Genomic DNA, 55,800 nt, shown 5'->3' on the forward strand with positions numbered 1-55,800 from the left:
CCACCCACGCCGGCCGCGCCACCCCCGCCGCCCTCATGAACGACGTGCTGCCCGCTCTCAGGGAGACGGCGGCCAGGATGGAGGCCGACCTGGCCCACACGCGGGCGGCAGTGGACGAGTGAGGATCCGGGATCGCCGGACCGCCCCCGGACGGCCGCACGCTGGCTAGTATCCCGGGCATGAAAGCCGCAGTGCGCGCCGAATACGGCCCGCCAGAAGTGGTGAGCATCGCTGAAGTGGATCGGCCGGTCGTCAAGGACGGCGACGTGCTCGTCAAGGTGCACGCGACGACGGTCAACCGGACGGACTGCGCGTTACGCGCGGCCCAGCCCTTCATCTGGAGATTCTTCACCGGCCTCATCACGCCGAAGGTGACGATCCTCGGCACCGAGTTCGCCGGCGAGGTCGAGGCGGTGGGCCGCGACGTCACCGCCGTCAAGCCCGGCGACCGGGTCTTCGGCTACAACGACGACGGGTTCGGGGCGCACGCCCAGTACATGACGGCCTCTCCGAAGGTCGCGCTGGCACTCGTGCCCGAGGGGTTCACGTACGAGGAGGTCGTGCCCGGGACGGAGGGGTCGCACTACGCGCTCAACATCATCAGGTCGGCGCGGATCGGCGCCGGGCAGTCCGTGCTCGTGTACGGCGCGACCGGCGCCATCGGGTCGGCGGCGGTGCAACTGCTGAAGAACGAGGGCGCGGACGTGACCGCCGTCTGCGCGACCGAGCACCTCGACCTGGTCGCCGGCCTGGGAGCCGACCGGGTCGTGGACTACACGGCCACGGACTTCACCCAGGACGAGCGCACCTACGACGCCGTCATCGACGCGGTCGGCAAGACCACGTTCGGGCGGTGCCGGCGGCTGCTCAAGCCACGCGGGATCTTCGTCGCCTCCGACGTGGGGCCGGGGGCGCAGAACCTGCTCCTGGCGCTGGTCACCCCGCTGTTCGGCGGCAGACGGGTGGTCTTCCCCATCCCGAAGGACGATCCGGGGATGGCGGAGTACTTCAAGGGGCTGATCGAGGCGGGGACGTTCCGGCCGGTGATCGACCGGCGCTACCCGCTGGACGAGATCCTCGAAGCCCACCGGTACGTCGAGTCGGGGCGGAAGGTCGGCAACGTGGTGATCACCGTGTCGCATCCTGAGGGATAGGTCCGAGCGGGAGGCGCCCGCACCTGCTCAGGCCCGCCCGCAACCGCTCAGCGCTCATGGCCCGCCGGCACCTGCTCAACGCTCGCGGCCCGCCCGTACCGACTCGGGCGCCACGCCCTCGATGACCGGCGAGCCGCGCCGGTGACCCTGGTCCCGGCGCCACGTCTCGAAGCCCGCCACCGTGGCGGCGAGCACCGCTGCTCCCAGCACGGTCCCGGCGAGCACGTCGCTCACCCAGTGCACGCCGAGCGCGATCCGCGTGTAACCCACCGAGAGCACCAGGAACGCGGCGACCGCCCAGGCCACCCACCGCCCCCATCGGGGCAGCGAGGGCAGCATGAGCAGCACGATCACGCCCGCGCCGACCGTCACGCCGGCCGCGTGGCCCGACGGGAAGGAGTCGCCGGGGGCGAGCGCGACGGGGTCGGGCAGGCGCGGGCGGGCACGGGCGACGACGACCTTGATCGCGAAGGCGAGCAGCCCGCTCACGGTCACGGTGGTGACCGCCCAGAGAGCGGTCCGCGGCGCGCCCCTGCGCAGCAGCCGGACCGCGTACGCGGCCACGGCGATCCGCCACGGCCACGGCCCGAACAGGTCCGTCCACACGATGAGCACCCGGGTCACGTCCGGGTTGGCCAGCGCGTACGCGTGCAGGTCCGCCGCGATGCCCGCGTCCAGCGCGTTGAGCGGCAGCTTCGCCACGACCAGCAGCAGGCTGAACGGGATCATGACGAGCGCGGCGGCGAGAGCGGCCAGGGTCAGCCGCGGTCCCAGCCCGTGGGCCGGGCGCCGCGACCTCCCCTCCTCGAAACGCATCCGCGCTCGGCTACCCAGGCGGGCGGCGTTGATGCCTGCCCGGACGCCGGCGAACCAGCCTTTCAGCGGCCGGGTACCGGCAGGAGCGCCAGGTGGTCGCTGGTGACGAGGTCGAACCTGAGGGCGAGCGAGACGAGCGCGTGGCGCTGCCAGTCGGCCTTGCCCTCACCGCTCTGCGGGCTCTTGACGTGCAGCTTCTTCTCGGCCAGGTAGCCGATGTGGAACCCGATCGCGGTCCGGCTCAGCCCCAGGTCCGGCAGCCGTTCCATGATCTCGGGGACCGTCGGGATGCGCGAGGTCGAGGGGTCGCGCAGGCGCGGCTCGCACAGTGCGACCAGGATGCGGAAGTATTTGGCGTTCTGGTCGAGGGGGTAGGCGACCTGCGTGACCGCGCCGCCGTCCGCGCTGCCCGGCGGCACATGCACGTGCCGCGGCGCGAACACCAGGAACGACACCGTGCCGTCCACGGCGGGCAGCATCACCCGGGAGAACTCGAACGGGATCGGCGCCCCCATGCGCCCCGGCGGCACCTTGACGAACTCCCCGCCGCCCTCGGGGTTCTCCACCACGTACGTCTTGAAGGTGCTGAGGTTGGACAGCATCCAGTAGTCGGCCACGGCGGCGATCCGGCCGGCCCGCCGGGACACGGCGGGGTCGTCGAGCAGCAGGTCGACGGGCGCGTTGGGCGCCCCGCGCCCGAAGAACGCCTGCTCACCCGGCGCGAGCTCCAGCGAGTAGGGCCGGGCGTCCGTGGGCGCCGCCGCCATCTGGATCAAGATCGTGCTGTGCGACATCGCGCGTGACCCTACTCGTACGCTCTCGAAGGTGTCCAGGAAGATCAGACCGGCAACGACCGGCCGTCCGGCCGCGAGCGCTCCCGCGGCGCGGCGGCCGGCCGGTCGTTTCCGCCCCCGCGGCGGTCGTTCTTCCCGGCATGACCCCAGTCGTTGTCGGCCATGTGACTTCCCTCCGGATACTGGGCGCGCTGCCTCGATCGTCCCGGTCTGCGGCCGTTTCCGTAACCTGGTAGCTGCCAGGGCGCGTGGACGGATCCACGGTGATCGACCATGATGAGGGGGATGACGGCTCCAACCCACGCGGGCCGCTACCGGATCGAGCAGCTCATCGGGGTCGGGGGGTTCGCCTCCGTCCATCTCGCGCACGACGAGGAGTTGCGCTCGTCCGTGGCGGTCAAGATCCTCGCGGACAACTGGTCCCGTCAGGCCGGCGTGCGCGAACGGTTCCTCCAGGAGGCCCGGCTGCTGCGCCGGGCCGACTCCCACCTGCTCGTGCAGGTCTTCGACGTGGGCGAGCTGGACGACGGGCGGCCGTACTTCGTGATGACGTACGCCGACCGCGGCACCCTGGGCGAGCGGCTGACCGGCCCGCCGCTCCCGGTCGGCGAGGCGCTGGCCCTCATGGGCGAGATCTGCCAGGCGGTCGCGGTGCTGCACAGCATTGGGGTCGTGCACCGCGACCTGAAACCGTCGAACGTGCTGTTCTGCTCGCGGCCCCAGGGCGGGGAGCGGGTGATGGTGGCCGATCTCGGGATCGCGCGGTCCACCGACCATCTCAGCGGGCTGACGATGCCGGCCGGGTCGCCGGGCTACCAGGCGCCCGAGCAGCTCTACTTCGACGGGGCGCCGGACGCGCGGGCCGACGTGCACGGGCTCGGCGCGCTGACGTACCGCCTGCTCACCGGCACGGTCCCGGCCAAGCCGGAGCTACGGGTGCCGCCCAGCGCGCTGCGGCCCGAGGTGCCTGAGGCGGTGGACGTGGCCGTGATGGCCGCGCTGGCCCCGGACCGGCGGTCGCGCTATCCGGACGCCGCCGCTTATGCGGCGGCATTGGCGTCCCCCACGCCTCTCCTCCCCGCGACGCCGGACGCCGAGCGGCCGGAGGAAGCCGACGAACGTGAGCAACCGGGGCACCAGCCACCCGGCGACCGGCCGCCGGACGACGGCACACCAAACGGCGGGGCATCCGATGGCGGTACATCCGGTGACGGGGCACCCGGCGACAGCGCACCCGGTGACAGGGCATCCAGTGACAGGGCATCCGGCGATGACGTGTGGGCCGGGAAGAGGCGGCGCAACGTGCTCGTCGGAGGCGTCGCGGTGCTGACCGCGGTCCTGGCCGCCGCCACCACCGTGGGTGTCACGCTGGCCCAGCGGCCCGGCGGCACCCCGTCCCCCGGCGCCACCGCGACCCCGTCCCCCACCGGTGCGGACACCGGCCGCTGGCTGCGTCCGGGCTCCGACGTGCCGGATCGGTACCGGGCGCTGATCGTCGAGGCGGGCACGTACTGCAGCCTGCCGGGCCTGAGCCCGGCCCTGATCGCCGCGATGCTCAAGGCGGAGTCCGGCTTCGACGCCGCGCTCTCCGATCCGGCGAACGACGAGTTCGGCATCGCCAGGTGGACGCCCAGGGTGCTGTGGCACTGGCAGCCCGGCGGCCTGCAGAGCCCGATGCCGACGCCGCCGTTCGACCCGCGGCTGTCGATCCAGTCCATGGGGCGGTTCATGTGCCGGCTGGGCCCGCGGGTCGCCGACGTACCAGGCGATCCGGCGATGAACCTGGCCGCGCTCTTCCGCAGCGGCGTCGACCCGGTCAAGCGGGCCGGCGGCGTCCCGCCGAAGTGGCGCGGCTACACCGCCAAGGTCGCCCGATACATGCGCGACTACGAGCCTTCGTGAGGACGTGCTCGGTCAACGGGTGCGGTGGCCGGATTCGGACACCGGTCGGGAGCGACCGAAAGCACGAGTACTCTGCAAGGGCTTCAGCTAGCTCTATATTGGGCACAGTTGTCCACACACCTTCGCGACATGCTCCTACAGGCTCGCGCGCGGGTTCCCAGTTCTATTGCACTATGCAATGATAAAGACGGCGAACCACCAGGAACGGAGGGGTGGAATGGCGAGCGCCGACCGTACCGGCTTCTCCTGGATCGTCACTCAGCGTGACAACACGGCTGTGCTGAGTCCCGCGGGAGAGCTGGACCTGTCCACGATGGGAGAGTTCCGAGACGGGCTCACCCACGCCATGGAGTGCATCCGGCCGCCCCTCGTGGTCGTCGATCTCCAGGACGTCCCCTTCTGTGACTCCTCGGGGCTGAACACGCTGATCTGGGCCGCCAACACCGTCGAGGCGGCCGGCGGGACCTTCAGCCTGAGCGGGGCGCAACCGCGGATCACCCGGCTGCTGCGCCTGACGGGCCTGGACAAACGCTTCTCCCTCTGTGACACCTCCGCCGGTTCCTGACCGGCGGTCGCGAGCCCCGCGAAGGTAAGGCTGTCCCTACCATCGCCAAGGGGGAGCTCTTCATGGTGTGCTCCGCCGGGGCCCGGCCAGACTGATCTTGAAAGTTCGGCCGAGCGCCCGATCGACTGGAGCAGACCCCCATGCGTGTTCAAGTGAACGGCACCTCCCTGTACGTGGACGTCGAAGGCACCGCCCTGGAGCCCGACGGCTACGCGATGCGGGACAAGCCGACCCTCCTGCTGCTGCACGGCGGCCCCGGGCACGATCACTCGATCTTCAAGCCCGCCTACGGCCGGCTCGCCGACCTGGCCCAGATCGTCTACGTCGACCAGCGCGGCAACGGGCGCAGCCAGGACTCCGACCCGGCCACCTGGAACCTCGACCAGTGGGCCGACGACGTACGTGCTCTGTGCGACGCGCTCGGCATCGTCAAGCCCATCGTCCTCGGCTGGAGCTTCGGCGGGGCGGTGGCGATGAACTACGCCTCGCGCCACCCCGATCATCCGGCCAAGCTGATCCTGCAGAGCACCGTCGCCCGCTGGGACGTGGACCGGATCGTCGAGGGCTTCCGTGCCGAGGCCGGCGAGGAGGCCGCCACGGCCGCCAAGGCGTTCCTCACCGAGGGCAGCCCGGAGACCTTCGCCGCCTTCGGGCGGCTCTGCGCCCCCGCCTACAGCCCCGACCCGAACTTCCCCTCCGAGTCCGACATCCAGGCCATGGCCCGCATGGTCCCGAACCCCGAGCTCACCATGAGCTTCATGTCCACCGCCCGGTTCGACCTGACCGCGCGCCTGGCCCGCGTCCAGTGCCCGGCGCTCGTCATGGCCGGCGCCCGCGACCCCATCACGCCCCTGTCCACGGCGGAGGAGATCGTGGACGGCCTGCCGGACGCCCGCCTGGAGGTGTTCGACCGCTCGGGCCACTTCATCCCGGACACCGAGGGTGACCGGTTCTTCCCCCTGCTGCGCTCCTTCATCACCGGCTGACGCCGTCCCGGACCAGCGGCCTGACGTGGCGCGGGGGCAAGGTGACCGAACCGGTATGGCGTGAACCCGCTCCGGACGCGGGCGCGTACATCGTGAAAATCGGCACCCCGGAGACCACGATGACCATCCGCCGGCTCACTCTCGTCCCTCTGGCGCTCGCCCTCGCCGCCGCCTCCGCCCTCGCCTCCGCCTGCAGCGGGCCGGGCGGTGAGCGGCCCGCCGCGGCTCAGCTCGCGCGACCCACAGGGGTGGTGACCGTCGCGCAGGCCAAGGACCTCCTCAAACGCTGGGACGCCGGCGTCGAGCGGGCGGAACTGGCGGGCGGCACCGACTACGGCGCGGTCGAGGCGGGCCTGGCGGCCCGGATCGACAAGGCGAACAGCCGGCTGCGCGACATGCTCGGCGAGAGCGTCCGCACCTCGCACGCCGCCATCGTCAAGCCGCGCTTCGCCATCCCCGCCAAGGGGGCGGCGAACCCGCCGTGGTTCATGGCCGACTTCGCCCGCAAGGGCGAGAAGGGGTGGAACCAGCTCATCTTCCAGCAGATGTCCGGCGGCTGGAAGGTGGTGGCGGTGTCCGGCACGACGTCCGGAGCCAGGCCGCCGGTCGCGGCCCGCGACGAGCACGGGCTGGCGACCGTGCCGGCCGGCGGGGAACGCGGCGGGCTGGCCGCCTCCCCGCAGGAGATCGTGCGCGCGCACGCCCGCGTGGAGGCCACCCTCGACCAGGACGAACGCGCCCGCCGCCTGTTCCGGTCGGACGCCATGCCGCGCCGGCTCGGCCGGGCCAAGCTGGCCCTGCGGGAGAAGGCGCGCGGGCAGTGGACGATGACCCGGCAGTGCCGGCCGGCGTCGGGGCCGTACGCGCTGAAGACGGCCGCCGGGGGCGCCCTCGTCTGGTACGGGGTCACCTCGAAGGAGCGCTTCGTGGCCCGGCCCGGCGCCGGCCAGCTCTCCTTCACCGACCGCCCGACGGCCGCCGTCACCCACGGCAGGCGCTACACCAAGCGGGTCACGGTGTCCTCCGCCGCCTTCTACCTCGCCGTCGTTCCCAAGTCCGGCCCCATCCGCGTCCCCTCGGAAACCGCCGGCTACCTCGGCTCCACCGGCTCCTGACCCGCCCTCACCACAGCCGCCCGTCGTCGTGGAGGGCCTCGAAGACGAGCGCGTCGACGTAGGACACCCGGTGCCGGTCGGCGTAGCCGAACCAGGCCGTCTCCTCGACCTCCATGGCCGGAGTGAGCGGGCCCCGGTGGCCGGCGGTGTAGCAGATCATCCGGAAGGGCCCGTGCTCCGGATGGCCGGCCGGGACCTCGAAGGTGCCGGCGTGCACCATGGAACCGGCGTCGATCGCCGTCAGCAACTCCTCGTCGATCTCGCGCACGAGGGTCTGGCCGTCCGACTCGCCCGGCTCGCGCATCCCGCCGGGGAAGAAGAACACGTCGCGGCCCCGGCTGCGCGTCATCAGCACCCGATGATCGCGCAACAGGACCCAGGCCACCTTCTCCCGCACTCCGTCATCGTTCGCCATGGCTCGGCACCCTATCCGCGAGAATTCCGGCGAGTGCGGGAGACTTGGGGAGTGAGTGTCGAGAACGGCCGGCCCGGGCCGCCCGCTACGAGTGCGTCCATCGTGGTGCTCACGCTGGCGCGGCGGATCGAGACCGAGCTCAACGCCGCGCTCGCGCCGCTCGATCTCACGGTGCGGCGGCTGGGGCTGCTCGGGCACATCGCGGCGGTGCCCGGTGTCTCGTTCAGCGATCTGGCGCGGATGTCGGGCATCACGGTGCAGAGCGTGCACGCGGCGGTGAAGTCGCTGGTCGGCGCGGGGCTGGTGCGCGACAACACCGCCCGCGCGGGCTCCGCCTCCACGATCGAGATCACGCCCGAGGGGGCGCGGCTGCTCAGCGCCGCCAAGGAGGCGGTGGGGCGGGTGGACGAGCTGATGTTCGGGGCCGCGGCCGATCCGATCCAGCGCCAGGTCGGCGAGACGATCCGCGCCGCCTTCGCCCTCTGACCCGCCATACCGGTTCAGGCGAGCGGCTCGTCGGCGAGGTACGGCGGCGCGGGGTCGTACTGCATGACCCGGCGCACGGCGCGGGCGTGCTCGCGGCCGTGCAGGCGGCCGGTGAGCCAGAGCGCGCTGTCGATGCCGGCCGAGATGCCCTGGCTGGTGAGCAGGTTGCCGTCCACGACATACCGGGCGTCCCGCACGACCGTGACGTCACCGCGCGCTTCGAGGTCGTCCTCGCGGCTCCAGTGCGTGGCCACCCGCCGCCCGCGGGCGAGCCCGGCGGCGTACAGCAGGAACGTGCCGGTGCAGACGCTCGTCACCCAGGTCGCCTGGGCCCCGGTCTTGGCGATCCAGGCGACGACGTCAGGATGGTCCGCCTCGACCGCGCGCGTGCCGCGCCCGCCGGGGACGAGCAGCACGTCCAAGGGCGGATGGTCGTCGAGGGTGTGGTCGGGCAGCACGCGCATGCCCTTGGCGCAGCGCACGGGGCCGGGGTCCGCGGCGATCAGCACCGCGGTGTCGCCGCCCTCGCGCAGCCGCGCGGAGACGGTGAAGACCTCCCAGGGGCCGACGAAGTCGAGCTCTTCCGCCCCGTCGAAGATGAGCAGTCCGTACGTGGTCACAGGTCGCCTCCCATGGCGGTGGAGTGGAATCGGTCCCGGTAGTCGGAGGGGGCGATGCCGACCCGGCGGTGGAACGTCCGGCGCAGGGTCTCGGCGGTGCCGAAGCCGCAGCGGCGGGCGATGGCCTCGACCGGGTCGTCGCCCTCGGCGAGCGCGCGCTGGGCCGCCTCGACCCGGACCCGCTCGACGTACGAGCCGGGCGGGACGCCGAGTTCGGCGGTGAAGCGGCGCTGCAGGTGGCGTGGGCTGATGCCGGCCCGCAGGGCGAGATCCCTGATGTCGTGCCTGGCGCCGGGGTCGGCGTGGATGGACGACACGGCGGCGCGGACGGGGTCGCTGGCCGGCTGCCTGGACCACAACCCCACGCCGAACTGCGACTGGCTGCCCGGTCTGCGTAAGAAGAGGACCAGCCGTCTGGCCACGCCGTGCGCGACGTCGCGGCCGAGGTCGTCCTCCACCAGGGCGAGGGCGAGGTCCATGCCGGCGGTCACGCCGGCCGACGACCAGACGCGCCCGTCCCTGACGAAGATCGGGTCGCTGTCGACGGTGACCTCGGGGTGCTCCGCCGCCAGGCGTTCCGCGCGGGCCCAGTGGGTGGTCACCCGGCGGCCGTCGAGCAGGCCGGCGGCGGCGAGCAGGAACGCGCCGGTGCAGACCGAGGTGGCCCGGCGAGCTCCAGAGCCGGCGGCGGTGATCCAGGACAGCAGCGCGGCGTCGTTCCTGGCCGCGTAGACGCCGGAGCCGCCGGCCACGACCAGGGTGTCCACGCCGTCGGCGGAGAGCGTGCCGGGTCCGTGGCCGGCGTGCACGGGCAGGCCGCTGCTCGCCCGGACCAGGCCGGGTGCGGGGGCCAGGATCTCGCAGGTGTAGGCGCCGGCCTGGTGGAAGACCTCGTACGGGCCGGCCAGGTCGAGTGACTGGAAGCCGTCGAAGACGACGAAGACGACGCGGCGCTGTTTCACCGTTCCAGCTTGTGACCGGGCCGGACGTGGCGTCAACGACCGGCACCCCACAGATCGCGCCATCTCCTCCCCCTTCAGTGACCCTGAAGGTGTCGTGTTACGCTTCAGGCTGCCTGAAGGTTGGAGGGAGAACGATGGAACATCTGCTGTTGTCGGTGCACGTGCTCGCCGGCATCGTGTTCGTGGGCGGCTCGGCCGTCGCGACGAGCCTGTTCCCGCGCTACGTACCGGTGGCCGCCCCGGTCACCGTCCCCGTCACCACTGTGGCCGATGAGAGCGTGGACAACGGGCGGAGCCGGGCCGTGGCGCTGGCGTTGCACCGCATCACCCGCGGCTACAGCCTGGCCGGCCTGGTCGTGCCCGCCGCCGGGCTCGTCCTGGCCTTCGTGCAGGGGCGTACCGGCGAGATCTGGATCACCCTCGCCGTCGTCCTCACCGCCGCCGCCGGCTTCCTGCTCGCCGTGCAGATCTATCCACGCCAGCGCGACGCCCTGGCCACGCCGGGCGACCGCGCCCGGTTGAAGCCGCTGTCGATGATGGCCGGGTGCTACAACGTGCTGTGGACGATCGTCGTCGTGCTGATGATCGTCCGTCCCGGCGCGGGCGAGGGGGCCTGATGTCCGTGCGCGCGTTGCGGATCGCGGCCGCCGTCGAGACGCTGTCCCTGGCGATCCTGCTGACCAACCTGGCGACGGTGCACGAGCCGGCGGTCGCCTCGCTCGTCGGCCCCGTGCACGGCGCGGCCTACCTGGCCGTCATCGCCATCACCGTGCTGATCCCCGGCAGCGCCGCGACCGGCGCCCGCCGGCGCGCCGTCGTCCCGGTGATCGGCGGCCTGCTCGCCCTCTGGCGGCTCCGCGCGCCCGCCCTGGACAAGCCCGTTTCCTGATCCTACGTTCGAGGAGGTTCACCGACCGCGCCCCCCGGATGAGGTGACGTCCCATGCCCTTGGATCACGCGACGACCGCACTGCTGGAGCAACTGGCCGCGCTGGGCGGCCCGCCGCTGCACGAGCTCGCCCCTGAGGAGGCCCGCACCGTCAGCGCCGGGCTGAGCGAGCTGAGCGGCAAGGGCCCCGACGTGGCCCGGGTCGAGGAGGTCACGATCCCGGCCGAGGACGGCGCGTCGTTCCCGGCCCGCGTCCTCGTCGCGAACGGCACCCCGCGCGGCGTCATCGTCTACTACCACGGCGGCGGCTGGGTGATCGGCTCCATCGACGAGTTCGACGCCCTGGGCAGGGAACTGGCCGTGCGCACCGGCTGCGCCGTGGTGCTGGCCGGCTACCGGCTGGCCCCCGAGCACCGCTACCCGGTCGCCGCCCGCGACGCCTACGCGGCCCTGCTCTGGGCCGCCTCCGACATGCCGGGCCTGCCGATCATCGTGGCGGGCGACAGCGCGGGCGGCAACCTGGCGGCGGTGGTGGCGCAGCGGGCCAGGGACGAGGGCGGCCCGGCGATCGCGCTGCAGGTGCTGGTCTATCCCGTCACCGACTGCGACCTGGACGCCCCCTCCTACCAGGATCCGGACCGCCAGCTGCTGCTCACCCGCGACGGGATGGTCTACTTCTGGGACCACTACGCCCCCGACCCCGGCGCGCGGGCCAACCCGGACGCCTCGCCGCTGCGGGCGGCCGAGCTGTCCGGCCTGCCGCCGGCGCTCGTGCTGACCGCCGAGTACGACATCCTGCGCGAGGAGGGCGAGGCCTACGCCGAGCGGCTGCGCCAGGCGGGGGTGCCGGTGGAGTCCAAGCGGTTCGAGGGCCAGATGCACGTCTTCTTCACGATGGTGAACGTGCTGCCGGCCAGCGCCGAGGCGCTCGACCTGGTCGCCGGCGCCGTCGGGCGCAGCCTGGGATGAACGGACGGGCCCGGCCTGAGTGCGCCGGGCCCGCCCTCTCACGTCATCCGGCGAAGAGCTGGGTGAGCTTCAGGAACAGCTCGTACACGCCGTACGCGAACGGCAGCCCCACCCAGAGCCACGCCACCACCTTCAGCCAGGTGCGCCCCTCGCTCATACCGCCTGTCCCTTCTCCGTCACCTGCGGGTCGAGCCGCTGCACGGGCTTCTCATGGAATCTCTCGTGCACCGGCCGGATCAGCTCGTTGGCGAGGAAGCCCACCACGAGCAGCCCGATCATGATGAACAGCGAGGTCGTGTAGAGGTCGGGCCCGGCCCGGCCGGCCGCCTTCTGGCTGTCGGCGATGGCGTTGATGATCAGCGGGCCGAGCACGCCGGCGGTGGACCAGGCCGTGAGCAGGCGGCCGTGGATGGCCCCCACCTGGTAGGTGCCGAACAGGTCCTTGAGGTAGGCGGGCACGGTCGCGAAGCCGCCGCCGTAGAAGGACAGGATGCCGATCGCGCACAGGATGAACAGCGGCTTGGAGCTGTCGCCGGCCAGGGCGATGGCGAGGTAGAGCAGCCCGCCGACGCCCAGGTAGACGCGGTACATGTTCTTGCGCCCGATCAGGTCCGAGGTGGACGACCAGACGAAGCGGCCGGCCATGTTGGCCAGCGACAGCAGCGCGACGAAGCCGGCCGCCGCCCCGACGGCGACGGGCGCCTGCGTACCGGCGAAGAAGTCCCTGATCATCGGCGCGGCCTTCTCCAGGATGCCGATGCCGGCCGTGACGTTGCAGCACAGCACGACCCACAGCAGGTAGAACTGCGGGGTGCGGATGGCGTTGGCCGCGGAGACGTCGGCGCTGGTGATCAGCGGGCGGGTGCTGGCCGCCGGCGGGCTCCAGCCCTTGGGTTTCCAGCCGTCGGCGGGCACCCGGACGAGGAGCACGCCCATCGTCATGAACACGGCGTAGACGAGGCCGTGCACGAGGAACGTCATCGCGATGCCGCCGGTGGCGGTGCCGAACGAGGACAACATCTGCGCCGACCACGGCGAGGCGATGAGCGCGCCGCCGCCGAATCCCATGATCGCGATGCCGGTGGCCATGCCCGGCCGGTCGGGGAACCATTTGATCAGGGTCGAGACCGGCGAGATGTAGCCGATGCCGAGTCCGATGCCGCCGACGAAGCCGTAGCCGAACACCACCAGCCAGTACTGCCGGGTGGCCACGCCCAGCGCCGACAGCAGGAAGCCGGAGGAGAAGCAGGCCATGGAGACGAACATCGCCCAGCGGGGCCCGTTGCGCTCGACCAGCGTGCCGCCGAAGGCGGCCGACAGGCCGAGCATGACGATGCCGAGCTGGAACGGGAGCGCGCTCTGGGTGCCGGAGAGCCCGAGCGAGGATTCGAGCGGGGGTTTGAAGACGCTCCACGCGTACGCCTGCCCGATGGCCAGGTGCACGGAGAGCGCGGCGGGCGGCACGAGCCATCGGCTCCAGGTGGGTGCCGCGATGGTACGAGAACGACTGAGGAAACCTGCGGAGCTAGCGAACCTGGTCCTGTCTGCCACGCACCACGGGTACCACATACGGTATGCAGTATTTGAAAACCGTACGAGTTTTACGGCGAGCGGTCAGTTTGCGTCGATGAACGGCTGCCGACCCGTGAGCCGGAGAGCCCGCGATCATAATGGAGGCAACCACGAGCGGGGGCGGCATGGTGACCAGCGGGCCAGAAGTCAGGATCGCGACCGGCGGCGTGCGCGGCCGGACCGGCGACGGCGTGTCCGTCTTCCTCGGCATCCCGTTCGCCCGGCCACCCCTCGGCGACCTGCGCTTCGCCGCCCCCGTGCGCGCCGAGGCGTGGGGCGGGGCGCGTGACTGCGTGGCGTTCGGGCCGCCGCCGCCCCAGCAGTCCATGCTCACGGACACGCCCGCCCGGGACCGCGCCGGGGAGAGCTGGCTGACCGTCAACGTCTGGACGCCGTCGCCCGGCCCCGCCGCGCGGCTGCCGGTGCTGGTGTGGATCTACGGCGGCGCGTACCGGGCGGGCGAGGCGGGCGACTCCGTCTACGACGGCACGGTGCTGGCCCGCGAGGGCGGCGTGGTGGTCGTCACGCTCAACTACCGGGTGGGCATGGAGGGCTTCGCCCAGATCGAGGGGGCGCCGGCCAACCGGGGGCTGCTCGACCAGGTGGCCGCGCTGGAGTGGGTGCGCGACAACGTGGCCGCGTTCGGGGGCGACCCGGGGCGGGTGACGGTGTTCGGCGAGTCGGCGGGGGCCGGGTCGATCGCCGCGCTCCTGGCCATGCCGAGGGCCGCCGGGCTGTTCGGGCGGGCCGTCGCGCAGAGTGTGCCCGGCACGTTCTTCTCCGCGCCGCTGGCCGCCGACATCGCCGCCGTCCTGGCCGGCGAGCTGGGGCTGCGCGCCTCGGTCGCCGACCTCGCCGCCGTCGCGCCCGAGCGTCTGGTGGCCGCCACGGAGGCGTTCAACGGCAAGATGCTCCAGTACGAGGACCGCTGGGGGCCGGTGGCCCGCACCGTCACCCCCTTCTCCCCCGTCGTGGACGGCGACGTGCTGCCCCGCGACCCCTGGGCCGCGCTGGCCGGGGGCGCCGCCCGTGAGGTCGAGCTGGTCGCGGGCCACAACCGCGACGAGTACCGCCTGTTCATGGGCATGGGCCGGCCGCCTGCCTCCTGGGAGGAACGGGCCGACGAGCTGCTGCGGGCGTTCGCGCCCGGGATCGACTACCGGGCCGCCTTCCCCGGCGCCGGGGCCGAGGAGCTGTGCGAGCTGGTGCAGTCCGACTGGCTGTTCCGCATGCCGAGCCTGCGCCTGGCCGAGGCGCAGGCCGCCGGGGGCGGGCGGGCGTACGTCTACGAGCTGACCTGGCCCAGCCCGGCCGGCGGCGGCGAGCTGGGCGCCTGCCACGCCCTCGACGTCCCGCTGGTCTTCGGCAACCTCGGCAGCGGGATGGCCCGCTTCTTCCTCGGCGACCCGGTCCCGCCTGGGGCGGCCGAGGTGTCGGCGGACTTCCGCCGCGCGTGGACGGCGTTCGCGGCGGGCGAGGGGCCGGGATGGGAGGCGTACGAGCCGGGACGGCGCCTGGTCCGCCTCTTCGACACCCCGCCGTCGGTCGAGCCGTACCCGGAGGAGACCTCCCGCCGCCTGTGGACCGCCCACCGGTTCGGCACACTCCCGCTCCACGCCTGACCGGCCCCCGCTCACCGCGCGACCGACCCGCACTTCTCGCCCGACCGGCTCTGGCGCGCCGGCGCCCTAGGGAAAGCCCTAGGCCACCCCCCGTGGCGCGGCCGCCGCGCCCGGTGGCAGCGTGCCGTCTGCGGGCTCGGGAACGTTCCCCGCGCCCGCACCGAGACGACACCGGGTGGGTGGACGACATGACCGAGCCAACAAGCGGGGTGGCGAAACAGGAGCTCCACGACTTCCTGCGCACCGCGGACAAGCTGACGCTCGACGACCGCAAGCTCCTGGTCCAGCAGGCGCTGCTGCTCATCGAGCAGAACTACGTGCACCTGCCGCTCAAGGCCGCGATGCACGCCGTCAACCCGGTGCAGCGGCTGCGGCTGCTCGCGGCACGGCTGAGCCGGCAGACCCCGGCGACCATGGGCCCGGAGTGGCGCTTCCACGCCGAGCTGTCGGAGATCTTCCACTCCGTACGCGACCTGCACACCAACTACCTGCTGCCGCTCCCGTACGCCGGCAAGATCGCCTACCTCCCGTACCTGATCGAGGAGTACCACACCGGCGACGAGCGCCACTACGTCGTCACCATGACCGTCGAGGGCTTCACCGCGCCCGGGTTCGGGCCGGGCGTGGAGGTCACCCACTGGAACGGCGTCCCGATCGACCGGGCGGTCGAGCACAACGCGGCCAGGTTCGCGGGCAGCAACCCGGGCGCGCGGCACGCGCGCGGCCTGCAGTCGCTGACGATCCGGCCGCTGCGCCTGCACGTGCCGCCGGAGGAGAGCTGGGTCGTGCTCACCTACGTCGGCGCCGACGGGATCCGCAGGGAGCTGCGCGAGAGCTGGCGGGTCAGCGACAACCAGCCGTCGTTCGTGGACGCGGACCGGCTCAGCGTGGCCGCCGTGGCCCAGGGCCTCGACCTCGGCGCGGACGAGATCGGCCGGGCCACGAAGATGTTGTACGTCCCCGAGGCCGTCACCCCGCTGGAGACGCTGGGCGGCGCCGAGCTCACGGCCGAGCCCGCCGCGCCCGGCGCGGACCTGCCCACGTCGATGCCCGGCTTCTTCCGGGCCAGGAGCGTCGTCACGCCGTCCGGCGTCTTCGGCCATCTGCGGATCTTCAGCTTCAGCGTCAACGACCCCGGCGCGTTCGTGCGCGAGTTCGTCCGGCTCGTCGAGCTGCTGCCGCAGGACGGGCTCGTGGTGGACGTACGGGACAACGGCGGCGGGCACATCCACGCGGCCGAGTTCCTGCTGCAGACGCTCACCCCGCGCCCGATCGTCCCCGAGCCGACCCAGTTCGTCACGACGGCGCTGAACCAGCGCGTCTGCGGGCAGCACAAGGAGAACCCGACCGGCGAGATCGACCTCGGGCCCTGGTGCCCGTCCATGGAGCAGGCGCTGGAGACCGGCGCGGTCTACTCGGGCAGCTTCCCCATCACCCCGGCCGACGGGGCCAACGTCATCGGCCAGCGGTACTTCGGCCCGGTCGTGCTGATCACCAACGCCCTGTGCTACTCGGCGACCGACATCTTCGCCGGCGGCTTCCAGGACCACCGGATCGGCCCCGTCCTCGGCACCGACGACAGCACGGGCGCGGGCGGCGCGAACGTGTGGACCCACGCGCTGCTCAAGCTCCTGCTCGAACTGCCCTCCCCCGTGCCCGGCAGCCCCTACCAGCCGCTGCCCGGGCAGGCGGGCATGCGGGTGTCGATCAGGCGGACGCTGCGGGTGCACGACCTGGCCGGCACGCCCGTCGAGGACCTCGGCGTGGCCTCCGACCACCGGCACCTGATGACCCGCGACGACGTCCTGCACGGCAACGCCGACCTGCTCGCCCGGGCCGGCGAACTGCTGGCCGGGCGGCCGGTGCGGCGGCTGGACGTGCGGGTCACCGGGACCGGCCTGACGCTGTCGACCCGGCTGGTCGACCGGGCCGACGTGTACGTGGACGGGCGGCCGGCGGTGTCGGTGGACGTGACCGGGCCGGAGACGACCGTGACGGTGCCGGGGGCGGCGGGCGCGGGCGTCATCCGGGTGGAGGGGTTCGAGCACGGCGAGCTGGTCGCCGCCCGGACGATCCTGCCGCAGTCCTGAACGAGTTGTCCGCCTGTCAACGTGCCCGGCCGGTGGGCGGAGTGCCGGTGGAGACGATGCGGTCGGCCTCGGCGACGAGCGGGCTGGCGCGGAAGCGCTGCCAGCCCGCCCGCAGGCGGCGCAGCTCGTCGCCGACCCGGGCCGAGGCGGTCAACCGGACGTCGTCGCCGAACCCGAGTGCCGTGACGGCGGCCTGCTCAGGATCGCCCGCGCGCAGGTAGGCGTTGGCCGCCCGCAGGCCGATCAGCACGCGGGTGCGGAGTTCGACGGGGCGGCGGGCGTTCATGGAGGCGGTGAAGTGGCGGGCCGCGGCGGCGTGGTCGCCGAGCTGGGTGAGGGTGAGGCCGATCTGGTGCTCCAGGGATTCGTGCCGGTAGTTGCCGGTCCAGCCCGCCTCCTGGGGGGAGCCGGCGCGTTCGAGCTGGTTCTCCGTACGGCGCAGCAGGTTGAGCGCGTCCCAGCGGGTGCCGGCCGCCGCGTGCGCCTCAGCGCGCATGCCGGTGATCCAGGCCAGCGTGCGATGGGGGCCGTGCCCGCCGAGGGCGGAGGCGGCGGCGTCGGCCAGCGCCAGCGCCTCGCCGTCGTGGCCGAGCTCGGCCGCCTGCACGGCCATGCTGCGTAACGCCGTCGCCCGTAACAGCAGGTCGCCGGCCTCGTCGGCGAGCCGTACCGTGCTGATGTAGTAGCGCTGGGCCAGCGCGTTCGCGCCGGCGTCCATCGCCATGTACGCGGCCAGATAGCCCAGCTCGGCCGCCGCGGCGAACAGGTCCGGCCTGGTACGCCCGCTCGCCTCACGCAGCAGCGGCGTGACCTCGCGCGACAGGTAGGCGGCGACCGCGACACGGGCGTGCGCGCCACCGAACCGGTCGTCCAGGTCGGCGAAGGCGGCGGTGGCGGCCCTGATGCGGGCCACGTCGCCCGCGCCGGGACGGCCGGACGGGCCGGGAACGCGCCGTGGGGACATGCCGGGCAGGTTCGACAGACTCGACAGGGCGGCGAGCGTGAACGTGCCGGCGGTCAGCACGGTACGGCGGTTGAGCAGGTCGTCCTCCCCCAGCGTGGCCAGCCGGGCGACCGGGTCGCCGCGCCAGGGGTCGTCGGCCGGCGGCGCGACCCCGGGGTCCGGCCAGCCGAGATGCGCGGGGCGGAGGTCGGGCCGCCCGAGCCGGCGCCGGAACGCCTCCACGGCCGCGTGCACCGCCTCGGGCCTGGGCATGGTGCCGGTCAGCCAGTGCCCGACGGCAGAGCGGTCGTAGTGGATCCGCTCCCCGGTCTCGGCGGCGACGGCGTTGACGTTCTGCGCGGTGGCGGCGTGGGTCCAGCCGGCCTGTTCGATGAGCGCGGCGAGGGCCCGGTTCACGACCGGACGGGTGCGCCGTGGCGGCATCGCAGCTTCACATCGCTTCACATCGCGGTGCCCTCGACGATGCGCCGTACGGAGCGCACCGTCAATAGTGCGGACCGTGACGTGGCGGCCCGGTCGAGGCCGTACGAGGCCGGACGAGAGGACAGACGGCATGACTAGCAGGGACGAACGCGGCGGGGCCGCGTACCGGGACGGGGCGGCTGTCGACGTTGCGCACGCCGAGTTGCTGGCCGCGCTCGCGGGCCGGCCGCTGGTCACCGTCGACCGCTACAGCACCGCTCTGCGCACCGGCTACACCGGCCCGGCCCCCGTCGAGTCGCTGCGACCGGCCCTGGGCATCGGCTGCTACTCGGCCTGGGACCCGGCCCTGCCCGGCATGGTGGTGGCGGCCGAGGACCGGACCAGGACGCGTTCCGTCGCCGAGCGGCACGGCTGGTTGCGGCGAGTGCGGCACGACGCCGCCCGGCACCTCGTCAAGCTGGATCGCCCGCCGGTCATCGCCAGCAGGTGCGCCGGCGCCCGGCTGTCGGAGCTGGCCGGACCAGGGGCGACGGTGGCGGCGATCGGCGAGGGTGTGCGGGCCACGATCGAGGCCAGACACCTGCTGGACGACCTGCTGCGCGCGGCCGGAGTGCCCGCCGTGGCGCGGATCCGCTGCGTGCCGGCCGAACGGCTGCCCGGCCTGGCCGAGCTGCGCCGGGCGGTCGGCACCGAGCGGGTCGTGGTGCAGGCGGGCGGCCTGGCCGGCGGGCGCGGCACCGTGATCGTGTCGGGCGACGCCGACATGTACCGCGCGGCCCGGCTGCTGGGGCCGTACCGCGTGTCCGGGTTCGTGGACGGCTGGCCGTGCGCCGTCACCGCGCTCAGCGTCCCGGACGGCGAGGGCGGCGTCAGCGTGTACGTGGACCGCCCCTCGCACGGCGCGACCGGCGTCCCCGAGCTGGGCGCCGGCCCCCTGTGCCCGGCCGGGCGGGACTGGTCGCGCCCGTGGCCGGTGCCGGCCGCCGCGCTGCTCATCGAGTGCGCCGAGCGGATCGGGATCTGGGGCTGGCGCCGGTACGGCGTCGCCGGGCTGTTCAGCGTGCACGCGCTGCTCACACCGGGCGAACGGATCCTGGTGTCGGCGATCAAGTGGCGGCACGACGAGAGCGCCGAGGTGTCGGCGGTCAACCAGCAGGCCGTGGGGGTGCCGCCGTTCACGCTGGCGCACCTGGTCGTCATGCTGCGCGGCCGGGTCGGCTGGCTGGCGGACCCGCAGGAGTTCAACCAGCTCAGCCTGCTGCGGGCGACCGAGCGCGGCGGGCCGTTCGCGGTCCGGGTGCGGCACCGGCACGAGTCCCCGGTACGGGTGGCGGCCGGCCGCGGCCCCGGCGTCTACCGGCTCGACCGCGAGGACCGCCTGCGCTGGGCCCGCCCCGCCGCGAACCCGGCCGATGCCCACGCCGACCAGGGCGAGTTCCTGCTGGCCGACCTGCCGGGCCCGGACGTCGTCTGTCATCCGGGCGCCGACCTGGCCACCATCGAGGCGGTCACGGACGGCGCCACCCAGCCCTTCCACGGCCCCGCCAGCGCCTCCCCGTTCACCCGCCGCATTGCCGCCGCCATCGAAGACCTCTGCCACCCCTGCGACCCATGACGTCAACCGCCGGCCGAGGGAGACCAGGCGCGCCTTCCCAGAGGCCGGCGCGAGCCCGATGACAGCCGCACGCGCCTTCACGGAAGTCCACCGCGCCTGCGACCTGTGACGTCAGGGCAGGCCGATGGCGCTCTCCCAGAACCAGTTCCATCGGATCACGTCGCGGAAGCGGGCCGACCCCGCCTCGTACAGCACGCCGATCGCCCCGTTCCCGGCGAGCGTCATATCGGAGTAGCCGGCGTGGTCGGCGTCGATCCTGATGCCGGCGTTCCCTGCGGCGCCGTCGTGGTGGCGCCAGGTCGTGCCCTCGTCGAAGGAGGAGCGCACGTTCATGCCCACCGGATTGTTGCCCGTCTTGGGGGTGGCGGGCGCCGACAGCAGGATGCGGGTGTACGGGCCGCCGTCCCAGCGCTGGCGGAGCAGGGCGGGGTGGGTCGGCGGCGCGGTGACGGCGTCGTCGGCGCGGAAGTCGCCGTCGAAGCTCTCGCCGCCGTCCGAGCTCGTGGCGCGGGCCAGTCCGTGCACGGAGGTCTGGTCGGGCACCACGCCGTTGCGAGCGATCACGAGGATGCCGCCGTCGGTCCGCTCGACCAGGGTCTGCTCGCCTAGCTTGAGCACGGACTTGTCGTACGTGGCGGTCGCGCCGATCCGCCAGCTCGCGCCGTGGTCGTCGCTGTAGACCAGCCGCACGCTCTGCCGGTCGCCCACGGCGAAGTAGACGGGCACCACCAGCCGGCCCTGGTGCTCGCCCCGCGTGAGCTGGATGCCGTGCCCCGGCCCGGTGGCGAACCAGTCGCCGGGGCCGGCGGGGGCCTTGATGTCGCCGGACAGGTCGCGCGGCGCCGACCACGTACGTCCGTCGTCCCGGCTGACCTGCACCTTCGGGGTGCGTGGCGTGTGCTGTGCGGCGGTCGGCTCTGAGGTGGTGAACAGGAACACCGGCCCGGACGAGTCGGCCACCACGGTCGCGTTCCCCTGGAGGGCCGCCCCCGGTGGTGCCGGCCAGGACCGTCCTGCTCGCCTCCCAGGTGCGGCCGTGGTCGGTGGAGCGCCGCATGACGACGTCGAACGCGCCGTGGTCGGCGCAGTCGTTCCTGTTACGCCGTTCGGCGAAGGCGAGCAGCACGTCGTTGCTCGTCTTCACGACCGCCGGCAGCCGGTAGCAGGTGGTGACGTTCTTTCCGGTGACCGGATCGGTGGTGACGGACTGCTTCCACAGGGTCTGCCGGTGCCACGTGTACGTGGGCGGCTGCGCGGCGGCGGGCAATGCGCCGACGGCCATGATCACGACGACGCCAGCCACGGCGCCGAGAGTGCGTAAGGAACGCATGCGTGCCTCCAACTCGGGCTTCGCGATCATGATCGCATCGGCGGCCGGGTCAGCGGGAGGTCTGGACGCGACCCCGGCCGGCAGGACGTCAGGACACGGCCAGGTCGGTGGTAGGCCAGCACGCGGCCGGGTCAGTGGGTGGACAGCACGCGGGCCAGGGCTTCGAAGGTCTCCACGGGGGTGCCGGGCGGCGGGGAGACGCGCAGCACCGGCTCACGAAGGTGCAGCGGGGCCCGGGCCACCGGTACCACGCCGACCAGCAGGGACGCCTCGTCCGCCCGGGCGGCGGCGCGGGCGGCGGTGTCGTCGGGCGGGGGGCTGAGAGTGACGAGGGCGGAGGGCTCGTCCAGCGGCTCCGCCACCCGCCAGCCGCCCGCGCCGTCGAGCAGTCCGCGCGCCGTGCGGCCGAGTTCGGCCAGGTGGGCGTGGACGGCGGGCGGACCGAGCTCGTGGTGCTCCCGCACGGCCACCCCCAGCCCGGCCCTGGCCGCGACGGCCGCCTCGGAGGTCTCGAACCGGGCCGCCCCCGGCACAGGCCGTGAAGCCTCCCCCACGGCCGGCCCGTCCCACGATTCCGGCGATTCGCCCCACGAACTCCCTCGATCGCCCCACGACTCCAACCGGCTGTTCCACGACTTGCCGGACTCGCCCGACTCACCCCACGACTCCCCCAGCCCACCCCACGGCTCCGACGGGTCGTTCCAGATGTGGCCGGCGAGGGTCGGGGCCAGGGTGTCCATGGTGTCGGTGAGGCCGGGGATGATGAGGAAGCCGACGCCGCGCGGCCCGGCCAGCCACTTGCGCGACGTCCCCACGTACGCGCTCGCCTCCGTCCCGCGTACCTCCACGTGCCCCAGCGACTGGCACACGTCCAGCACGAACGGCACCCCGGCGGCCCGGCACAGCGCCCCGGCCTCAGCAGCGGGCTGGACGACACCGTGATGAGAGCCGACGTGGGAGAGCACGACCAGGTCCAGGCTGGAGCGCAGCCGGGCGCGGAGCCCGTCCGGGTCGAGCCGGCCGGCGCCGTCCAGCGGCAGCTCGATCAGCCGCCACCCCCGCCGCGCGGCCAGGCGGCGCAGCAGCATGAACGTGCTGCCGTACTCGGCGCGGGTGCAGCCGACGCGGCTGCCGGGCCCGAGCCGCCAGCCGCCGAGCAGCGCCGCCATCGCCTCGGTCCCGCTCTCCAGGAAGGCCACGTCACCGGGCTCCGCGTCCACCAGAGCGGCCAGGGAGGCCCTGGCTCCGGTCAGGTCGGGCGCCGCCCGGTAGCCGCCGAGCTCGCGTTCCCGCCGCAGATGAGCGGTGACGGCGTCGAGCACGCGGTCGCTGGGCACGTTGCATCCGGCCGCGTCGAGATGGCCGGCGGGCGTCACGCTCCGTGCCGCCCGCCACGCCGCGCCGACGCGCCCGATCGCCGGCGAGACCGTCACGCCTCGGCCAGGACCAGGGTGAAGTCTCCAGCGGGATCGGTGTAGCGGCGGCCGATGCGGAAGCCGGCCGCGGCCAGCTCCGCGCGCAGCCCCTCGGGGCGGAACTTGGCGCTGATCTCGGTCCGCATCTCCTCCCCCTCCTCGAACGAGACCGCCAGCCCGAGCGCGTCGACCCGCACCCGCATGGCCCGGGTCGCCCGCAGCCGCATCTCGATCCACTCGTGCCGCTCGTCGAAGACCGCCACGTGCTCGAACGCCTCGGGCTGGAAGTCCGCGTTCAGCTCCCTGTTGATCACCCGGAGCACGTTCCGGTTGAACTCGGCCGTCACCCCGGCCGCGTCGTCGTAGGCGGCGACGAGCCGCCCGGGGTCCTTGACCAAGTCCGCCCCCAGCAGAAACGTGTCCCCCGGCCGCATCGTGGCCCGCAGTTCCTTGAGGAACACGGCGCGGGCGGCCGGTTCGAGGTTGCCGATCGTGCCGCCGAGGAAGGCGACCATGCGCCGCCCCTCGCGCGGCAGCAGCGCCAGGTGATGTTCGAAGTCGGCGCACACCGCGCGCACGTCCACGCCGGGGAAGCGCCCGGCCACCCGCCGCGCCGCGGCCTCCAGGGTGACCGCGTCCACGTCCACCGGCGTGTAGCCGCGCAGCCTGCCCGCCGCCGCGAGCGCGTCCAGCAGCAGCACGGTCTTCTCGCTGGTCCCCGAGCCCAGCTCGACCAGCGTGTCCGCGCCGCAGGCGGCCACGATCTCGGCCGAGCGGGCGCGCAGGATGGCCAGCTCGCGCCGGGTCGGGTAGTACTCGGGCAGCCGGGTGATCCGCGAGAACAGCTCGCTGCCCGTGGCGTCGTAGAACCACTTGGGCGGCAGCCACTTGGGCGAGGACGTCAGGCCGCTGGTGACGTCGTGTTCGAGCGCCTGGCGCAGGTAGTCGCGGTCGAGATGGTTGATCACACGCACGGTGGAGTGGCTGACGGGCACGAGGCCTCCTATAGGTAGATCACAACGGCTGGACGCGTACGTCGTCGCCGGCGACGGTCAGCAGGCTCCGCTCGGGCACGGCCTGCCAGCCGGGCAGGCCGTCGAGCGGCTCGCTGGCCACCAGCACGCCGTCGTCGAGTCGGCGAAGGAACAGGGTGTCGCCCCAGACGGTCGCGACCACGGACGCGCCGTCGCAGGCGAGCAGGTTGAGCCGGGCGGCGGGGTCCTTCTCCCCGGCCCGTACGACGACGTCGGCCAGCGCCTCACCCAGGCCGGCGCCGGCGCGCCCGCGCTGGAACACGGCGGCGGCGACCCAGGCGGCGTCGCAGGTGCTCTCGGCCCCGTCGGCGAGGTCCTTGACCGCGTCGCGCGCGACCCGGCCGTTGTGGCTGAGCAGCCAGGTCCCGTCGGCGAACGGCGCGGTCGCGGTCTCCTCGACCGGCATGCCCACGGTGGCGGAGCGCACGGCCGCCAGCAGGCAGGTCGAGCGAGCCACCGAGGCGAGGCCCGGCAGGTTGGCGTCGGTCCAGATGGGCACGGCGCGCCGGTAACGCACGGGCTCGGCGCGGGCGGGGTCGTACCAGCCCATGCCGAACCCGTCGGCGTTCACCAGGCCGGCGCGCTGGCGGCGCGGCTGGTAGGACTGCCTGAGCAGCCCGTACCCGGGCTCGTCGATGAGCGAGGAGAGCGGGCGGGCGGCGCCCAGCCAGGCGGCGTGCCGGCACATGTCAGACCAGCTCCGAGCGGGCGCACCGGAAGCCGGTGAAGATCTGCCTGCGGATCGGATAGTCCCAGTTTCTGAACGTGGTCCGCACCGCCGCCGGGTCGGCCGCCCACGAGCCGCCGCGCAGCACCCGGTACTCCTCGCCGAAGAACACCTCGCTGTACTCCTTGTACGGGAAGCTGCGGAAGCCCGGATACGCCTGGAACCAGGAGGAGGTCCACTCCCACACGTCCCCGATCATCTGCTCGGCCCCGTAAGGGGAGGCCCCGCCCGGATAGGCGCCCAGCGGCGCGGGCCGGGCCGCGCGATGGCCGAGGTTGGCCAGCGAGGGGCCCGGATCGCTCTCGCCCCATGGGTAACGCCTGGCCCGGCCCGCCTCCTGGTCCCAGCCGCAGGCCTTCTCCCACTCGGGCTCGGTGGGCAGCCGCTTGCCGGCCCAGCGGGCGTAGGCGTCGGCCTCGTACCAGGACACGTGCTGGACCGGCTCGTCCATCGGGACCGGCTCCGTGCGGCCGAAGCGGTCGCGGTACCAGGAGCCGCCCTCCCTGGTCCAGAACAGCGGGGCGGTGATGCCCTTGCGCTGCCGCCACTGCCAGCCCTCCGGGGTCCAGAAGCGCTGGTCGTCGTAGCCGCCGTCCTCGATGAAGGCCGCGTACGCGGCGTTGCCGACGGGCAGCCGGTCGATCCAGTAGCCGGGCAGGTCGACCCAGGTGGCGGGGCGCTCGTTGTCGTAGGCCCACGGGAGCGTGTCGGTGCCCATGAGGAAGCGGCCGGCGGGCACGTGCACCTCGTCGGGGCCGCCGGCGCGCCCCGGCGGCAGCTCACCCTCGCGAACGAGCCCCGGCTCCCGCGAGAGTTGCAGCGTGGCGAGCATGGTCTCGTCGTGCTGGTGCTCGTGCTGGATCACCAGGCCGAACACGAAGCCGTCGCGGTGCAGCGGCGACGGGCCCTCCAGGTCGACCCGGTCGAGCACGTCGAGCACCCGGCCGCGCACCCCCTCGATGTAGCGGCGGGCCTCGGCCGGGCCGAGGAACGGCAGGCTGGGGCGGTCCTTCCGCGGCGTCTTGAACGCGTCGTAGATGTCGTCGATCTCGGGGCGCAGCGGCGTCATGCCGCCGGCCTCGCGCAGCACCCACAGCTCCTCGTAGTTGCCGACGTGGGCCAGGTCCCACACGAGCGGCGACATGAGCGGGGAGTGCTGCCGGATCAGCAGGTCGTCCTCCGCCTCCGTGTAGGCGAGGGAACGGTCGCGCACCGCGATGAGCTGCGCGGCGATGCGTTCCTTGAAGTCGTTCATAGCCATCCTTCGTTCGGTCCTTCGAGCCAGGGCGTGCCCGTGGGCCCCGGCTCCATCAGGTCGGTGGCGGGTGAGCGGCCCGTCGTCACGTGCCGGTCGGCGAACGCGGCCACCTCGGCCACCAGGCCGGGGCCCGCGCCCAGGCGCGGCAGGGCTTCGAGCGCGGCGCGGAAGCACGTCTCGGCCGCCCGGCGCAGCACCGGGTCGGCCAGCCCGCACCGCGCCGCCCGCTCCCACGCCTCCGCGTCCGCGCCGCCCTCCCGCGGCTCCTGGTACGGCCGCACGGCGGCCATCGCGGCGTCGGCGGCCCGGTCGTCGGAGATGAGCGCGTGGGTCACCGCCACGCACACCGGCCAGGCCGACAGGTGCTGCGCGTCCAGGTAGCGGATCTCCAGCCAGCCCCGAGGGCGCACCGGCGGGAACAGGGTGGTGGCGTGGTAGGCGAGGTCCTCGGCCGTGGGCGGGCGCGCGCCGCCCTCCATCCCGCCGCCCGCCACCCGGCCGCGCTCCAGCCAGTCGCGGAACGTCGAGCCGTCGCGGACGGGAAGGTAGCGCTCCTCGTCCTCGCGCACCAGCATGAGCCGGGCGTCCAGCAGGTATTCCGCCCAGTCCGCGGCCGGGTCGCCGGTGGCGGGGACGAGGGCGGTCCTGCTGGGGTCGAGGTTGTTCCACACGGCCTGGCGGCCCGACATCCAGCCGCACGGCCGGCCGCCGCTCAGCGGGGAGTTGGCGAAGGCGGCCAGCAGGACGGGGCCGAGCGCGTGCGCCCGCTCCCACCGGATCGCCGGTTGCGCGCCCAGGTCCAGGTTGACCTGGATGGACGCGGTCGAGCACATCATCAGCGCCCCGTACGGCAGCCCGAGGAAGGCGGCCATCGCGTCGTAGCGGGGGCGGTTGAGCTGGCGGCGCGCGGGGCGTACCGGATCGAGGCCAACCCCGCCGAGGACCAGCCCGGAGGCGCGCAGCCCGGCGCGCACGGCGGCGACGTCGCCGGCCAGGGCGGCCAGCGCGGCGGGCAGCGGGCCCGCGGGCCCCGACAGTTCGAGCTGGCCGCCCGGCTCGAACGTCACCCGGCTCCCGCCCGGCAGCCGCGCGGGCAGGGCCCCCTCGACCTGCGCCAGCGCCACATGCCTGGCGGGTTCGGCACGGTCGAAGACCAGGAACTCCAGCTCCACGCCCACCCGGTCGGAAGTGGCGGGCTGGAAGCAGCGGCGCGCGAAGTCCGCCACCTCCGAGGCGTCGCGCAGCGGCGTGCTCTCGGCCGTGACCCCGATCATCGTCTTCCCTTCGCCGGCGCCGCAGGTCACGACTACAGATCCGCGAGGCGCGCGATCGTTACAGACGACTTTCCGTGTAACGGATGCGGCCCGGCGGGCACTAGGCCACATGGAGCAGGGACCACCGGAGTGCGACGAGGTGCTGGCGTCACTCACCGACTATCTCGACGACGCGCTCACCCCCGGCCGGCACGAGGGCGTGGCGGCGCATCTGGGCGTGTGCCCGGGGTGCGCGGCCTGGCTGGCGCAGCTCCGCGCGACGATCGCGGCCCTGGGCTGCCTGCGCGACGGCGTCGTCCCGCCGCCGGTGCTGACCGCGCTGCGCGAAAGCTTCAGCAGGTAGGAGCTCCAAGGGCAGGCGCGGACGGAGGCGTGGCAGGCCCGGTCGGCGGGGGCCGCCGCTTCGTTCAGCCGCCGTGCCGCTCGCGGAAGGCGGACATCAGCCGGTCGCGGACGCCGGCGGGCAGCTTCTCCGGGGGCTGGTCGCCCAGGACCCTGATCGTGGCGCGGAACTGCTCGAAATAGCGCTCGCAGTGCTCGCAGCAGGAGAGATGCGCCCGTACGCCGTCGTGTGACGGCCGGTCGAGGACGTCTTCAAGGTAGGCGGTGAGGAGTTCCACCAGTTCGTCGCAGGTGAACCGCTTCACGACGTTGACCGCCCTTGTCTCTGGGATGAACCGTTTCACTTATTGTCGCCGCTGAACGGACCGGATGGGGCCGTCAGCGGTTTCCCTTACTGTTCGGCCTGCTTGACGGAGCCGTAGTAGTCCGCCAGCCAGCCGCGCACCGCCGTACGGGCGCGGTGGAGCAGCACCCGCTGGTTGGCCGCGGAGATCTCCAGGATCTCGCACACCTCGTCGGAGGAGTAACCCTCGACGTCACGCATGGTGATCACGACCCGCTGCCGTGGCGGCAGCCGCCCCAGGGCCTCGGCGGTCAGCGCGCGCACCTCCGCGGCCAGCGCCTCGCCCTCGGGCGACGGCCAGGCCGCCCCTGGCTCGCCCCAGCGGCCGCCGTCGGGGAACGACACGCCGTCGGGGAAAGGGACGCCGTCGGCCTCGAAGGCGCTCCACGGCAGCGTGCGGCTCTCGCGCATGCCGCGCTTCTTCGCCGTGTTGACCAGGATGCGGTAGACCCACGTCTTGATCGAGGAACGGCCCTCGAAGCCGTCGATCCCGTCGATCACCGCCAGCCACGTGTCCTGGACGACCTCCTCGGCGGACGGGTCGGTGGACACGTAGGATCTGGCGACCCTCAGCATGCCCCTGGACCAGGTGTCGAGCAACGCCGCGAACATCGTCTCGTCGCCCGCGCGCAGTGCCGTGACGACGACGTCGTCCGGTGGCAGCCTCCCGCCCGCGAAAGCCCCCACGATCGCTCCCCCTCCGGTCGGACGCTGGGACAACTTCTCACCTCAGAACCAAACCGGGAGTCCGGTGTCTTCCACGGTGGAAGGACTCGCTCAGGCTAGACTCCACCACTGACGTTTCCCCGATGGACGGGGCATAGCCATTTCCGGTGCGTATTGTCGTGAAATCGGGCAAAACGGTATACGGAGGAGTAAGCCTCGGCGCACGGGTGAGGAGCATCACATGCGGCGGCGGTCGGAGAGACTGCTCTACGCGGCGAACGGGGTCGATCTCCGGGTCGCCGACGTCGAGCTGACCGGCGGTGAGCGCGTGGAGCGGCCCTTCATCCGCACGCCACGGGCCGCCGGAGCGGTCGTCTTCCACGGCGGGCGGGTGCTGCTGCTGTGGCGCCACCGGCCCATCACCGGCACGTGGGGCTGGGAGATCCCGCTCGGCGAGATCGGGCCGGAGGAGGAGCCCGAGCAGGCGGCGGCGCGGCACGTCGAGGAGCAGACCGGCCTGCGGCCTGGGCCGCTGCTGCCGCTGATGCGGATCCGCCCGGCCGGCGACGTCGCCGACTGCGAGCACATCGTCTTCGCCGCCCACCAGCCCGAGCCCGCCCCGGCCCCGGTGACCGCGCCGGAGGCCCGCGACGACGCGAGCCAGGACGACGGCGACGAGGGCCGGGAGCGGGCCGAGTGGGTGCCGATGCTGCGGGTCCAGGCGCTGATCGAGGAGCAGGCGATCACCTCGGCGACCACGTCGGCCGCCCTCCTGCACTTCCTGGCCGACCTCCTCCAGGCCCGCCCGGCCCACTAGCCGGCGTCGATCACCGTTCGCCCGCCGGTTCCTGCACCGGCTCCGCGCTCCCGGCCCGCTCTGGAGCGGCCCGCAGCCGGTCGCGGCGGTTGGCGAGCAGGCTCGTGGCCGTCACGACGGCCAGGACGGAGACGATCACCCCGAGCGAGGCCAGGGTCGGGATCTCCGGCACCTGGGCCCACACGCCGTGCGCCCAGTGCAGGAGCAGCTTGACCCCGATGAAGGCCAGGATGACGCTGAGCCCGTGGTTCAGGTGGCGCAGCTTGGTCAGCACGCCCTTGAGCACGAAGTACAGCGCACGCAGCCCCAGCAGCGCGAACGCGTTGGTGGCGAACACCAGGAACGGGTCCTCCGTGACGCCGTACACGGCCGGCACCGAGTCCACCGCGAAGACGATGTCCGTGGCCAGGATCGCCACCGCCGCCAGCGCCAGCGGGGTCAGCGCCAGCCGGCCCTGCTCGCGTACGGCCAGCCGGGAGCCGCGGTAGTCCTCGGTGACCGCGACGAAGCGCCGTACCAGCCGGACGGTGCGCATGGAGGAGATGTCCACCTCCTGCTCGTGCCCGGTCATGACGTCCCTGAGGATCTTTCCGGCGGTGAGGATGAGGATCGCGCCGAACAGCAGGAACGCCCACGTGCCGCTCTGCAGCGCGGCGGCGCCCAGCGCGATGAAGACGGCGCGCAGGACCAGCGCCCCGACGATGCCGTACAGCAGCACCCGCCTGGCCAGCGCCTGCGGCACCGCGAAGGCGGCCAGCAGCAGCATGAACACGAACAGGTTGTCGACCGACAGCGACTTCTCCACCACGAACCCGGTGAAGAACTCGGCCGCCACGCCGCCCCCGTGGTCGGCCCACAGGTAGACGCCGAAGAGCACGGGCAGCAGCAGGTAGAAGATCGACCAGCCGACCGCCTCGCGCATCCGTTCCTCGCGCGGGCGGCGGGTGAGGATCAGGTCCAGCGTCAGCAGCAGCACCAGGGCCGCGACCGTGATGGTCCAGAGAGCGGGTGAGGCGATGGTGGGCAGCGCGACGGCATGCGAAATCGTCCCCGCGGACATGGGAAACCTCCCTCGAACGCACTTCTCGTTCGAGGTCTCCTTCACCCTTGCGGGCGGCCGCCCGGGGACGCCCGGGACGTCCGTACTGACCGGGTCGGCACTTGGGAAGTACTCCCCTCGCCGCGTTCAGAGTAGATGAGATTCGGACATCGCGACACCCCGGCCGTCCCGGGCGGCGGCGATCACGCGTAATCTGGTGCTGCCGGCAGGCCCGCATGAGCCGGGCGTCGCGCGGTTTCGCCCGCGCGGGCGGCCGGGCGGCTTGACGGGCCAATTGAACGACTTTTTAAATTCCTTCATGGGACGCATCGCTGGGGTCACCGCCGCCGAGACGCGCGAGCGGCTGCTGCGCGCCGCCGCCGACGCCTTCGCCGAGCACGGCTACGACGGCACCCGCGTGGCGGACATCGCGGCGGCGGCCAGGGTGAGCAACGGCGCCCTCTACGCGCACTTCGGGTCCAAGGCCGAGCTGCTCGTGGCCGCGTTGCGGGCCCACGCGCGGCGGCGGCTGGAGAGCCTGTTCGCCGGCGACCCCGACCGGTCGGCCACGGACCTGCTCCTGGAGCTCGGCCGCGCCCTGCCCCGCGACCGCGACCCCGACGGCTACCTCATCGTGGAGGCGCTGGTCGCGGCGCGCAGGGACGAGAGCGTGGCCGGTCCCATGCGCGACTACATGAGCGAGCGGGCGGAGTGGATCTCCGACCTGCTGCGCACCGGGCAGGGCGACCGCGAGATCGACCCCGGGCTGTCGCCCGACGCGCTGGCCCACTTCTGCCTGCTGCTCGCGATGGGCAGCGCGGTCGTCACTCCGACGCTGCACCACGTGGACGACGCCGAGTGGACCGCGCTGCTGACCCGGATCATCGCCGGCCTGGCCCCGCTGGACCGGACCGCCGGGAACGGGCCCGCGTGCGGGCGCGCGGATGAGACGGTGGGTGAGCCCGTGAACACGTACCTGGACGAGCCGTCGGAGCGGCTCGCCGACCCGACGGAGATCGCGTGAAACTGCACATCGACCCCGAACGTTGCCAGGGCCACGGCCGCTGCTACGACCTGGCTCCCCAGCTGTTCGGCGAGGACGACGAGGGCTACGGGCGGGTGCTCGGCGACGGCCTCGTGGCCCCTGACCAGAAGCGGGACGCGCGCCTGGCGGTGGTCAACTGCCCCGAGCAGGCCATCGAAGCCGACCCGGCCTGACCCCGCCGCACCACTCAGCGCCCGGCGCAAGGTCGGCGCCCGGCGCGGGCTCAGTGCCCGGCGCGCGACGGCGCGGCCGTCGAGGTGCGGACGATCAGGTCGGGCTGGAAGACGACCAGCCGGTGCTCGTGACCGGCCGGCTCGTTGGCCTCTTCGAGCAGGAGCTGCGCCGCCGTGTGGCCGAGCTGCTCGCGCGGCTGGCGGATCGACGACAGCGGCACGGCCGCCGCGGCGGCGAAGTCGATGTCGTCGTAGCCGATGATGGCCAGATCCTCGGGAACCCGCAGGCCCCGCTGCGTCATCTCCTGCAGCACCCCGATCGCGACCAGGTCGTTGGCGCAGAAGACCGCGGTGGGCCGTTCGGCGGCGGGCAGGCCGGCGATCTCCTGGCCGGCCGTCCTGCCGGTGGCGACGGTGAGGTCGGGCAGGGGGATCACGGTGAGCGCGTCGCCGGGGCCGAGCACGCTCGCCAGGCCGTCGTGACGCTCGCGCACCTGGCGGACGGTGAACGGGCCGCCCGCGTAGGCGATGCGGTGGTGCCCCTGCTCGCGTAAGTGCCGGCCGGCCAGCCGCCCGCCGAGCACGTCGTCCACCGCGACGGCGCAGCCCTGGCTGTAGCGGGCCGAGCTGTCGAAGCGCACCACCGGGATGCCGCGGGCGACGAGCCGGCGCAGCCGTTCCTCCTCGCCGCGGTCGTTGACCGGGGTGATCAGCACGCCGAGCGGCCGCTGCTCCTCGAACGTCGCCAGCAGCCCCGCCTCACGGGCGGCGTCCTTGCTGCTGGTGAAGACCATCACGGTGACGTCGGCGCCCTGGGCCACGCCCTCGACGCCGCGCAGCACGTCGATGACGAACGGGTTGGCCAGGTCGAGCGCCACCAGCCCGATGGTGCGGCTGCGCCCTTCGCGCAGTTGCCTGGCGGAGCCGTTGCGCACGTAGCCGAGCCGCTCGATCGCCTCCCGCACCCTGCGCAGGGTGTCGGGCGCCACCAGCTCCGGGCGATTGAGCGCGTTGCTCACGGTGCCGACGGAGACCCCGGCGAGCCGGGCGACCTCTTTGATGCTCGACATCGTCCCTCGCCGCGAGCCTTGTGCGTCGCTGCGATCATAGCGCAGCCGTTCCTGACCGTCATGGACCGGTACACGAACGGCCGGCCGCCGCTCGTGCCCCGCGACGCGGCTACAGTGATCTTCTTCGGTTCCGCTTGACCGCCGTGCGCATCCATGCCTAGATCAAGTGCATCCGTCCCGCCCCACCCCCCGGAGGACCCGCCGCATGGCCTCGGCTGGAACGCGTACGCCGTGCTGACCCCGCCCCCCGATCCGGCCGTGGCGCGCAGGCGGCGCCGCGGGCTGGTGCTGCGGGTCTCCACGGTGCTGGCGGGCGTCCTGCAGCTGGCCCTGGCCGGTTTCCTGATCACGCTGCCGGGCGGCTCCACCACGCTCGATCCCTTGCCCGGCTCCGAGCACGACCGCCGGCCCGAGGCCGTCCGCGTGCCGATGGCCGCCGCCACCCCGCGGCCGACGGTCTCCGGCGTGCGTCCCTCCGCGCCCACCCCGCGCCCGACCACGTCCTCGTACGGGGTGACGTCCCGCCCGACCCCGGCCGGCTCGCCGAAGACCGCCCCCACCACGACGGCCGATCCGGACGCCACCGTCTCACCGGACGGCCCGGCCGCCACCAACGCTCCCGGCGCCTCCGCGCCGCCCGCCACGCGCCGGCCGGGGCCCGCCCGCAAGCGCGGCTACGTGCCGCCGGCCCCGGCGCTCAGCCCGGCGCCGCGGATCGTCTCCACCTTGGCGCCCCTGGTCAGGCAGCCGAGGCCGCGCGCCACCCGGACACCGTCCCCCGGCAGCGTCCCCGGGAGCGCCTCCGATCGGACCTGGTACTAGCCCCTCGGCTCCACCCCCGGCTCCACCCTTCGTAGGTGCCGCTCCACCCCTCGCCGTTCCTACCGTTCGAGGCATGGACAAACGGTTCGAACTACTGAAGTGGCTGCTGGACGCCACAGGGGGAAAAGTGAACGGAAAGTTCTTGATCACGCTCGTCGTCGTGGGCCTGGTGGTGCTGGCCGGGTTCGTCGCGTTCCGCCTTATCGTGGTGGAGATGATTCTCAGCCTGAGGGACTCCCACTAGGTCATGCGCGAGGTGTGGGCGCGGGTCGCGCGGCTGCTGTCCGCGGACGACCCCGAGACGGGGCGGCTGGCCAGGGTCCTGATCAGCTTCGCGCTGGCGTGGTCGCTGCTGGTGGCCGCGCCGGTCCGCGCTCCCGTGCTGGTGTGGTCGGCGCTGGGCGCGGCGATGGCCTGCTGGCTGGCGTTCGTGCTGCTCGACGGGCGCCGGCCCCGGGCGGCCGTGGGGCTGCTCGCGGCCGGGTCCGCGGTGGCCTCGGCGGTGACCGGGTCGGAGTCGGCGGCGCCCACGGTGTTCACGTTCGCCATGCTGCTGCTGTTCGTGGCGCACCTGACGCCGCCCGTCACGGCCGTCGTCGCGGTCGCCGCCGTCGATCTCGTGCTGATGACGGGGAACATGATCTGGTTCGGCCAGTCGGCGCGGTCGATCGTGACGCAGGGGGCGGTGATGGTCTGCACGGTGCTGTTCGCGGCGCAGCGGCGGCAGTACCGGCGCGCGCTGCAGGACCGGGCCAGGGCGCTGGCGCTGGACGAGCGCGCCCGCATCGCCAGGGAGCTGCACGACGTGCTCGCCCACTCACTCGGCGCGCTGGGGGTGCAGCTCGACGTGGCCGAGGCGCTGCTGACGGAGCGGGGTGACGTGGCGGGGGCGGTGGCCAGGATCAGGCGGTCGCGGGGGCTCGCCCGTGACGGGCTGGTCGAGGCGCGGGCGGCGGTCGCGGCGCTGCGCGAGGACGTGCCGCCGCTGCCCGACGCGCTCAGGCTGCTGGTGACCGAGCATCGCCGGGACCACGACGTACGGGCCGAGCTGCGAGCGACGGGCACGCGCCGCCCGATCACGCCGGCGGCGGAGGTCTGCCTGCTGCGCACGGCGCGCGAGGCGCTCACCAACACCGCCAAGCACGCGCCCGGCCGCCCGGTCACGCTCGACCTGTCGTACGGGGACCAGTCCGTCCGCCTGACGATCCGCAACCCCCTCCCGCCCGACCTCCCGAGCAACCCAGCGGCACAGACGGACATGCCCGTCGCGTCCGGGTACGGGCTGTCCGGCATGCGGGAGCGGGTCGCGCTGGCGGGCGGGACACTGGGCGCGGGCCCGGTCGGCGGGTTCTGGGAGGTACGGGCGGAGGTGCCGAGTGAGGGTCCTGGTCGTCGATGACCAGCAGGCGATGCGCGAGGGTCTGGTGGCCCTGCTCGGGCTGGTCGACGGCGTGGAGGTGGTCGGCGACGCGGCGCAGGGCGAGCGGGCGCTGGCCCTGGTGGCGGAGCTGGCGCCGGACGTGGTGCTGATGGACCTGCGCATGCCCGTCATGGACGGCGTGGAGGCGACCAGGCGGATCGTGCGCGACCATCCGGCGGTGGCGGTGGTGGTGCTGACCACGTACGACGACGACCGGTCGGTGGACTCGGCCCTGCTGGCGGGGGCGCGCGGCTACCTGACCAAGGACGCGGGGCGGGCGGAGATCGCGGCCGCGCTGCGGTCCGCCGCCGCCGGGCAGTCCACCTTCTCCGCCGCCGCGGCCAGGAGGCTGGTGGAGGCGCTGTCGCGGGGCGTGCCCGAGCCGGTGACGGAGTGCCCGGACGGGCTGACGGCGCGGGAGGTGGAGGTGCTGCGGCTGATCGCCCGCGGGCTGAGCAACGCCGAGATCGGCGCCCGCCTGTTCATCGCCGGGACGACCGTCAAGACGCACATCAACAACGCCTTCGCCAAGATCGGCGTCCGCAACCGCACCGAGGCCGCGAACTACGCCCGCGACCGCCTCACCTGACACCCCACGACGCCCGAACCCGGCCACGCCGGCGTCGGACGGGTCGCACCGGTGGATCTTGCCGCGCGGTCGCCCGGGGGCGGCGTGATGGGCACCGGTAGATTCGTTTGTCCGGAGATGCCCGACCTGAGGAGCCCCCGTGACCATCCCCCATCTGATCGGTGTCCATCCGGCCTGGCTGCCGCCCGAGGCGTTCTCGGCGATCGGCTCGCGCCGCACGCTCGTGCAGGCCGACGAGTCGGCGCCGGCCAGGACCGTGCGGGCCGAGGTGGCCGACGCCTGCGCCCGCCACGGCGGCGCGATCGCGGGGCCGGGAGAGGCGGCCGACCTGGTGCTCGCGCTCACCTCGGCCGGCCCGTTGCCGCCCGCCGCGCAGGCGGTCGCCGGGCCGGAGATCGGCGCCGAGGGTTTCCTGCTGGCCCGCCAGGACGGCGTCACGGTGGTGCTGGCCGACGACCCGGCGGGCCTGCTGTACGGGTTCTTCGAGGTGGTCAGGCAGGGTGCGGCCGCGTTCGGCGCGTCACGGCCGGCCGAGGCGCACCGGCCGGCGCTGCGCCGGCGCATGCTTGACCACTGGGACAACATCGACGTGCATCCGGTGATGGGCCAGGTCGAGCGCGGTTACTCGGGCGGCTCGATCTTCTGGCGGGACGGCGTCCAGCACGAGGACCTGTCCCGGGTGCGGGCCTACGCGCGGCTCCTGGCCGCGACCGGGATCAACGCGGTCGGGATCAACAACGTCAACGTGCACGCCACCGAGGCCCGCCTGCTCACCGACCGGCTCGGCGAGGTGGCCGCCATCGCGGCGGAGTTCCGTCCGTACGGCATCCGCGTGCACCTGTCGGTCAACTTCGCCTCCCCCGTCGCGCTCGGCGGGCTGGACACCGCCGACCCGCTGGACGAGCGGGTGCGCGAGTGGTGGGCGCGCACGACCGGGCGCGTCTACGCGGTCATCCCCGACTTCGGCGGCTACGTGGTCAAGGCCGACTCGGAGGGGCAGCCGGGGCCGTTCGCGTACGGGCGCAGCCACGCCGACGGCGCCAACGTGCTCGCCGACGCCCTCGCCCCGCACGGCGGCGTCGTGCACTGGCGCGCTTTCGTCTACAACCACCGCCAGGACTGGCGCGACCGCTCGACAGACCGCGCCCGCGCCGCCCACGACCACTTCGCGCCGCTCGACGGGCAGTTCAGGGACAACGCGATCCTCCAGGTCAAGCACGGCCCGCTGGACTTCCAGACGCGCGAGCCGGTCTCGCCGGTGATCGGCGCCATGCCGAACACGCGGCTGGCGGTGGAGCTGCAGGTGACGCAGGAGTACACCGGCCAGCAGCGGCACGTGTGCTACCTGGCCCCGATGTGGAGCGAGGTGCTCGGGTTCCGCTTCCGGGGTCCTGACGGGCGGGCGGTGGCGGACGTGACCACGAGCGGCGGCCTGGTCGCGGTCTCCAACGTCGGCGACGACCCCTACTGGACCGGCCACCCCCTGGCCCAGGCCAACCTGTACGCCTTCGGCCGCCTGGCCTGGCAGCCGGGCCTGGACCCGGCCGCCGTCCTGGACGAGTGGATCGGCCTGACGTTCCCGGTCGGCCAGGACGGCGACGCGGAGCGGCTGCGCGGCACGCTGCACGAGCTGATGGACGGCTCGTGGCGGACGTACGAGCGCTACACGGCCCCGCTCGGCGTCTGTTTCATGGTCCGCCCCGGCCACCACTACGGCCCCGACGTGGACGGGTACGAGTACACGCAGTGGGGCACGTACCACTTCGCCGACCGCGACGGCATCGGCGTGGACCGCACCCGGGCCACGGGCACCGGCTACACCGGCCAGTACCCGGCGCCCTGGTCGGAGGTGTACGAGTCCCTGGCCGAGTGCCCCGACGAGCTGCTGCTCTTCTTCCACCACGTGCCGTACGGGCACGTGCTGCACAGCGGCACGACGGTCGTGCAGCACATCTACGACGCCCATTTCGCGGGCGCCGAGGAGGCGGCGGCGATGCGGGCGCGCTGGGCGGAGCTGGACGGGACGAAGACGGTCGACGCGGCCCTGCACGGGCGGGTGAGCGAGCTGCTCGACGAGCAGGTGCGCTCGGCGGAGGAGTGGCGCGACCAGGTCAACACCTATTTCCTGCGGAAGTCGGGCGTCCCCGACGCGCACGGCCGCCGCATCCACTGACCGGTCGGCGGCCACGGCCGCCGACCGGTGAAACGGCCGCTACGGGCGGGTGAACCGCTGCTGGACCTCGGTGATCATCGGGCCGGCGTTCCACAGGAGCGTCGCGGTGAGCACCGAGGCCAGCAGGGCCAGCACCGCCTCGGAGGCGAACAGCGTGACCCCGGCCGCCACGACGAGCAGGCAGGCGTCGGCCAGGGTGGCGCGCGGGAAGCGGCCCAGCGCGTACGCGGCCAGCCGGGCCACGTCCACCGCCCTGAACGCGAACAGCGACGTGATGACCAGCGCGTTGACCACCCAGAGCGTGGACCCCGCCGCGACCGCGACCAGCAGCACCGCCCACCAGCCCGGCACCCCGGCGGCGGCGAAGTTGGCCAGGCTCGTGCCCACGACGGCCATCCAGGCCAGCCACGGCGCCCAGATCTTCAGCACGCCGGCGAAGTTGAGCCGGTAGCCGCGCCAGAACGCGCCGGCCGGGCGCAGGTCCGCCAGTTCGCGGCTGCGGTGGCGCAGCGCGTACAGGGCGGCGGACAGCGCCGGGCCGGCGGGGAGCAGACAGGCGGCGGCCAGCGGCACGTTGCCGGCGGACCGGTCGAGCAGCACGAGCGCCACCAGGCCGGGCACGGCGGTGAGCAGGATGAGCAGCTCGACGACGATCAGGGTGTAGACGAGCGCGGAGACCCGCGAGAGCGGACCGGTGCCGAACCGCCGTGCCGCTCCCACGTCGCTCATCGTGTGTCTCCTCTGCTGCCGGGGCTGCTTCGCTTCGCGGAGGACAGCGGGATCAGCTGCCGTGCTCCTTCTTGAAGCGCTCGTAGGCGGTGTTGACCAGGTTGAGGTAGGAGGTCGAGTTCTTGGACTCCAGCTCCTTGACGTAGGCGTCCCACTCACTGAGGTCGCGCTCGCCGAGGATGAACTTGAGCGTGTTCTGGGTGACGTGGTCCTTCAGCGGCGTCTCCCACAGCGAGGCCTGCTCGCGCTCCTCCTCGGTGAACGGCGCGGCCGGCTCGACCGGCCACGGCTTGCGGGTGTTCATCACCTTCTGGAACTCCAGCTCCTCGTCCGAGAAGGTGGATTCGAGCAGCGCGGTCGGGCCGCCGTAGGCGAACACGCCGTTGCCGAAGCCGAAGTCCTTCTGCAGGTGCTTAGGCGCGCCCGCGTTCAGGCCGACGAAGTCGACGTCCTTGGCGAGCTTGTACTTGCCCGAGGCGTCCTTCGTGAACGTGGTGCCCTCGACGCCCCACTTGCCGAACTCCTGGCCCGCGTCGGAGTACCAGAGCCAGTCGATGAACTGCATCATGGCGACGAAGTTCTTGCTCTCCGTGGCCTTCTTGGAGATCATGATGCCGTTCTCCAGCCGGGTGGCGATCTTGTACTCGCCGATCGGCCCGAGCGGGACCGGGATCTTGACGATCTTTGCTTCGGGGATGTTCTCGGTCAGCGGGCCCCGGTAGTCGTTGATCAGCGACTGCGCGTTGGTGCTGATCACGAAGGACTTGCCGGAGACGAACTTCTGCTTGGCCGCGTCGTCCTGCTGGGTGAAGCTCTCGGGGTCGAGCAGCTTCTCCTTCACCAGCTTGTTCAGGTACTCCAGCGTCTGCTTGTACTGCGGCATCGCTCCCGTGTACGCCCACTTGCCGGCCGTGACGTCCCACATGGCGTGCTGGTACTCCCAGCCGCCCTTGGTGCCGTACGCCTGGGCGATCAGCTTGATGATGTTGCCGCCCGGCGTGGGCACGCCCCAGCGGTCGGTCATCGGGTAGAGGTCGGGATATTCCGCCTTCATCGCCTTGAGCATGGCGTAGAAGTCGTCGAGGGTCTTGGGGATCTCGATCTTGAGCTTGTCCAGGATGTCGGTGCGTACCGCGAAGGAGTAGTCGACCCAGACGTTCTCGTGCAGGCCGGGCAGCAGGTAGACGCGGCCGTCCGACTGCATGATCGAGTTCAGCTCGGGCTGGAGCTGCCACTTGGCGACGCGGTCCTTGAAGTTCGGCATCAGCTCGAAGTAGTCGCTGACCGGCAGGACGGCGCCGGAGGCGACGAACGCCTCCTCCTGCGGGTGGTAGGTCTTCGGGATGATCAGCGGCGCGTCGCCGGCGCCGATGATCAGGCTGCGCTTCTTCTCGTAGTCGCTGAGCGGCACCGTCGTCGGGGTGATGGTGACGTTGGTGCGCTTGGTGAGCTCCTGCCAGAACAGCCAGTCGTTCTTGATCGGGTAGAACGGGTGGTTGTTGTAGAGCATGCTGAACGACACCGGCTCGGTGGCCTTGAACTGCTGGCCGACGCCGTAGCTCGCCATCGCGCCTGCCTTGTTGGCCGACATGTCCGCGCCCTTCGCGGGGGCCTCACTGTCGCTGCCGCAGGCGGTCAGGGCGAGGGAGGCGAAGGCGCTGAGGCCGATGATCGCCTGACGCCGCGAGATGTCACGCATGTGGGGGGATCCTTTCCCGTGGTTCTGCTGGGTGGGGAGGCGCCGGGAGGTCAGCCCTTGACCGCGCCGAGCATGACGCCGGAGACGAAGTAACGCTGGACGAACGGATAGATCACGAGGATGGGCAGGACGGTCAGGACGATCGTCACCGCCTGGATGTTGGCGGCCGCCTGCGTCACCTCGGTCGCCGCGGCGCCGTAGGAGTCCGAGCCGGTGGCGCCGGCGATGAGGTTGCGCAGGTAGACGGTCACCGGGAACAGATCCGACTCGTTCATGTAGAGGAACGCCTGGAACCAGGAGTTCCAGAACGAGACCGCGTAGAACAGGATCATCGTGGCGAGGACCGCCTTCGACAGCGGCAGCACGATCTTCCAGAGGATGCCGTAGGTGTTGAGGCCGTCGATCGCCGCCGCCTCCTCCAGGTCCTGCGGCAGGCTCTCGAAGAACGCCTTCATCACCAGGAGGTTGAAGACGCTGATGGCGTTGGGCAGCACGATGGCCCAGATCGAGTTCTTCATGCCGAGGCCGGTGATCAGCACGTAGTTCGGGATCAGGCCGCCGGTGAAGAACATGGTGAAGACCGCGATGCCGATGAGCGCCTTGCGGCCTTTGAGGTGCTTCTTGGAGAGCACGTACGCGTACGAGGTCGTCATCACGATCGCGATGAACGTCGCGACGACCGTGTAGACCACCGTGTTGCGGTAGTTCGTCCAGAACGTCGGGTCGGAGGCCACGATCCGGTACGTCGTCAGGTTGAACCCCTTGGGAACGAGGTTCACCTCGCCCGCGCTGATGGCGCCCTGACTGCTGAACGAACGGGCCAGGATGTTGACGAACGGATAGAGCGTCACCACCACGACGCCGGTCAGGATGAGGCCGTTGAACCACTGGAAGACGCGGTAACCCCGGGTCAGCTCGTGCGTTGTCACCACAGGCTCGTCCCAACTGTGCGGCGGGAGATCACGTTGGCCGAGAGGATCAGTACCAGCCCGACCAGCGCCTCGAACAGGCCGATGGCCGCCGCGTAGCTGAAGTTGCTGGCCTCCAGGCCCATCCGGTACAGGTAGGTGGAGATCACGTCGGCGGTCGGATACGTCAGCGGGTTGTACAGCAGCAGCACCTTCTCGAAGCCCACCGCCATGAACGTGCCGATGTTGAGGATCAGCAGCGTGACCGCGGTCGGCCGGATGCCCGGCAGCGTCACGTGCCAGATCTGCCGCCACCGGCCGGCGCCGTCCATCCTGGCCGCCTCGTAGAGCTGGTCGTCGATGGTCGTCAGCGCCGCCAGGTAGAGGATCGTGCCCCAGCCGACCGTCTGCCAGACCTCGGAGCTGACGTAGATCGTCCGGAACCAGCCCGGGTCCTGCATGAACGAGACCTTCTCGCTGCCCACGAAGTCGAGGAAGGCGTTGATCGGCCCGTCCAGCGACGTCATCTGCATGACGAGGCCGGCCACGATCACCATCGACAGGAAGTGCGGCAGGTACGACACCGACTGCAGGAACCGCTTGAGCGTGCGCCGCCTGACCTCGTTCAGCAGCAGGGCCAGCACGATCGGCAGCGGGAAGCAGAAGATCAGGGTCAGCGCGCCGAGGACCAGGGTGTTGGTGAACACGTTCCAGAACGTCGGGTCGTTCAGGAACAGCTTCACGTACCGCAGGCCCACCCATTCCTCGCCGAAGATGCTGCCGCCCGGTTCGAACTTCCTGAAGGCGATGACGTTCCCGATCATCGGGGCGTACCGGAAGATCAGAAAGAACAGCAGCGGCAGGATCGCCAGCGAGTACAGCTGCCAGTCGCGGCGGAACGCGGCCCGCCACGAACCGGCGGGCGGGCGCCGGCGCCGGCCCGGCGCCGGTCTCTCCTAGCGCGGCGCCGGCCTGGCCGCGTCCAGCGTCTTGGGTGTGGTCATCCTCGGCCCTCCGGTGAGTCGCGGTCGATGTGCGCCGGCACCCGCAGCTCCCGCAGGTGGCCGACCTCACGCTCGGCGCCGGTCAGGCGCAGCGGCAGGCTCGCCTCGAACCGCGAGCTGGAGCGGCCGAGCCGCAGCTCGACGTCGCCCGGCTCGACGACGCGCCGCCCGCGCGTGCCGGTGAACGACGTGACGTCGGCCGGGACGGTGAAGCTCACCCGCGCGCTCTCCCCCGCCTCCAGCGGGACCCGGGCGAAGCCGATCAGCCGGACGACGGGCCTGGTCGTCTGCGCCACCGGGTCGTGCAGGTACAACTGGACGACCTCAGCGCCGGCGCGCGCACCGGTGTTGCGGACCGTGACCTCGACGCTCACCTCACCGTCCACCGCCCACTGCTCGGCCCCGCCCGCGACGCGGGCGTCGCTCCACTCGAACGTGGTGTAGCTCAGGCCGTGCCCGAACGGGTACGCGGGCGTCGGGTCCACGGACGACACCTGGGTCCGCTGGCCGAGCGGCGGCGACAGGTAGGTCGAGGGCAGGCCGCCCGCGTCGCGCGGGACGCTGACGGGCAGGCGGCCCGACGGGTTCACCGCGCCGGTCAGCACCTCGGCCAGCGCCTGGCCGCCGCGCTGGCCGGGGAAGAAGCCGTACACGACGGCCGCGGCCGGCTCCAGCTCCGGACCCAGCGCGTACGGGCGGCCGGCCAGCAGCACCAGCACCACCGGCGTGCCGGTCGCCAGCACGGCCCGCACCAGCTCCGCCTGCACACCCGGCAGGCGCAGGTCGGTGGCGTCGCAGCCCTCGCCGGACGTGCCGCGCCCGAACAGCCCGGCGCGGTCGCCGACGGCCACCACGCACACGTCGCTCGCCGCGGCCAGCTCGGCCGCCGCGGCGATGCCGGAGGTGTCGTCGCCGGTGATGTCGCAGCCCGGCGCGTACGCCAGCCCGGGGACCAGCCCGCCGAGCGCCTCGCGCAGGGACGGCAGGTCCAGGCCGAGGCCGTGCTCGGGGTGCGGGCCCACGTGCGCCGGGAAGGCGTAGCAGCCCAGCATCGCCATGGGGTCGTCGGCGACCGGGCCCACCAGCGCCACCCGGCGGCCGGGAGCCAGCGGCAGGATCTCGTCGGAGTTGCGGACGACGACGACGGCCTCGCGCGCCAGGCGCAGGGCCAGCTCCCTGCTCTCCTCGTCGTCCAGCCTGACCTCCTCGGCGGGCCCCGGCAGCGGCTGCCAGCCCTCGTCGAGCAGGCCGAGCTCCGCCTTCTGCGTCAGCACGCGGAGCAGGGCGCGGTCGATCAGCGCCTCGTCCACCGTTCCCGCCTTGACCGCCTCGACGAGCGGCGCGCCGAAGGCGTCCACCGTGGGCAGCTCGACGTCGATCCCGGCGCGCAGCGCCAGCCCCGCCGCCTGCCCCGCGTCGGCGGCGACCCGGTGCAGCCGCTCCAGGAACCGGACCGCGAAGTAGTCGGCGACCACCGTGCCGTCGAAGCCCCATTCGTCCCGCAGCAGCCCGGTCAGCAGGCTCTCGTCGGCCGCCACCGGAACACCGTCGATCTCGGCGTAGGAATTCATGACCGACCGGGCGCCGCCCAGCCGCAGCGCCATCTCGAACGGCGGCAGCACGACGTCCGCCAGCTCCCTGCGGCCCATCTGGACCGGCGCCAGGTTGCGGCCGCCCCGGGAGGCGGAGTAGCCGGCGAAGTGCTTGAGCGTGGCCACCACCCCGGCGCCCTCCAGGCCGCGCACGTACGCCGCGCCGAGCATGCCGACCAGGTACGGGTCCTCGCCGATCGTCTCCTCGGTGCGTCCCCAGCGGTAGTCCCTGGTCACGTCCACCACCGGGGCCAGCCCCTGGTGCACGCCCGCGGCCCGCATCGAGCGGCCGATCCGGCCGGCCACCTCCTCCAGCAGGTCGGGGTCGAACGAGGCGCCCCAGCTCAGCGGCGCCGGATACACCGTCGCCCGCCAGGCCGCGAAGCCCGTCAGGCACTCCTCGTGCACCTGGGCCGGGATGCCGAACCTGCTGGCCGCGACGATCTCGGCCTGCGAGGCGGCCAGCGACCTGGCGCCCGCCACCGGATCGACCGGCGCGGTGCCGAACGGCCGGGTCAGCTGGCCCAGCCCCTGCCGGATCGCGTCGTCCCACTCGGGGCCGCCGCCCATGTCGGTCTGGTGCGGGGCGACGCCGCCCCCCGAGGCGTCGGCGCCGACCCACACCCCGACGAGCTGGGCGACCTTCTCCTCAAGAGTCATCAGCGGGACGAGCGCACCGGCCCGCTCGGCGGGTGACAGGCGCGTGTCCCGCCACCGGTCACTCTCGCCGGACGCCGAGCTCGCGTCGATTGGTACCTGGCCCCTCATGCCATCCCTTCGGCCGAACGACGGCGCCGTCCGCGGCGAGAGCGGGTGGTGTTTGCGCGGGGCTGACGCCGAAAGTTTTCGAGGTAAATCCATTTAATATTGCGGCAACATAAAGGGCCAGTCATGGCGTGTCAAGAGTGCCGCCAACCTGCTGTGTTACGGGTTGTTTCGTTTCAGTCTCGCCGCAGCTCACGGCGGGGTGGGACACTCGACTCCCATAAACTTGCCCGAAACTTTCGGAGCCGGCGACGGGGGAGCCGCTCAGGCTCCGGCCACAGAAGCCGCCTTCCGGAAATATCCGGCGGCCTCGTCCCGCCTGCCGAGGGCCGCGGCCAGGTGCCCGAGATACAGGGCGACGGGGCCCAGGGTGACCAGCCCGCTGCCCGCGCCGGCCAGCTCCCCTTCGGCCGGCAACAGCCGTTCACGGAGCCGTTCGAGCAGCCGGCGACCGGCGGGGTCGATCGGCCCTTCGGAGGTCGCCACGACGGCGATGACGTGCAGGCAGGTCCGCGCCTCCAACAGCAGGTCGGGCGGTGAGTCCGGGACGGCGCGGGCAGCCTCGAACGCCTCGCCGCGCCGGCCCTGGGCGAGCAGAACCAACGGCCTGGCCCACCCCTCGTACGGCCCCCACTCGGCCCCCGCCAGCTCCACCACCCCGGCCGGCCCTCCATCCCGCCGGCACCACGCCCCGGCCGCCGCCTCCCGGGACCGACCGGGATCGACCCCCTCCCCCACCTCCAGGCAGAGAAGGGCGAGTGGCAGGATGCCGTCCTCCACGCCGGGCATGCCGGTGCCGCCGAGGCGGGCGGCGGCCGTGCGGTAGGCGGTGCGCGCCTCGTCCGTACGGCCCAGCGCGGCCAGGCGGAGGGCGGCGTACCAGGTGGTGAAGACCCCCACCAGCGGAAGGTCATGACGCTCGGCGAGCCGGTCGGCGACCTCCGCGTGCCGGTCCGCCGCGTCCAGGTCGGCGAGCGCGGCACTGGCCTGGAGCAGGACCAGCCGCCCCAGCACCGCGAACGTCACCATCTCGTCGTGCCCGTCGGACAGCCCGAGCAGCGCGGCGCCGATCGCGGCGCGCTCAGGGGCGAGCCCCGCCCGATGGAAGCTCTGCATGTAGCGGCCGTTGAGCGCATAGGCCAGCAGCGTGCGATCGTCGGACCTGCGCGCGATCTCCTCGGCCTCGCGCGCCGCCCGCTCCCCACGCCGCCCTGGGTCCGCGCGCCGTTCCATCGCGATGGTGACGAGCAGCCGGGCCCGCTCACGCTCGTGCCCGGGAGGCAGAGCGGCCAGCGTACGCTCGGCGGCGTCCACGAGCCGCGCTGACAGTGCCGGGTCGTCGTTGGCGGTCCAGATGGCGGGCACGTCGAACGACCCGATCACCTTCGCGGTCAGCACCGGATCCCCGATCGCCTCCGCCGCACCGACCGCCTCGGCCCGAAACCGCCGCGACTCCGGCAGTTCCCCACACACGGCCAGCGCCCTGCCCAGCCCCATGACCGCCACCAGCCGCTCCCGCACACCCCCGCCATCGCTGTTCCTGACGTCACCGCCACTGCCGTTCTGAGCTGGGAGCATGTCTTCGCAGCTCTGGGCGGCATCCCGGCGCTCGGCGGAAACCTGGTCCAGGGCAGCCAGCGTCTCGCGCCACAGGCGGGCCGCCTCGTGCGGGGCCGATCTCCGTTCGGCGCGCTCGGCCGCCGCACGGGCGTAGCGGGCCGTACGGGCGGCGCCGGCCCGGCCCCGGGCGCGCAGGCAGTGGTGGGCGATGGCCTCCACGTCGCCGGGACGCAGGCGTTCGACGATCCCGGCGGCCGTGGCGTGCCAGCGGGCGCGCCGGGCGTGCGGGATGTCCTCGTACAGGGCCTCCCGCACCAGGGCGTGCGCGAACCGCGACCGGCCGGCGTCCCGCTCGACCAGGAAGCCCGCGAGCAGGGCGGACTCCACCGAGTCCAGCACCCGGTCCTCGTCCGCTCCCGTCAGCGGGATCAGCACGTCGAGGTCGACCTCATCGCCGAGCACGGCGGCCTGGCGCAGATGCGTGCGGGTGACGTCCGGCAGCGCGGCCAGGCGGTGGCGGATGACGTCCCGCACCCCGGCCGGAACGGTGTGCAGGGCCTGCTCACCCTCGCTCTCCCACACCCTCGTGAGCTCCCGCACGAAGAACGGGTTCCCGCCGCTGCGCGCGTGGATCGTGCGGGCGTCGCCGTCACTCATCTCGCGGGTGGCGACGGCCCGGACCAGCTCGCGTACCTGCGCTTCGGCGAGGCCGCCCAGATACATCCGCGTCGGCTCGGCCCGCGCGACCCTGCCCAGCGTCTCACCCAGCCCGGGTGAGATCTCGGTCGAACGGTACGTCCCCACCACGAGCACCGGAGCGGGACCGAGCTCGGCGGCCAGCATGGTGAGCAGGGCAAGGGTCTCCTCGTCCGCCCAGTGCAGGTCATCGAGGACGAGCAGCAGCGGTCGCTCAGCAGCGAAGGCGGCGATGGCGGCGACGATCCCCCGCCGCCGCCTGAACCACACACCCTGCGACCCCCCTCCCGACCACCCGTCCCCCTCGTCCCTGTCCGACACAGACGAACTCGCAGCGTCCGTCGCGGCGGGGCCGGCGTCCCTTGCGGCGGCGGGGGCGGTGAGGTTGGCGTGGATTTGAGCCCATGGCCAGGCGGCGGGTGCGCCTGGGAGTTCGGGGCTGCTGCCCCACGCGGTGTGCCAGCCGTCGCGCTCCAACCGCCGGGCGAGCGTACGTAGCAGCGCGGTCTTGCCGGCGCCCGCCGCACCCGAAACCAGCACCAGCCCCGAGCGCCCCGCCACCACACCTGCCGCGGCCCGCTCCAGCTCCCCCAACTCCGCGACGCGCCCCACGAACGGACGCCCGCCGGAGCCCGGCCGGTGTGAGCGCGGGATCTGGTCGGCGGGTCCGGCAGCCGGCTGGTCCGGCTCGTTGCGGAGGGCGTCGGGTGCGCGCAGGACCCGGGGGCCCGGATCCGGTGTCGTCGCGCCGGGGAAGCGGTGATCCGACGGGCCGGCCGTCAGGTGGGGGGACTGGGCGAGGATGTCGGCTTCGAGGTGGCGCAGGTCCTCGCCGGGGTCCACGCCGAGTTCCTCCCTGAGCGCCTTCCTGGCTCGCCGCAACGTTCCCAGCGCATCCCCTTGCCGGCCCGTCCGGTACAGCGCCAGGGCCAGGAGTCGCCAGCCGTCCTCGCGCAGCGGGTGGCCGGTCACGTGGGCCTCAAGATCGGGGATCGCCTCGGCCGCCCGGCCCGAGCGCAGCACCGCCGACGCGCGGCGTTCCACCGCCAGAAGGCGCAGTTCGGACAGTCGGGCGGCCTCGCCCACGGCCCAGCCCTGGTCGGCGAACTCCGCGTAGGCGGGCCCCCGCCACAGCCCGAGCGCCGTGTCGAGCGACTCGCGGGCCTGCTCGGCGGGCAGGTCGGCGGCCTGGGCCAGCAGCGACTCGAAGCGCAGGGCGTCCACCTCGCCGGGTTCGGTGCGCAGCGCGTAGCCGGGAGGTGAGGTGATCAGGAGGCGGGAGGGGGCGCGGGGCGGGCGGCCGTGTTCGAGCGCCTTGCGCAGGTCGGCGACGAAGGTCTGCAGGGCTCCGAGCGCGCCCGCGGGCGGAACGTCCCAGAGGTCGTCGATCAGCCACGACACCGGCACCACCCGGCCCCTGGCCACCAGCAACCGCGCCAGCACGGATCGGTGCCGCGGACCCTTGAGCCGGATCGGGCCCCGGTCGTCGCGGGCCGTCAGCGGGCCCAGCACCCCGAATGTCACCATCGCCATCCAACCTATCCACCCAGGTGAAGCCGACTGACCGCGTGCTGACTGGCTGCTGAGTGGGGGTGGGCAGGGTGGGGGCCGTAGCGAGACGGGTTCGAGACGGCGAGGAGCCGACATGTCACTCACCATTCCGGGGTTCGCCGGGAAACGCGTCACCGTGGCCGACGGTGTGGCGCTCAACGTCGCGGTCGGCGGGTCGGGGAGCCCGGTCGTGCTGTTGCACGGGTTTCCGCAGACTCATCTCATGTGGCGGCACGTCGCCGCGGATCTGGCCGCCGATCACACCGTCATCTGTCCTGATCTGCGCGGGTACGGCGACAGCGACAAGCCGCCGGCCGACGCGGACGGCACCACCTACTCCAAGCGCACCATGGCCGCCGACGTCGTCGCCCTGGCCAAGGCGCTCGGGTACGACCGGTTCGCGCTGGCCGGGCACGACCGGGGTGCGCTGGTCGCCGTCAGGGCCGGGCTCGACCATCCGGGCGTCGTCACCCATCTGGCCTCGCTGGACGTGCTGCCCACCCTGGACAGCTGGGACGTCATGCATGGCCGGGCGGCGGCGGTCGGCTTCCACCTGTATCTGATGGCCCAGCCACCGGGCCTGCCAGAAAGGATGATCGCCGCCGAGGCGGACGCGTTCTTCGGGTACTTCCTCGATCTGTGGGTCAAGGACCCGGACGCGATCCCGGCGGACGTACGCGCGGCGTACCTGAAGGCGTCCCGGGAGGCGGTGCCGTCGATCGTGGCCGACTACCGGGCCACGGCGACCATCGACGTCGAGCACGACGAGGAGGACCGGCGGGCGGGCCGGCGGCTCGGGATGCCGGTGACGGTGCTGCAGCAGGACTGGGGGGCGGCGCTCGGGTTCGACGCCGCGGAGCTGTGGCGGGCCTGGGCGTCCGACCTGGACCACCGTACGGTCGGCTGCGGCCACTTCATGGCCGAGGAGGCCCCGGCCGAGGTGGTCTCCGCCCTGCGCAGCCTGCTCGCCCGGTAATTGGCCCGGTAATTGGCCCGGTAATTGACGGGACGGACCGGCCGGCACGCCCTGCGCGCGTTCTGGAGGGCGCAGGGCGTGCCGGTCGCGGGCGGATGAGCGCGGCTATCCGGTCGTGGGTTTCACCTCGTCGTACTCGACCGCGTAGTCCTGCTGCGAGCGATCCTTCAGCGCGAACGCCGCCACGATGCTGATCACCGAGCAGATCGCCATGTAGACGGCGATGGCGAACGAGCTCTGGTAGGTCGCGTACAGCCAGACCGCGATCAGCGGCGCGGGCCCGCCGGCCGTCAGTGAGGCGAGCTGGTAGCCGAGGGAGGCGCCGCTGTAGCGCAGCCGGCCGGTGAAGCTCTCGGCGATGAACGTGGCCTGCGGCCCGTACTGGATGTCGTGGATGGGCGCGGCCAGCACGATGGCCAGGAAGACCAGCGACGGGACGCGGGTGTCGAGCAGCGGCCAGTAGATGAACGACCACACCACCATGAGCGCGGCGCCGACGATGTAGAGCCTTCTCCGGCCCACGAGGTCGGAGATGTAGCCCCAGAACGGCACCGTGACCAGGGAGACGAGCCCGGCCACGATGACGTACGTGTAGACGTCACTGGCCTCGAAGCCGAGGGTCTTGGTGGCGTAGGTGAGGATGAAGACGGTGAAGATGTAGAACGGCGCCTGCTGGCCGGTGCGCAGCAGCGCGCTGAGCACGATCTCGCGCCAGTTCTTGGCCAGCACCTGGCGTACGGGCACCCGCTCGACCTTGTTCTCGGCGACGAGCTTGGCGAAGACGGGCGTCTCCAGGATGCCGAGCCTGATGTACAGGCCGACGGCCGCCATCACGATGCTGAGCAGGAACGGGATGCGCCAGCCCCAGTAGGGGTCGATGGGCTGGAACACCTGCAGCGCCAGGTAGCCGAGCACGAGCCCGACGGGCACGCCGAACTGCGGCCAGCTGCCGAGGAAGCCGCGCTTGCCGCCGCGCGACTTGCCCCACTCGGTGGCGAGGAGCACCGAGCCGCCCCACTCGCCGCCGACGCTGATGCCCTGGAGCAGGCGCAGCAGGGTGAGCAGGATGCCGCCCCAGATGCCGATCTGCTCGTACGTGGGCACCAGGCCCACGAGGGCGGTGGCGATGCCCATGCTGAGCAGGGTGATGATGAGGGTGGCCTTGCGGCCGATGCGGTCGCCGTAGTGGCCGAAGATCGCCGCGCCGATGGGGCGGGCGGCGAAGCCGCCGAAGTAGGTGCCGAGGGCGAGCAGCAGGCCCGTCGTGGGGTCGCTTGTGGGGAAGAACAGCTCCGCGAAGATGGTGCTGGCGGCGAAGCCGTAGAGGAAGAAGTCGTACCATTCGATCGAGGTCCCCACGGCGGAGGCGATCACCGCCCGGACCAGTTGCCGTCTCTTCTGCTGACCTGTCGCGTCGAGTCCTTGCTGCTCAACCATCTACCGCTCCTGGGGTAGGTCGCGCGTTAACGGTGACGGTACATCAAGGATGATCGACGGTCACGAGGCGAAATCATCGCGGATCGGCGCGGATCGGCGGCACGCGCGCGCACGCGGGCGAGGGGGATCGTGCCTGGTTGCGGCGGGTGTCCGGGGGTAGCGGAAGGGCTCTGCCGCATGAGGAGGACCTAGCGATGCGTCCGCGTCTCACCCCGCGTCTCACCCCGCGTCTCACCCCGTGTCCCAGCCCGCGTCTCAGCTCGTGTCCCAGCCCGCGTCTCAGCTCGCGTCCCGTCGTCCGCGCCGTGCTCGCCCTGACCCTCACCCTGGCGGCCGGCGGCTGCGCGAAGGCGGGGCTCGACGAGGCCAACAGGGTTCCGCAGAACGACGGCGCGAACGCCGACGTGGGCGACAGCCTGCGTCTGCGCAACGTCTTCCTGCTGCGCGGCGCCGGCCAGGACGCCTCCGCCCCGCCGGAGACCCTGTTCGGGGTGCTGGTCAACGAGGCCGGGCGGCCCGACCAGGTCGAGCGGATCACGGTCGAGGGGGGCGGCTCGGTCCAGCTCGCCGGGCCGCTCGCGCTGCCGCCGAACCAGCCGGTCGGCACCGGCAACCAGCCGCTCGGCACGGTCAGCGGCGTGCGGGCGGGGACGGTGCCGATGACGTTCACGTTCAAGGAGGCGAAGCCGGTGCGGCTGATGGTGCCGGTCAAGACGCGGACCGGCCACTTCGCCGACCTGCCGGCCGCGCCCCAGGCGCCGCCGTCCCCGACGTCCCCGGCCACCGCTCCGCCCCCTCAGTCGGCCTCGCCGTCGGCGTCTCCATCAGCCGAGTGACTCGGTCAGCGTTCTGGCGGCCTGGGTGACGAGCTTGCCGTACTCGGCGCGCAGTGGCTCCGGCATGCGGCTGGCCGGGGTGGAGACGCTGAGGCTGGCGACCGGCCCGTCGGGGCCGAGCACCGCGGCGGCGACGGCGGCGATGTCGGATCGCCACTCGCCCCGGTTGTCGGCGTAGCCACGCGCGAGCACCCCGTCCAGCTCGGCCCGCAGCGCGTCGGGGTCGGTGATCGTGGTGCCGGTGTAGCCGAGCAGCGTGCCGGCGGGGCGGCGGAGGTGGGCGAGGACGGCCTTGCCGTTGGCCGAGGCGTGCAGGGGCAGCCTGATGCCGAGCGGCAGCACGATGCGTAGCGGCTTGTCGGTCTCCAGCCGTTCGATCAGCACGACCGCGTCGCCCTCGGGCACCATGAGGTGGATCGTCTCGCCGGTGCGCTGGCGCAGCTCCTCCATGACCGGCATGGCCGCGTCACGCAACCCCAGCTCGGTCGTACGGGCGATCTGCAGCGCCTTGCTGGTGACCTGCCAGCGGGTGACCTCGCCCCCGGCGGGCCTGATCCAGCCGGCCTCGTTCAGCGTCCGCAGCGAGCGCTGCACCGTGCTCTTCGGCAGGCCGAGCTCTCTGGCCAGCTCGCCGACGCCGATCGGCTGGCGCGCGGCGACCTCTTCGAGCACCCGGAGGGCGTTGATCACGTTCTGCATCATTGACTCCTCTACGGGCTGATTTTAATGTTAATGAACCGCACGGCGGCACGCTGTGCCGTGTGATGGCACGGAGGTGGAGAAGACGGTGGGCCGGCATTTCCTGCAGATCCCCGGGCCGACGAACGTCCCCGACCGGGTGCTGCGCGCGATCGCCCAGCCCACGATCGACCATCGGGGGCCCGCGTTCGCCCGGCTGGCGGGCGAGCTGCTGGAGCGGCTGAAGGTCGTGTTCGCGACGAGCGGCCCCGTCGTGGTCTACCCCTCCTCCGGTACGGGCGCCTGGGAGGCGGCGCTGGTCAACACGCTGTCGCCCGGTGAGAAGGTGCTGGCGTTCGAGACCGGGCACTTCTCCTCGCTGTGGTGTGAGATGGCCGCCCGGCTGGGCCTGGTCGTGGACCTGGTGCCGGGCGACTGGCGGCACGGCGCCGACCCCGTCGCGCTGGCCGAACGCCTGACCCCCGACGTGGCCGCCGTCATGGTGGTGCACAACGAGACCTCGACCGGGGTGCGCAGCCGCGTCCCCGAGATCCGCTACGCCCTCGACCGGGCCGGTCACGACGCGCTGCTGCTGGTGGACACGATCTCGTCGCTCGGCTCGATGGACTACCGCCACGACGAGTGGGGCGTGGACGTGACCGTCGGCTGCTCGCAGAAGGGGCTGATGCTGCCGCCGGGCATCGGCTTCAACGCGGTCAGCGAGAAGGCGCTGGCGCGCCGGGGGCGGCTGCCCCGCTCGTACTGGGACTGGGATCCGATCATCGCGGCCAACCGGCAGGGCTTCTTCCCGTACACGCCGCCCACCAACCTGCTGTACGGGCTGCGCGAGGCGCTCGTCATGCTGGAGGAGGAGGGCCTGGCGGCGGTGTTCGCCCGGCACGACCGGCACGCCGAGGCGACCAGACTGGCCGTGCGCGGATGGGGGCTGGAGGTGCTCTGCGCCGACGAGCGCGAACATTCCAGCTCGCTGACCGCCGTGCTGATGCCGGACGGCCACGACGCCGACGCGGTCAGGCGGCTGATCCTGGAGCGCTACGACATGTCGCTCGGGACGGGCCTCGGGCGGCTGGCCGGGCGCGTCTTCAGGATCGGGCATCTCGGCCACTTCAACGACCTCATGCTGGCCGGCACGCTGAGCGGGGTCGAGATGGGCCTGCGCGCGGCCGGAGTGCCGATCAAGGAGGGCGGCGTCAGGGCGGCGCTGGCCCATCTGGAGTCCGCCCGATGAGCCTGGCGCGACCAGACAGCCTGGCCCGCGAGCTGGCCCCGATCCTGTCCGGTGACGTCAGGGACGACCCCTACACCAGGCACCTCTACTCCTCCGACGCCAGCATGTACGCCATCGAGCCGCTGGCCGTCGCCTTCCCCCGTCACACCGACGACGTGCAGGCCCTGGTCGCGGCCTGCGGCGAGCTGGGCGTGCCGGTCCTGCCGCGCGGAGCGGGCACCAGCCTGGCCGGCCAGACCGTGGGCGCGGCGGTGATCGTGGACTTCTCCCGGCACATGAACCGCATCCTGGAGATCGACGGCCGCACCGCCCGGGTGCAGCCCGGCGTCGTCCAGGACCAGCTCAACCGGGCCGCCCGCAAGCACGGGCTGATGTTCGGCCCCGACACCTCCACCAGCAACCGGGCCACGATCGGCGGGATGATCGGCAACAACTCCGCCGGCAGCCACTCCGTCCTGTACGGCTCCACCATCGACCACGTGCGGGCGCTGCGGGTCGTGCTCGCCGACGCCACCACCCCCGACCTGGCCGGCGACGCCCGGCTGAACGGCGCGGTCGCCGAGGTGCTGGGCGGGCTCGACCTGTCGGGCTTCCCGCGCTTCTGGCGGCACTCGGGCGGCTACCGCCTCGACGCCGCCGCCGGCGGCGACCTGACCAAGCTGATGGTCGGCTCCGAGGGCACCCTGGCCGTGGTCACCGAGGCCACGGTGGGGCTGGTGGAGCTGCCCAGGGCCAAGGCCATCGCCGTCGGCCACTTCACCTCGACCCCGGCCGCCATCGCCGCCACCGCCGACGCCCTGTCGTTCGGCGCGGCCTCGGTCGAACTGCTGGACAAGGCCATCCTCGACCTGTCCAGGCAGCGGGTGGACTACGCGGGCCTGGGCGACATCCTGGAGGGCGAGCCGCGGGCGCTGCTGTTCGTGGAGTTCTTCGGCGACGGGCCGGCCGAGGTGGCCGACCGCGTCGGCAAGCTCGCCGCCACCTGGAAGGCGAACGGCCACGGCTACCACACGCTCAAGGCCGTCACCGCGCGGGAGCAGTCGGCGGTGCTCAAGGTGCGCAAGGCGGGGCTCGGCCTGCTGATGGCCTCCAGCGTCGGCAGCCGCAGGCCGCTCGCCTTCGTGGAGGACACGGCCGTGCCGCCCGACCGGCTGGTGCCGTACGTGGAGGAGTTCGCCCGGATCCTCGGCCGCCACGGGCTGAACGCCGGCTTCTACGGCCACTGCTCGGTCGGCTGCCTGCACATCCGCCCGTTCGTCGACCTGCGCGCGCCCGGCGGGATCGAGACGATGCGGGCGGTGGCCGAGGAGGTCGCCGAGCTGGCCGCCAGGCACGGCGGCGTCAACTCCAGCGAGCACGGCGACGGGCTGGCCCGCTCCGAGTTCAACCGGCGGCTGTTCGGCGACCCGATCTACGAGGCGATGCGGCGGGTCAAGCAGATCTTCGACCCCCATGGCAGGCTCAACCCCGGCAAGATCGTGGACGCGCCGCCGATGACCGACCACCTGCGCGACCCCGCGCGGCCCGAGCCGAAGCCCCTGGCCACCACGCTCTCCTTCGGCCCGGGAGGCATGCACGCGGCGGCCGACCGGTGCATGAACATCGGCGTGTGCCGCAAGGACGACACCGGCGTCATGTGCCCGTCGTACATGGCCACCCGCGAGGAGGAGCACTCCACCCGCGGCCGGGCCAATGCCCTGGTCAAGGCGCTGTCTGCGCCCGACCCGCGGCGGGAGCTGGGCGACGAGCGGCTGCACGGCATCCTCGACCTCTGCCTGGAGTGCAAGGCGTGCCAGTCGGAGTGCCCGCTCGGGGTGGACATGGCCGCGATGAAGAGCGAGTTCCTGCACCAGTACCAGCAGACGCACGGCGTGCCGCTGCGCTCGCGGGCCTTCGGCGCGATCAGGACGCTCAACCGGCTCGGCTCGGCCACCGCGCCGCTGTCGAACTGGCTGGCCGGCGCCGTACGCGGCCCGCTCCGCCTGAGCCGGCGCCGCCCCCTTCCCCGCTTCCGGCGCGACACCCTGCCGCGCTGGTTCTCCCGCCGCCCCGAGCCGGGGGGCGGGCGCGAGGTCATCCTGCTGGCCGACTCCTTCACCACCTTCACCGAGCCCGCCGTCGGCCGCGCCGCCGTCGAACTGCTGGAACACGCCGGCTACCGGGTCCGCCTGGAGTCGAAGGGCTGCTGCGGGCGCTCCAGCCTCTCCAAGGGCCTGCTCGACCAGGCTCGTACGATGGCCGCGGATCTGGTCGGCCGCCTGGCCGACTCCGACGCCCCCATCGTCGGCCTCGAACCGTCCTGCCTGCTCACCCTCAAGGACGAGTACGCCGCCCTGCTCCCCGGCGACCCCCGGGTGGCCGACGTCGCGGCCAGGGCCAGGCTCGTCCCCGAACTGCTGGTGCGGGCCGTCGACGACGGCTCGCTCGTGCTCGGGGACGCGCTCAAGGACCGCCGGATCCTGCTGCACGGCCACTGCCACGAGAAGGCCGTCACCGGCACCACCGCCACGTACGCGCTGCTGTCCAGGATCCCGGGAGCGGAGGTGACGGAGATCGACGCCGGCTGCTGCGGAATGGCCGGATCGTTCGGCTTCGAGGCCGAGCACTACGACCTGTCCATGAAGA

The 55,800-nt window shown here is 72.9% G+C and carries 53 protein-coding genes (2 of these 53 only partly in view); 27 read left to right on the forward strand and 26 right to left on the reverse strand.

Translation table 11 applies throughout. The annotated features are described in order from the left end of the window. Together B0I32_RS61465 and B0I32_RS31035 are read left to right on the forward strand one after the other, a co-directional pair. Positions 1 to 122, forward strand: partial view of an IclR family transcriptional regulator domain-containing protein gene (locus tag B0I32_RS61465; protein ID WP_342751786.1) — the end only. It extends 1,456 nt beyond the left edge of the window; the window shows 122 of its 1,578 coding nt (coding positions 1,457–1,578); the start codon falls outside the window, past its left edge; the stop codon is at positions 120 to 122. 57 nt (positions 123 to 179) lie between these two features. Next, the gene (locus B0I32_RS31035) at positions 180 to 1,154 is read left to right on the forward strand and encodes an NAD(P)-dependent alcohol dehydrogenase (protein ID WP_106245782.1); all 975 of its coding nucleotides are present in this window, start codon (positions 180 to 182) and stop codon (positions 1,152 to 1,154) included. Between the two features lie 75 nt (positions 1,155 to 1,229). On the opposite strand, the gene B0I32_RS31040 is transcribed toward B0I32_RS31035, so the two are convergent. Beyond that, positions 1,230 to 1,970 carry a phosphatase PAP2 family protein gene (locus tag B0I32_RS31040; protein ID WP_106245784.1) on the reverse strand — a complete coding sequence of 247 codons (741 nt, stop codon included), beginning with the start codon at positions 1,968 to 1,970 and terminating at the stop codon, positions 1,230 to 1,232. A 62-nt stretch (positions 1,971 to 2,032) separates the two neighbouring features. Continuing rightward, positions 2,033 to 2,764, reverse strand: a complete 732-nt coding sequence (locus B0I32_RS31045) for an FHA domain-containing protein (RefSeq protein WP_219912086.1) — start codon at positions 2,762 to 2,764, stop codon at positions 2,033 to 2,035. Positions 2,765 to 3,049: 285 nt separating this feature from the next. On the opposite strand from B0I32_RS31045, the gene B0I32_RS31050 reads away from it, so the two are divergent. The 4 genes from B0I32_RS31050 (at position 3,050) to B0I32_RS31065 (ending at position 7,332) form a co-directional block, all read left to right on the forward strand. Then, positions 3,050 to 4,666, forward strand: a complete 1,617-nt coding sequence (locus B0I32_RS31050) for a serine/threonine-protein kinase (RefSeq protein WP_181307955.1) — start codon at positions 3,050 to 3,052, stop codon at positions 4,664 to 4,666. 217 nt (positions 4,667 to 4,883) lie between these two features. Beyond that, positions 4,884 to 5,231 (forward strand): STAS domain-containing protein, encoded by a 348-nt coding sequence (locus B0I32_RS31055; RefSeq protein WP_181307957.1) that lies wholly within the window; start codon positions 4,884 to 4,886, stop codon positions 5,229 to 5,231. Positions 5,232 to 5,371: 140 nt separating this feature from the next. After that, entirely contained in the window at positions 5,372 to 6,217 is an 846-nt protein-coding gene (locus B0I32_RS31060; protein ID WP_106245789.1) for an alpha/beta fold hydrolase, read from the forward strand. Between the two features lie 41 nt (positions 6,218 to 6,258). Beyond that, the gene (locus tag B0I32_RS31065; protein ID WP_106245790.1) at positions 6,259 to 7,332 is read left to right on the forward strand and encodes a DUF8094 domain-containing protein; all 1,074 of its coding nucleotides are present in this window, start codon (positions 6,259 to 6,261) and stop codon (positions 7,330 to 7,332) included. Positions 7,333 to 7,339: 7 nt separating this feature from the next. Here the strand turns inward: B0I32_RS31065 and B0I32_RS31070 are convergent, their stop codons facing one another. Further along, complete coding sequence (locus B0I32_RS31070; RefSeq protein WP_106245792.1) at positions 7,340 to 7,747, reverse strand: NUDIX hydrolase; 408 nt, start codon at positions 7,745 to 7,747, stop codon at positions 7,340 to 7,342. A gap of 51 nt (positions 7,748 to 7,798) precedes the next feature. On the opposite strand from B0I32_RS31070, the gene B0I32_RS31075 reads away from it, so the two are divergent. Further along, positions 7,799 to 8,233, forward strand: coding sequence for a MarR family winged helix-turn-helix transcriptional regulator (locus B0I32_RS31075; protein WP_106245793.1), 435 nt, complete (start codon positions 7,799 to 7,801; stop codon positions 8,231 to 8,233). A 14-nt stretch (positions 8,234 to 8,247) separates the two neighbouring features. On the opposite strand, the gene B0I32_RS31080 is transcribed toward B0I32_RS31075, so the two are convergent. Together B0I32_RS31080 and B0I32_RS31085 are read right to left on the reverse strand one after the other, a co-directional pair. After that, on the reverse strand, positions 8,248 to 8,853 hold the full coding sequence (locus B0I32_RS31080) for a DJ-1/PfpI family protein (protein WP_106245795.1): 606 nt from the start codon (positions 8,851 to 8,853) through the stop codon (positions 8,248 to 8,250). Then, the gene (locus B0I32_RS31085) at positions 8,850 to 9,815 is read right to left on the reverse strand and encodes a GlxA family transcriptional regulator (protein ID WP_106245797.1); all 966 of its coding nucleotides are present in this window, start codon (positions 9,813 to 9,815) and stop codon (positions 8,850 to 8,852) included. The genes B0I32_RS31080 and B0I32_RS31085 overlap by 4 nt, the downstream gene beginning before the upstream one ends. Positions 9,816 to 9,949: 134 nt before the next feature. Between B0I32_RS31085 and B0I32_RS31090 the strand changes: the two genes are divergently transcribed. Genes B0I32_RS31090 through B0I32_RS31100 form a run of 3 tightly spaced genes read left to right on the forward strand, consistent with a single transcriptional unit; the run spans position 9,950 to position 11,672 of the window. Beyond that, positions 9,950 to 10,432 (forward strand): hypothetical protein, encoded by a 483-nt coding sequence (locus B0I32_RS31090; RefSeq protein WP_106245799.1) that lies wholly within the window; start codon positions 9,950 to 9,952, stop codon positions 10,430 to 10,432. Beyond that, a complete protein-coding gene (locus B0I32_RS31095) occupies positions 10,432 to 10,704 on the forward strand; it encodes a hypothetical protein (RefSeq protein WP_181307959.1) in 273 nt (90 codons plus the stop codon). The genes B0I32_RS31090 and B0I32_RS31095 overlap by 1 nt, the downstream gene beginning before the upstream one ends. Before the next feature lie 53 nt (positions 10,705 to 10,757). Continuing rightward, positions 10,758 to 11,672, forward strand: coding sequence for an alpha/beta hydrolase (locus tag B0I32_RS31100; RefSeq protein ID WP_106245800.1), 915 nt, complete (start codon positions 10,758 to 10,760; stop codon positions 11,670 to 11,672). A 43-nt stretch (positions 11,673 to 11,715) separates the two neighbouring features. On the opposite strand, the gene B0I32_RS61740 is transcribed toward B0I32_RS31100, so the two are convergent. Together B0I32_RS61740 and B0I32_RS31105 are read right to left on the reverse strand one after the other, a co-directional pair. Continuing rightward, the gene (locus B0I32_RS61740) at positions 11,716 to 11,829 is read right to left on the reverse strand and encodes an MFS transporter small subunit (RefSeq protein ID WP_425438119.1); all 114 of its coding nucleotides are present in this window, start codon (positions 11,827 to 11,829) and stop codon (positions 11,716 to 11,718) included. Then, complete coding sequence (locus tag B0I32_RS31105; RefSeq protein WP_425438120.1) at positions 11,826 to 13,136, reverse strand: OFA family MFS transporter; 1,311 nt, start codon at positions 13,134 to 13,136, stop codon at positions 11,826 to 11,828. Before B0I32_RS31105 ends, B0I32_RS61740 begins: the two co-directional genes overlap by 4 nt. A 206-nt stretch (positions 13,137 to 13,342) precedes the next feature. On the opposite strand from B0I32_RS31105, the gene B0I32_RS31110 reads away from it, so the two are divergent. Together B0I32_RS31110 and B0I32_RS31115 are read left to right on the forward strand one after the other, a co-directional pair. Beyond that, the gene (locus B0I32_RS31110; RefSeq protein WP_219912087.1) at positions 13,343 to 14,866 is read left to right on the forward strand and encodes a carboxylesterase/lipase family protein; all 1,524 of its coding nucleotides are present in this window, start codon (positions 13,343 to 13,345) and stop codon (positions 14,864 to 14,866) included. Positions 14,867 to 15,054: 188 nt separating this feature from the next. Beyond that, the gene (locus tag B0I32_RS31115) at positions 15,055 to 16,956 is read left to right on the forward strand and encodes a S41 family peptidase (protein WP_106245924.1); all 1,902 of its coding nucleotides are present in this window, start codon (positions 15,055 to 15,057) and stop codon (positions 16,954 to 16,956) included. Positions 16,957 to 16,972: 16 nt separating this feature from the next. Here B0I32_RS31115 and B0I32_RS31120 read toward each other — a convergent pair whose 3' ends face one another. Then, on the reverse strand, positions 16,973 to 18,316 hold the full coding sequence (locus B0I32_RS31120; RefSeq protein ID WP_245956135.1) for an NsdA family TPR-like regulatory protein: 1,344 nt from the start codon (positions 18,314 to 18,316) through the stop codon (positions 16,973 to 16,975). A 157-nt stretch (positions 18,317 to 18,473) separates the two neighbouring features. Between B0I32_RS31120 and B0I32_RS31125 the strand changes: the two genes are divergently transcribed. Beyond that, positions 18,474 to 19,958, forward strand: a complete 1,485-nt coding sequence (locus B0I32_RS31125; RefSeq protein ID WP_106245806.1) for a hypothetical protein — start codon at positions 18,474 to 18,476, stop codon at positions 19,956 to 19,958. Between the two features lie 111 nt (positions 19,959 to 20,069). Here B0I32_RS31125 and B0I32_RS31130 read toward each other — a convergent pair whose 3' ends face one another. Continuing rightward, complete coding sequence (locus B0I32_RS31130; RefSeq protein WP_106245808.1) at positions 20,070 to 20,921, reverse strand: sialidase family protein; 852 nt, start codon at positions 20,919 to 20,921, stop codon at positions 20,070 to 20,072. Between the two features lie 29 nt (positions 20,922 to 20,950). Here B0I32_RS31130 and B0I32_RS57970 point away from each other — a divergent pair, with 29 nt between their 5' ends. After that, a complete protein-coding gene (locus B0I32_RS57970; protein ID WP_181307961.1) occupies positions 20,951 to 21,121 on the forward strand; it encodes a hypothetical protein in 171 nt (56 codons plus the stop codon). 298 nt (positions 21,122 to 21,419) lie between these two features. Here the strand turns inward: B0I32_RS57970 and egtE are convergent, their stop codons facing one another. From egtE to egtA, 5 genes are read right to left on the reverse strand one after another with little or no spacing between them, the layout of a single operon-like run. After that, on the reverse strand, positions 21,420 to 22,721 hold the full coding sequence (gene egtE / locus B0I32_RS31135; protein ID WP_245956136.1) for an ergothioneine biosynthesis PLP-dependent enzyme EgtE: 1,302 nt from the start codon (positions 22,719 to 22,721) through the stop codon (positions 21,420 to 21,422). Further along, positions 22,718 to 23,698, reverse strand: coding sequence for an L-histidine N(alpha)-methyltransferase (egtD, locus tag B0I32_RS31140; RefSeq protein WP_106245810.1), 981 nt, complete (start codon positions 23,696 to 23,698; stop codon positions 22,718 to 22,720). Before egtD ends, egtE begins: the two co-directional genes overlap by 4 nt. 19 nt (positions 23,699 to 23,717) lie before the next feature. Next, complete coding sequence (gene egtC / locus B0I32_RS31145; RefSeq protein ID WP_106245811.1) at positions 23,718 to 24,425, reverse strand: ergothioneine biosynthesis protein EgtC; 708 nt, start codon at positions 24,423 to 24,425, stop codon at positions 23,718 to 23,720. A gap of 1 nt (position 24,426) precedes the next feature. Next, positions 24,427 to 25,719 carry an ergothioneine biosynthesis protein EgtB gene (gene egtB, locus B0I32_RS31150; RefSeq protein ID WP_106245813.1) on the reverse strand — a complete coding sequence of 431 codons (1,293 nt, stop codon included), beginning with the start codon at positions 25,717 to 25,719 and terminating at the stop codon, positions 24,427 to 24,429. Further along, positions 25,716 to 26,996, reverse strand: a complete 1,281-nt coding sequence (gene egtA / locus B0I32_RS31155) for an ergothioneine biosynthesis glutamate--cysteine ligase EgtA (protein ID WP_106245929.1) — start codon at positions 26,994 to 26,996, stop codon at positions 25,716 to 25,718. Before egtA ends, egtB begins: the two co-directional genes overlap by 4 nt. A gap of 109 nt (positions 26,997 to 27,105) precedes the next feature. On the opposite strand from egtA, the gene B0I32_RS31160 reads away from it, so the two are divergent. Next, entirely contained in the window at positions 27,106 to 27,339 is a 234-nt protein-coding gene (locus B0I32_RS31160; protein ID WP_106245815.1) for an anti-sigma factor family protein, read from the forward strand. A gap of 64 nt (positions 27,340 to 27,403) precedes the next feature. On the opposite strand, the gene B0I32_RS31165 is transcribed toward B0I32_RS31160, so the two are convergent. Together B0I32_RS31165 and B0I32_RS31170 are read right to left on the reverse strand one after the other, a co-directional pair. Continuing rightward, positions 27,404 to 27,643 carry an anti-sigma factor family protein gene (locus B0I32_RS31165; protein WP_106245817.1) on the reverse strand — a complete coding sequence of 80 codons (240 nt, stop codon included), beginning with the start codon at positions 27,641 to 27,643 and terminating at the stop codon, positions 27,404 to 27,406. Positions 27,644 to 27,729: 86 nt separating this feature from the next. Then, entirely contained in the window at positions 27,730 to 28,368 is a 639-nt protein-coding gene (locus tag B0I32_RS31170; RefSeq protein WP_245956137.1) for an RNA polymerase sigma factor, read from the reverse strand. Positions 28,369 to 28,588: 220 nt separating this feature from the next. On the opposite strand from B0I32_RS31170, the gene B0I32_RS31175 reads away from it, so the two are divergent. Further along, positions 28,589 to 29,164 carry an NUDIX domain-containing protein gene (locus B0I32_RS31175; RefSeq protein WP_106245819.1) on the forward strand — a complete coding sequence of 192 codons (576 nt, stop codon included), beginning with the start codon at positions 28,589 to 28,591 and terminating at the stop codon, positions 29,162 to 29,164. A 10-nt stretch (positions 29,165 to 29,174) separates the two neighbouring features. Here the strand turns inward: B0I32_RS31175 and B0I32_RS31180 are convergent, their stop codons facing one another. Continuing rightward, on the reverse strand, positions 29,175 to 30,224 hold the full coding sequence (locus B0I32_RS31180) for a TerC/Alx family metal homeostasis membrane protein (protein WP_106245820.1): 1,050 nt from the start codon (positions 30,222 to 30,224) through the stop codon (positions 29,175 to 29,177). A 298-nt stretch (positions 30,225 to 30,522) separates the two neighbouring features. On the opposite strand from B0I32_RS31180, the gene B0I32_RS31185 reads away from it, so the two are divergent. Further along, positions 30,523 to 31,227, forward strand: coding sequence for a TetR/AcrR family transcriptional regulator (locus B0I32_RS31185; RefSeq protein ID WP_106245822.1), 705 nt, complete (start codon positions 30,523 to 30,525; stop codon positions 31,225 to 31,227). Further along, entirely contained in the window at positions 31,224 to 31,421 is a 198-nt protein-coding gene (locus B0I32_RS31190; protein WP_106245824.1) for a ferredoxin, read from the forward strand. Before B0I32_RS31185 ends, B0I32_RS31190 begins: the two co-directional genes overlap by 4 nt. Positions 31,422 to 31,471: 50 nt before the next feature. On the opposite strand, the gene B0I32_RS31195 is transcribed toward B0I32_RS31190, so the two are convergent. Then, on the reverse strand, positions 31,472 to 32,491 hold the full coding sequence (locus tag B0I32_RS31195) for a LacI family DNA-binding transcriptional regulator (protein ID WP_106245826.1): 1,020 nt from the start codon (positions 32,489 to 32,491) through the stop codon (positions 31,472 to 31,474). Between the two features lie 231 nt (positions 32,492 to 32,722). Here B0I32_RS31195 and B0I32_RS31200 point away from each other — a divergent pair, with 231 nt between their 5' ends. From B0I32_RS31200 to B0I32_RS31215, 5 genes are all read left to right on the forward strand, one after another. Continuing rightward, positions 32,723 to 33,313, forward strand: a complete 591-nt coding sequence (locus tag B0I32_RS31200) for a hypothetical protein (RefSeq protein ID WP_106245828.1) — start codon at positions 32,723 to 32,725, stop codon at positions 33,311 to 33,313. Between the two features lie 73 nt (positions 33,314 to 33,386). Then, a complete protein-coding gene (locus B0I32_RS57975) occupies positions 33,387 to 33,557 on the forward strand; it encodes a hypothetical protein (RefSeq protein ID WP_181307963.1) in 171 nt (56 codons plus the stop codon). 3 nt (positions 33,558 to 33,560) lie between these two features. Continuing rightward, the gene (locus tag B0I32_RS31205) at positions 33,561 to 34,712 is read left to right on the forward strand and encodes a sensor histidine kinase (RefSeq protein WP_106245830.1); all 1,152 of its coding nucleotides are present in this window, start codon (positions 33,561 to 33,563) and stop codon (positions 34,710 to 34,712) included. Beyond that, entirely contained in the window at positions 34,690 to 35,322 is a 633-nt protein-coding gene (locus B0I32_RS31210) for a response regulator (RefSeq protein WP_326627660.1), read from the forward strand. Before B0I32_RS31205 ends, B0I32_RS31210 begins: the two co-directional genes overlap by 23 nt. 139 nt (positions 35,323 to 35,461) lie before the next feature. Next, the gene (locus B0I32_RS31215; protein WP_219912088.1) at positions 35,462 to 37,495 is read left to right on the forward strand and encodes an alpha-glucuronidase; all 2,034 of its coding nucleotides are present in this window, start codon (positions 35,462 to 35,464) and stop codon (positions 37,493 to 37,495) included. Between the two features lie 39 nt (positions 37,496 to 37,534). Here B0I32_RS31215 and B0I32_RS31220 read toward each other — a convergent pair whose 3' ends face one another. The 6 genes from B0I32_RS31220 to B0I32_RS31245 all read right to left on the reverse strand — a co-directional run bounded on the left by B0I32_RS31220 (position 37,535) and on the right by B0I32_RS31245 (position 47,981). Next, entirely contained in the window at positions 37,535 to 38,224 is a 690-nt protein-coding gene (locus B0I32_RS31220; RefSeq protein WP_106245832.1) for a YesL family protein, read from the reverse strand. Between the two features lie 52 nt (positions 38,225 to 38,276). Then, positions 38,277 to 39,923 carry an ABC transporter substrate-binding protein gene (locus tag B0I32_RS31225; protein WP_106245834.1) on the reverse strand — a complete coding sequence of 549 codons (1,647 nt, stop codon included), beginning with the start codon at positions 39,921 to 39,923 and terminating at the stop codon, positions 38,277 to 38,279. A gap of 50 nt (positions 39,924 to 39,973) precedes the next feature. Continuing rightward, positions 39,974 to 40,852: a carbohydrate ABC transporter permease gene (locus B0I32_RS31230; RefSeq protein ID WP_106245936.1), complete on the reverse strand. Its 879-nt coding sequence runs from the start codon at positions 40,850 to 40,852 to the stop codon at positions 39,974 to 39,976. Then, on the reverse strand, positions 40,849 to 41,655 hold the full coding sequence (locus tag B0I32_RS31235) for an ABC transporter permease (RefSeq protein WP_245956138.1): 807 nt from the start codon (positions 41,653 to 41,655) through the stop codon (positions 40,849 to 40,851). Before B0I32_RS31235 ends, B0I32_RS31230 begins: the two co-directional genes overlap by 4 nt. Before the next feature lie 176 nt (positions 41,656 to 41,831). Beyond that, positions 41,832 to 44,195: a beta-xylosidase/alpha-l-arabinosidase gene (locus B0I32_RS31240; protein ID WP_106245837.1), complete on the reverse strand. Its 2,364-nt coding sequence runs from the start codon at positions 44,193 to 44,195 to the stop codon at positions 41,832 to 41,834. A 261-nt stretch (positions 44,196 to 44,456) separates the two neighbouring features. Then, positions 44,457 to 47,981 carry an ATP-binding protein gene (locus tag B0I32_RS31245; protein WP_106245838.1) on the reverse strand — a complete coding sequence of 1,175 codons (3,525 nt, stop codon included), beginning with the start codon at positions 47,979 to 47,981 and terminating at the stop codon, positions 44,457 to 44,459. 112 nt (positions 47,982 to 48,093) lie between these two features. Here B0I32_RS31245 and B0I32_RS31250 point away from each other — a divergent pair, with 112 nt between their 5' ends. After that, on the forward strand, positions 48,094 to 48,975 hold the full coding sequence (locus B0I32_RS31250; protein WP_106245840.1) for an alpha/beta fold hydrolase: 882 nt from the start codon (positions 48,094 to 48,096) through the stop codon (positions 48,973 to 48,975). A gap of 105 nt (positions 48,976 to 49,080) precedes the next feature. Here the strand turns inward: B0I32_RS31250 and B0I32_RS31255 are convergent, their stop codons facing one another. After that, complete coding sequence (locus tag B0I32_RS31255; protein WP_106245841.1) at positions 49,081 to 50,412, reverse strand: MFS transporter; 1,332 nt, start codon at positions 50,410 to 50,412, stop codon at positions 49,081 to 49,083. Positions 50,413 to 50,717: 305 nt separating this feature from the next. Between B0I32_RS31255 and B0I32_RS31260 the strand changes: the two genes are divergently transcribed. Then, positions 50,718 to 51,248 carry a hypothetical protein gene (locus B0I32_RS31260; protein WP_106245843.1) on the forward strand — a complete coding sequence of 177 codons (531 nt, stop codon included), beginning with the start codon at positions 50,718 to 50,720 and terminating at the stop codon, positions 51,246 to 51,248. Here the strand turns inward: B0I32_RS31260 and B0I32_RS31265 are convergent. Then, positions 51,237 to 51,950 (reverse strand): IclR family transcriptional regulator, encoded by a 714-nt coding sequence (locus B0I32_RS31265; RefSeq protein ID WP_219912089.1) that lies wholly within the window; start codon positions 51,948 to 51,950, stop codon positions 51,237 to 51,239. The two genes, B0I32_RS31260 and B0I32_RS31265, sit on opposite strands and share 12 nt — an antisense overlap. Positions 51,951 to 52,035: 85 nt before the next feature. Here B0I32_RS31265 and B0I32_RS31270 point away from each other — a divergent pair, with 85 nt between their 5' ends. Then, entirely contained in the window at positions 52,036 to 53,175 is a 1,140-nt protein-coding gene (locus tag B0I32_RS31270) for a pyridoxal-phosphate-dependent aminotransferase family protein (RefSeq protein ID WP_245956139.1), read from the forward strand. Then, positions 53,172 to 55,800 carry the 5' portion of an FAD-binding and (Fe-S)-binding domain-containing protein gene (locus tag B0I32_RS31275; protein ID WP_106245847.1) on the forward strand. Its footprint extends 158 nt past the window's final position, so only the first 2,629 of its 2,787 coding nucleotides appear in the window; the start codon lies at positions 53,172 to 53,174; the stop codon falls past the right edge of the window. Before B0I32_RS31270 ends, B0I32_RS31275 begins: the two co-directional genes overlap by 4 nt.

It is taken from the genome of Nonomuraea fuscirosea, from assembly GCF_003001935.1.
Classification (GTDB): domain Bacteria; phylum Actinomycetota; class Actinomycetes; order Streptosporangiales; family Streptosporangiaceae; genus Nonomuraea; species Nonomuraea fuscirosea.

What these genes read in the sequence shown, in the direction of transcription:
- B0I32_RS31035 (WP_106245782.1), top strand. Translation starts at nt 180, where the DNA reads ATGAAAGCCGCAGTGCGCGCCGAATACGGCCCGCCAGAAGTGGTGAGC.
- B0I32_RS31040 (WP_106245784.1), bottom strand. Translation starts at nt 1,970, where the DNA reads ATGCGTTTCGAGGAGGGGAGGTCGCGGCGCCCGGCCCACGGGCTGGGA.
- B0I32_RS31045 (WP_219912086.1), bottom strand. Translation starts at nt 2,764, where the DNA reads ATGTCGCACAGCACGATCTTGATCCAGATGGCGGCGGCGCCCACGGAC.
- B0I32_RS31050 (WP_181307955.1), top strand. Translation starts at nt 3,050, where the DNA reads ATGACGGCTCCAACCCACGCGGGCCGCTACCGGATCGAGCAGCTCATC.
- B0I32_RS31055 (WP_181307957.1), top strand. Translation starts at nt 4,884, where the DNA reads ATGGCGAGCGCCGACCGTACCGGCTTCTCCTGGATCGTCACTCAGCGT.
- B0I32_RS31060 (WP_106245789.1), top strand. Translation starts at nt 5,372, where the DNA reads ATGCGTGTTCAAGTGAACGGCACCTCCCTGTACGTGGACGTCGAAGGC.
- B0I32_RS31070 (WP_106245792.1), bottom strand. Translation starts at nt 7,747, where the DNA reads ATGGCGAACGATGACGGAGTGCGGGAGAAGGTGGCCTGGGTCCTGTTG.
- B0I32_RS31090 (WP_106245799.1), top strand. Translation starts at nt 9,950, where the DNA reads ATGGAACATCTGCTGTTGTCGGTGCACGTGCTCGCCGGCATCGTGTTC.
- B0I32_RS31095 (WP_181307959.1), top strand. Translation starts at nt 10,432, where the DNA reads ATGTCCGTGCGCGCGTTGCGGATCGCGGCCGCCGTCGAGACGCTGTCC.
- B0I32_RS31100 (WP_106245800.1), top strand. Translation starts at nt 10,758, where the DNA reads ATGCCCTTGGATCACGCGACGACCGCACTGCTGGAGCAACTGGCCGCG.
- B0I32_RS61740 (WP_425438119.1), bottom strand. Translation starts at nt 11,829, where the DNA reads ATGAGCGAGGGGCGCACCTGGCTGAAGGTGGTGGCGTGGCTCTGGGTG.
- B0I32_RS31110 (WP_219912087.1), top strand. Translation starts at nt 13,343, where the DNA reads ATGGAGGCAACCACGAGCGGGGGCGGCATGGTGACCAGCGGGCCAGAA.
- B0I32_RS31115 (WP_106245924.1), top strand. Translation starts at nt 15,055, where the DNA reads ATGACCGAGCCAACAAGCGGGGTGGCGAAACAGGAGCTCCACGACTTC.
- B0I32_RS31125 (WP_106245806.1), top strand. Translation starts at nt 18,474, where the DNA reads ATGACTAGCAGGGACGAACGCGGCGGGGCCGCGTACCGGGACGGGGCG.
- egtC (WP_106245811.1), bottom strand. Translation starts at nt 24,425, where the DNA reads ATGTGCCGGCACGCCGCCTGGCTGGGCGCCGCCCGCCCGCTCTCCTCG.
- egtB (WP_106245813.1), bottom strand. Translation starts at nt 25,719, where the DNA reads ATGAACGACTTCAAGGAACGCATCGCCGCGCAGCTCATCGCGGTGCGC.
- egtA (WP_106245929.1), bottom strand. Translation starts at nt 26,996, where the DNA reads ATGATCGGGGTCACGGCCGAGAGCACGCCGCTGCGCGACGCCTCGGAG.
- B0I32_RS31160 (WP_106245815.1), top strand. Translation starts at nt 27,106, where the DNA reads ATGGAGCAGGGACCACCGGAGTGCGACGAGGTGCTGGCGTCACTCACC.
- B0I32_RS31175 (WP_106245819.1), top strand. Translation starts at nt 28,589, where the DNA reads ATGCGGCGGCGGTCGGAGAGACTGCTCTACGCGGCGAACGGGGTCGAT.
- B0I32_RS31180 (WP_106245820.1), bottom strand. Translation starts at nt 30,224, where the DNA reads ATGTCCGCGGGGACGATTTCGCATGCCGTCGCGCTGCCCACCATCGCC.
- B0I32_RS31185 (WP_106245822.1), top strand. Translation starts at nt 30,523, where the DNA reads ATGGGACGCATCGCTGGGGTCACCGCCGCCGAGACGCGCGAGCGGCTG.
- B0I32_RS31195 (WP_106245826.1), bottom strand. Translation starts at nt 32,491, where the DNA reads ATGTCGAGCATCAAAGAGGTCGCCCGGCTCGCCGGGGTCTCCGTCGGC.
- B0I32_RS57975 (WP_181307963.1), top strand. Translation starts at nt 33,387, where the DNA reads ATGGACAAACGGTTCGAACTACTGAAGTGGCTGCTGGACGCCACAGGG.
- B0I32_RS31205 (WP_106245830.1), top strand. Translation starts at nt 33,561, where the DNA reads ATGCGCGAGGTGTGGGCGCGGGTCGCGCGGCTGCTGTCCGCGGACGAC.
- B0I32_RS31220 (WP_106245832.1), bottom strand. Translation starts at nt 38,224, where the DNA reads ATGAGCGACGTGGGAGCGGCACGGCGGTTCGGCACCGGTCCGCTCTCG.
- B0I32_RS31225 (WP_106245834.1), bottom strand. Translation starts at nt 39,923, where the DNA reads ATGCGTGACATCTCGCGGCGTCAGGCGATCATCGGCCTCAGCGCCTTC.
- B0I32_RS31235 (WP_245956138.1), bottom strand. Translation starts at nt 41,655, where the DNA reads ATGATCGGGAACGTCATCGCCTTCAGGAAGTTCGAACCGGGCGGCAGC.
- B0I32_RS31240 (WP_106245837.1), bottom strand. Translation starts at nt 44,195, where the DNA reads ATGAGGGGCCAGGTACCAATCGACGCGAGCTCGGCGTCCGGCGAGAGT.
- B0I32_RS31245 (WP_106245838.1), bottom strand. Translation starts at nt 47,981, where the DNA reads ATGGCGATGGTGACATTCGGGGTGCTGGGCCCGCTGACGGCCCGCGAC.
- B0I32_RS31250 (WP_106245840.1), top strand. Translation starts at nt 48,094, where the DNA reads ATGTCACTCACCATTCCGGGGTTCGCCGGGAAACGCGTCACCGTGGCC.
- B0I32_RS31255 (WP_106245841.1), bottom strand. Translation starts at nt 50,412, where the DNA reads ATGGTTGAGCAGCAAGGACTCGACGCGACAGGTCAGCAGAAGAGACGG.
- B0I32_RS31265 (WP_219912089.1), bottom strand. Translation starts at nt 51,950, where the DNA reads ATGATGCAGAACGTGATCAACGCCCTCCGGGTGCTCGAAGAGGTCGCC.